The 56685-nt window shown below is 69.0% G+C and carries 54 protein-coding genes (2 of these 54 only partly in view); 32 read left to right on the forward strand and 22 right to left on the reverse strand.

From position 1 onward, the window contains the following. Together ACTWPT_RS01075 and ACTWPT_RS01080 are read left to right on the forward strand one after the other, a co-directional pair. Positions 1–661 carry the 3' portion of a sensor histidine kinase gene (locus ACTWPT_RS01075; protein WP_443175296.1) on the forward strand. 506 nt of this gene lie to the left of the window's left edge, so only the last 661 of its 1167 coding nucleotides appear in the window; its start codon lies off the left edge, out of view; the stop codon is at positions 659–661. Between the two features lie 81 nt (positions 662–742). Beyond that, positions 743–1060: an STAS domain-containing protein gene (locus ACTWPT_RS01080; protein ID WP_443175297.1), complete on the forward strand. Its 318-nt coding sequence runs from the start codon at positions 743–745 to the stop codon at positions 1058–1060. A gap of 159 nt (positions 1061–1219) precedes the next feature. On the opposite strand, the gene ACTWPT_RS01085 is transcribed toward ACTWPT_RS01080, so the two are convergent. The 4 genes from ACTWPT_RS01085 to nucS all read right to left on the reverse strand — a co-directional run bounded on the left by ACTWPT_RS01085 (position 1220) and on the right by nucS (position 4849). Beyond that, entirely contained in the window at positions 1220–1774 is a 555-nt protein-coding gene (locus tag ACTWPT_RS01085) for a TetR/AcrR family transcriptional regulator (protein WP_443175298.1), read from the reverse strand. Positions 1775–1919: 145 nt separating this feature from the next. Then, positions 1920–3392, reverse strand: coding sequence for an aldehyde dehydrogenase family protein (locus ACTWPT_RS01090; RefSeq protein ID WP_443175299.1), 1473 nt, complete (start codon positions 3390–3392; stop codon positions 1920–1922). A gap of 49 nt (positions 3393–3441) precedes the next feature. Further along, positions 3442–4014, reverse strand: a complete 573-nt coding sequence (locus ACTWPT_RS01095) for a GNAT family N-acetyltransferase (protein ID WP_443175300.1) — start codon at positions 4012–4014, stop codon at positions 3442–3444. 172 nt (positions 4015–4186) lie between these two features. After that, the gene (gene nucS, locus ACTWPT_RS01100) at positions 4187–4849 is read right to left on the reverse strand and encodes an endonuclease NucS (protein ID WP_443175301.1); all 663 of its coding nucleotides are present in this window, start codon (positions 4847–4849) and stop codon (positions 4187–4189) included. A 68-nt stretch (positions 4850–4917) separates the two neighbouring features. Between nucS and ACTWPT_RS01105 the strand changes: the two genes are divergently transcribed. From ACTWPT_RS01105 to ACTWPT_RS01130, 6 genes are all read left to right on the forward strand, one after another. Next, positions 4918–5208 carry an ATP/GTP-binding protein gene (locus ACTWPT_RS01105; protein WP_443175302.1) on the forward strand — a complete coding sequence of 97 codons (291 nt, stop codon included), beginning with the start codon at positions 4918–4920 and terminating at the stop codon, positions 5206–5208. 15 nt (positions 5209–5223) lie between these two features. After that, positions 5224–5928 (forward strand): alpha/beta hydrolase, encoded by a 705-nt coding sequence (locus tag ACTWPT_RS01110; RefSeq protein ID WP_443175303.1) that lies wholly within the window; start codon positions 5224–5226, stop codon positions 5926–5928. A gap of 171 nt (positions 5929–6099) precedes the next feature. Next, the gene (locus ACTWPT_RS01115) at positions 6100–9351 is read left to right on the forward strand and encodes a LamG-like jellyroll fold domain-containing protein (RefSeq protein ID WP_443175304.1); all 3252 of its coding nucleotides are present in this window, start codon (positions 6100–6102) and stop codon (positions 9349–9351) included. Between the two features lie 88 nt (positions 9352–9439). Beyond that, the gene (locus ACTWPT_RS01120; RefSeq protein WP_443175305.1) at positions 9440–15697 is read left to right on the forward strand and encodes an RHS repeat-associated core domain-containing protein; all 6258 of its coding nucleotides are present in this window, start codon (positions 9440–9442) and stop codon (positions 15695–15697) included. A 331-nt stretch (positions 15698–16028) separates the two neighbouring features. After that, entirely contained in the window at positions 16029–16787 is a 759-nt protein-coding gene (locus ACTWPT_RS01125; protein ID WP_443175306.1) for an SDR family NAD(P)-dependent oxidoreductase, read from the forward strand. A gap of 397 nt (positions 16788–17184) precedes the next feature. After that, the gene (locus ACTWPT_RS01130; RefSeq protein WP_443175307.1) at positions 17185–17970 is read left to right on the forward strand and encodes an alpha/beta fold hydrolase; all 786 of its coding nucleotides are present in this window, start codon (positions 17185–17187) and stop codon (positions 17968–17970) included. Positions 17971–17973: 3 nt separating this feature from the next. Here the strand turns inward: ACTWPT_RS01130 and ACTWPT_RS01135 are convergent, their stop codons facing one another. The 3 genes from ACTWPT_RS01135 to mce all read right to left on the reverse strand — a co-directional run bounded on the left by ACTWPT_RS01135 (position 17974) and on the right by mce (position 21185). Then, a complete protein-coding gene (locus ACTWPT_RS01135) occupies positions 17974–19167 on the reverse strand; it encodes an AI-2E family transporter (protein WP_443175308.1) in 1194 nt (397 codons plus the stop codon). Positions 19168–19271: 104 nt separating this feature from the next. Further along, complete coding sequence (locus ACTWPT_RS01140) at positions 19272–20567, reverse strand: DivIVA domain-containing protein (protein ID WP_443175309.1); 1296 nt, start codon at positions 20565–20567, stop codon at positions 19272–19274. Positions 20568–20759: 192 nt separating this feature from the next. After that, positions 20760–21185: a methylmalonyl-CoA epimerase gene (gene mce / locus ACTWPT_RS01145; RefSeq protein ID WP_443175310.1), complete on the reverse strand. Its 426-nt coding sequence runs from the start codon at positions 21183–21185 to the stop codon at positions 20760–20762. A gap of 86 nt (positions 21186–21271) precedes the next feature. On the opposite strand from mce, the gene ACTWPT_RS01150 reads away from it, so the two are divergent. From ACTWPT_RS01150 to ACTWPT_RS01165, 4 genes are all read left to right on the forward strand, one after another. Further along, on the forward strand, positions 21272–22459 hold the full coding sequence (locus ACTWPT_RS01150) for an acetyl-CoA C-acetyltransferase (protein ID WP_443175311.1): 1188 nt from the start codon (positions 21272–21274) through the stop codon (positions 22457–22459). A 91-nt stretch (positions 22460–22550) separates the two neighbouring features. Further along, complete coding sequence (locus ACTWPT_RS01155; RefSeq protein ID WP_443175312.1) at positions 22551–22979, forward strand: hypothetical protein; 429 nt, start codon at positions 22551–22553, stop codon at positions 22977–22979. After that, the gene (locus tag ACTWPT_RS01160; RefSeq protein ID WP_305918356.1) at positions 22973–23203 is read left to right on the forward strand and encodes a helix-turn-helix transcriptional regulator; all 231 of its coding nucleotides are present in this window, start codon (positions 22973–22975) and stop codon (positions 23201–23203) included. The genes ACTWPT_RS01155 and ACTWPT_RS01160 overlap by 7 nt, the downstream gene beginning before the upstream one ends. Position 23204: 1 nt before the next feature. Continuing rightward, the gene (locus ACTWPT_RS01165) at positions 23205–24173 is read left to right on the forward strand and encodes an NAD(P)-dependent alcohol dehydrogenase (protein ID WP_443175313.1); all 969 of its coding nucleotides are present in this window, start codon (positions 23205–23207) and stop codon (positions 24171–24173) included. Between the two features lie 191 nt (positions 24174–24364). On the opposite strand, the gene ACTWPT_RS01170 is transcribed toward ACTWPT_RS01165, so the two are convergent. From ACTWPT_RS01170 to ACTWPT_RS01180, 3 genes are all read right to left on the reverse strand, one after another. Next, positions 24365–24517, reverse strand: a complete 153-nt coding sequence (locus tag ACTWPT_RS01170) for a hypothetical protein (protein WP_443175314.1) — start codon at positions 24515–24517, stop codon at positions 24365–24367. 165 nt (positions 24518–24682) lie between these two features. Beyond that, positions 24683–25354 carry a DUF4230 domain-containing protein gene (locus tag ACTWPT_RS01175; RefSeq protein ID WP_443175315.1) on the reverse strand — a complete coding sequence of 224 codons (672 nt, stop codon included), beginning with the start codon at positions 25352–25354 and terminating at the stop codon, positions 24683–24685. Between the two features lie 28 nt (positions 25355–25382). Then, the gene (locus ACTWPT_RS01180) at positions 25383–27431 is read right to left on the reverse strand and encodes a hypothetical protein (protein WP_443175316.1); all 2049 of its coding nucleotides are present in this window, start codon (positions 27429–27431) and stop codon (positions 25383–25385) included. A 229-nt stretch (positions 27432–27660) separates the two neighbouring features. On the opposite strand from ACTWPT_RS01180, the gene ACTWPT_RS01185 reads away from it, so the two are divergent. The 4 genes from ACTWPT_RS01185 to ACTWPT_RS01200 are packed head-to-tail and all read left to right on the forward strand — an operon-like array spanning position 27661 to position 31236. Further along, positions 27661–28212 (forward strand): MarR family winged helix-turn-helix transcriptional regulator, encoded by a 552-nt coding sequence (locus ACTWPT_RS01185; protein ID WP_443175317.1) that lies wholly within the window; start codon positions 27661–27663, stop codon positions 28210–28212. Continuing rightward, positions 28196–29131 carry a tetratricopeptide repeat protein gene (locus ACTWPT_RS01190; protein ID WP_443175318.1) on the forward strand — a complete coding sequence of 312 codons (936 nt, stop codon included), beginning with the start codon at positions 28196–28198 and terminating at the stop codon, positions 29129–29131. Before ACTWPT_RS01185 ends, ACTWPT_RS01190 begins: the two co-directional genes overlap by 17 nt. A 9-nt stretch (positions 29132–29140) precedes the next feature. After that, positions 29141–29770, forward strand: coding sequence for an AAA family ATPase (locus ACTWPT_RS01195; protein WP_443175319.1), 630 nt, complete (start codon positions 29141–29143; stop codon positions 29768–29770). A 56-nt stretch (positions 29771–29826) separates the two neighbouring features. Then, the gene (locus tag ACTWPT_RS01200) at positions 29827–31236 is read left to right on the forward strand and encodes an NAD-dependent malic enzyme (RefSeq protein WP_443175320.1); all 1410 of its coding nucleotides are present in this window, start codon (positions 29827–29829) and stop codon (positions 31234–31236) included. A gap of 506 nt (positions 31237–31742) precedes the next feature. On the opposite strand, the gene ACTWPT_RS01205 is transcribed toward ACTWPT_RS01200, so the two are convergent. Continuing rightward, the gene (locus tag ACTWPT_RS01205; RefSeq protein ID WP_443175532.1) at positions 31743–32243 is read right to left on the reverse strand and encodes a hypothetical protein; all 501 of its coding nucleotides are present in this window, start codon (positions 32241–32243) and stop codon (positions 31743–31745) included. A 575-nt stretch (positions 32244–32818) separates the two neighbouring features. On the opposite strand from ACTWPT_RS01205, the gene ACTWPT_RS01210 reads away from it, so the two are divergent. Continuing rightward, positions 32819–33085, forward strand: a complete 267-nt coding sequence (locus ACTWPT_RS01210) for a hypothetical protein (RefSeq protein WP_443175321.1) — start codon at positions 32819–32821, stop codon at positions 33083–33085. A gap of 259 nt (positions 33086–33344) precedes the next feature. Here the strand turns inward: ACTWPT_RS01210 and ACTWPT_RS01215 are convergent, their stop codons facing one another. The 3 genes from ACTWPT_RS01215 to ACTWPT_RS01225 form a co-directional block, all read right to left on the reverse strand. Further along, positions 33345–34901, reverse strand: a complete 1557-nt coding sequence (locus tag ACTWPT_RS01215) for an FAD-dependent oxidoreductase (protein ID WP_443175322.1) — start codon at positions 34899–34901, stop codon at positions 33345–33347. Between the two features lie 22 nt (positions 34902–34923). Then, complete coding sequence (gene glpK / locus ACTWPT_RS01220; protein ID WP_443175323.1) at positions 34924–36390, reverse strand: glycerol kinase GlpK; 1467 nt, start codon at positions 36388–36390, stop codon at positions 34924–34926. A gap of 87 nt (positions 36391–36477) precedes the next feature. Continuing rightward, positions 36478–37227 carry an IclR family transcriptional regulator gene (locus tag ACTWPT_RS01225; RefSeq protein ID WP_443175324.1) on the reverse strand — a complete coding sequence of 250 codons (750 nt, stop codon included), beginning with the start codon at positions 37225–37227 and terminating at the stop codon, positions 36478–36480. A gap of 244 nt (positions 37228–37471) precedes the next feature. Between ACTWPT_RS01225 and ACTWPT_RS01230 the strand changes: the two genes are divergently transcribed. Beyond that, positions 37472–38083: a TetR/AcrR family transcriptional regulator gene (locus tag ACTWPT_RS01230; RefSeq protein ID WP_443175325.1), complete on the forward strand. Its 612-nt coding sequence runs from the start codon at positions 37472–37474 to the stop codon at positions 38081–38083. Between the two features lie 122 nt (positions 38084–38205). Next, complete coding sequence (locus ACTWPT_RS01235) at positions 38206–38784, forward strand: YqgE/AlgH family protein (RefSeq protein WP_443175326.1); 579 nt, start codon at positions 38206–38208, stop codon at positions 38782–38784. Between the two features lie 41 nt (positions 38785–38825). Here the strand turns inward: ACTWPT_RS01235 and ACTWPT_RS01240 are convergent, their stop codons facing one another. Beyond that, a complete protein-coding gene (locus tag ACTWPT_RS01240) occupies positions 38826–39446 on the reverse strand; it encodes a TetR/AcrR family transcriptional regulator (RefSeq protein WP_443175327.1) in 621 nt (206 codons plus the stop codon). Positions 39447–39603: 157 nt separating this feature from the next. Between ACTWPT_RS01240 and ACTWPT_RS01245 the strand changes: the two genes are divergently transcribed. The 6 genes from ACTWPT_RS01245 (at position 39604) to ACTWPT_RS01270 (ending at position 46872) form a co-directional block, all read left to right on the forward strand. Further along, positions 39604–41199 (forward strand): MFS transporter, encoded by a 1596-nt coding sequence (locus tag ACTWPT_RS01245; protein ID WP_443175328.1) that lies wholly within the window; start codon positions 39604–39606, stop codon positions 41197–41199. Positions 41200–41284: 85 nt separating this feature from the next. Continuing rightward, entirely contained in the window at positions 41285–41545 is a 261-nt protein-coding gene (locus tag ACTWPT_RS01250; protein WP_443175329.1) for a DUF3039 domain-containing protein, read from the forward strand. A gap of 78 nt (positions 41546–41623) precedes the next feature. Beyond that, entirely contained in the window at positions 41624–42502 is an 879-nt protein-coding gene (locus ACTWPT_RS01255) for a zinc metalloprotease (protein ID WP_443175330.1), read from the forward strand. Positions 42503–42528: 26 nt separating this feature from the next. Then, positions 42529–43914, forward strand: a complete 1386-nt coding sequence (locus ACTWPT_RS01260) for an MFS transporter (RefSeq protein ID WP_443175331.1) — start codon at positions 42529–42531, stop codon at positions 43912–43914. Between the two features lie 83 nt (positions 43915–43997). Next, positions 43998–45002: a hypothetical protein gene (locus tag ACTWPT_RS01265; protein WP_443175332.1), complete on the forward strand. Its 1005-nt coding sequence runs from the start codon at positions 43998–44000 to the stop codon at positions 45000–45002. Positions 45003–45117: 115 nt separating this feature from the next. Beyond that, on the forward strand, positions 45118–46872 hold the full coding sequence (locus ACTWPT_RS01270) for a DEAD/DEAH box helicase (protein WP_443175333.1): 1755 nt from the start codon (positions 45118–45120) through the stop codon (positions 46870–46872). Between the two features lie 254 nt (positions 46873–47126). Here ACTWPT_RS01270 and ACTWPT_RS01275 read toward each other — a convergent pair whose 3' ends face one another. The 3 genes from ACTWPT_RS01275 to ACTWPT_RS01285 are packed head-to-tail and all read right to left on the reverse strand — an operon-like array spanning position 47127 to position 49943. Continuing rightward, positions 47127–47642, reverse strand: coding sequence for a GNAT family N-acetyltransferase (locus tag ACTWPT_RS01275; RefSeq protein ID WP_443175334.1), 516 nt, complete (start codon positions 47640–47642; stop codon positions 47127–47129). Positions 47643–47686: 44 nt separating this feature from the next. Next, positions 47687–48781 carry a hypothetical protein gene (locus ACTWPT_RS01280; RefSeq protein ID WP_443175335.1) on the reverse strand — a complete coding sequence of 365 codons (1095 nt, stop codon included), beginning with the start codon at positions 48779–48781 and terminating at the stop codon, positions 47687–47689. Between the two features lie 55 nt (positions 48782–48836). Next, complete coding sequence (locus ACTWPT_RS01285) at positions 48837–49943, reverse strand: helix-turn-helix domain-containing protein (protein WP_443175336.1); 1107 nt, start codon at positions 49941–49943, stop codon at positions 48837–48839. A 479-nt stretch (positions 49944–50422) separates the two neighbouring features. Here ACTWPT_RS01285 and ACTWPT_RS01290 point away from each other — a divergent pair, with 479 nt between their 5' ends. Continuing rightward, complete coding sequence (locus ACTWPT_RS01290) at positions 50423–50557, forward strand: hypothetical protein (RefSeq protein WP_443175337.1); 135 nt, start codon at positions 50423–50425, stop codon at positions 50555–50557. Between the two features lie 171 nt (positions 50558–50728). Continuing rightward, on the forward strand, positions 50729–51106 hold the full coding sequence (locus ACTWPT_RS01295; RefSeq protein ID WP_443175338.1) for an STAS domain-containing protein: 378 nt from the start codon (positions 50729–50731) through the stop codon (positions 51104–51106). 128 nt (positions 51107–51234) lie between these two features. On the opposite strand, the gene ACTWPT_RS01300 is transcribed toward ACTWPT_RS01295, so the two are convergent. From ACTWPT_RS01300 to ACTWPT_RS01310, 3 genes are all read right to left on the reverse strand, one after another. Continuing rightward, positions 51235–51732 (reverse strand): hypothetical protein, encoded by a 498-nt coding sequence (locus tag ACTWPT_RS01300; RefSeq protein WP_443175339.1) that lies wholly within the window; start codon positions 51730–51732, stop codon positions 51235–51237. 134 nt (positions 51733–51866) lie between these two features. Next, positions 51867–52436 (reverse strand): isochorismatase family protein, encoded by a 570-nt coding sequence (locus ACTWPT_RS01305; RefSeq protein WP_443175340.1) that lies wholly within the window; start codon positions 52434–52436, stop codon positions 51867–51869. A 14-nt stretch (positions 52437–52450) separates the two neighbouring features. Next, complete coding sequence (locus ACTWPT_RS01310) at positions 52451–53734, reverse strand: nicotinate phosphoribosyltransferase (protein ID WP_443175341.1); 1284 nt, start codon at positions 53732–53734, stop codon at positions 52451–52453. Between the two features lie 46 nt (positions 53735–53780). On the opposite strand from ACTWPT_RS01310, the gene clpS reads away from it, so the two are divergent. The 5 genes from clpS (at position 53781) to ACTWPT_RS01335 (ending at position 56403) form a co-directional block, all read left to right on the forward strand. After that, positions 53781–54074, forward strand: a complete 294-nt coding sequence (gene clpS, locus ACTWPT_RS01315; protein ID WP_138673129.1) for an ATP-dependent Clp protease adapter ClpS — start codon at positions 53781–53783, stop codon at positions 54072–54074. A gap of 19 nt (positions 54075–54093) precedes the next feature. Next, entirely contained in the window at positions 54094–54618 is a 525-nt protein-coding gene (locus ACTWPT_RS01320) for a DUF2017 domain-containing protein (RefSeq protein ID WP_443175342.1), read from the forward strand. A 9-nt stretch (positions 54619–54627) separates the two neighbouring features. Next, on the forward strand, positions 54628–55029 hold the full coding sequence (locus ACTWPT_RS01325; protein ID WP_443175343.1) for a Mov34/MPN/PAD-1 family protein: 402 nt from the start codon (positions 54628–54630) through the stop codon (positions 55027–55029). Positions 55030–55181: 152 nt separating this feature from the next. Then, positions 55182–55454: a MoaD/ThiS family protein gene (locus tag ACTWPT_RS01330; RefSeq protein ID WP_138673133.1), complete on the forward strand. Its 273-nt coding sequence runs from the start codon at positions 55182–55184 to the stop codon at positions 55452–55454. Between the two features lies 1 nt (position 55455). Next, complete coding sequence (locus tag ACTWPT_RS01335) at positions 55456–56403, forward strand: PLP-dependent cysteine synthase family protein (RefSeq protein WP_443175344.1); 948 nt, start codon at positions 55456–55458, stop codon at positions 56401–56403. A 57-nt stretch (positions 56404–56460) separates the two neighbouring features. On the opposite strand, the gene ACTWPT_RS01340 is transcribed toward ACTWPT_RS01335, so the two are convergent. After that, positions 56461–56685, reverse strand: the final stretch of a protein-coding gene (locus ACTWPT_RS01340; RefSeq protein ID WP_443175345.1) for a DUF3352 domain-containing protein. The gene runs 1647 nt beyond the window's last position; 225 of the gene's 1872 nt are visible here — the last part of the coding sequence; its start codon lies beyond the right edge, outside the window; its stop codon occupies positions 56461–56463.

The following is a 56685-nucleotide window of genomic DNA, read 5'->3' on the forward strand; positions in this document are numbered from 1 at the left end:
CGGCCGGATATGGGTGTGGATCTGGAGGTTGGCCGTGCAGGCCCATGAGGGTCGCGAGGCGCACACGCGGCTGGCGCTGGCCGAGGAGCGGCTGCGCTTCGCCAGGGACCTGCACGACCTCGTGGGGCACCAGCTGTCGGCCATCGCGGTCAAGACCGAGCTGGCCGTGCGCCTGTCCGACGCCGACCCGGCGGCGGCCAAGGCCGAGATGGCCGAGATCAACACGCTGACCAGGACGGCCCTGCGCGAGCTGCGCCAGGCCGTACGCGGCTACCGCGAGCTCGACCTGGCCGCCGAGCTGAACAGCGTGAAGGGCGTGCTCGAAGCGGCCGGTGTGCGGTGCGAGGTGCACCTGCCCTACCGCGATCTGCCCGACGGGGTGGCCCCCGTCTTCGCCTACGTGGTGCGCGAGGCGGTCACGAACGTGCTCAAGCACAGCACCGCGACGTTCTGCGACATCACCATCCGCTTCACCGAGCAGGACGCGGAGCTGCGGGTACGCAACGATGGGGTGGCCCGGTGGCAGGCCGATGACCTGGGGACCGGCCTGACGGGCATGGGGGAGCGGGTGGCCGCCGTGGGCGGCAAGCTGGTCGCCCATCCGGCGGGCGACGGAGAGTTCCTGCTCACGGCAGTCGTGTCATTGCCGCTACGTGGGTAGAGGGGTCATGCAGGGGTTTCACCTCGGCGGGTGCTTCACGTGGGGGTGTGATTACGCTGTGTGCGTGAATGAGGAGGTGGCATGCGCGTCCGGGGCAATCCGAGAGCTCAAGTGGTGCGGATCGGGACCAGGCTCGACGCCGGCACGTCGGCGGGGGTGCGGGAGCGGTTGCACAAGGCCCTCGATTCCGGTGACGGCGACCTGATCCTGGATCTCTCCAACCTGGAGATGATCGACGCGACCGGTCTCGGGGTGCTTGTGGGGGCGCATCGGCGCGCGCTGAGCGTGCAACGCCGCCTTGTTCTTCGGGGGGTGCCACCGCGGATCATGCGGATCTTGGCGGTGACCCGGCTGAATCGGGTGCTGCATGTGGAGGTTCCGGCGGCCGCGGTGGCCTGAGGTGACATATCGGAGCGGGCGACGATCAGCCGTTGCCCGCTCTTTCCCACTTAGACAAAATGTAGATTACGGATGGTGCGCATCTGTGTGCTATGACACTGAAAACAGCGTCGAATGCGGATTTATCCGCTGTGTGTATGACACATAACTCCTGGCGCATCAACCGTCCGTGTCGGGGGTGCTGAGGCTCCGGATGAAGATGTGCACGGCCGTGTCCACGAGTTCGTCGATGGGTGGCTGGTCGTCGGTGAGCAGCCATTCGATGAGCAACTCTTGTAACGCGCCAACCACGCCGAGTGCCACGAGCCGCCGATTCAGCGGCGCGGCCGGTGGGAAATCGGCCGAGGCCTCCTGAACGAGCCGGGCGAAGGCGTCTATGGCTCGCTGGCGGGACGTCGTCAGGATGTCTCCTGACCTGCGTACCTCCACGTGCATGATGCGGGCCCGGCGCCAGTCGGCTGCGATGAACTCGATATAGGCGCGAATCCCCGCCGTGACTCTTCCGCCGAGCGTGTCCGGCGCTTCCTGCACCGCTTTGGCCACGGCGGCCAGGCTTTCCTCCACGCACCGCTCGTGGACCGCCTGAAGCAACTCCTCCTGACTGCCGAAACATTCGTAGAAGGCGCGGTTGGAGATCCGCGCCTCCGCGCACAGTCTTTCGATGGTCGTCGCCGTGAAACCCGGCTTCGCGTATAGCGTGTACGCGGCCGTCATCAGCCGCTCCCGTCTGTCCGCCAGCCTTTGCTCAGCCGACATTCCCCGGTAAGACCGGTTCACAATCCACCCGTCCAACATGATCGTGGCCCCCAGAGCACACAATTATGGACGGATCGATCCGTTTTGGGAAAGAGTAAGAAGATTATCTTTTACGTCGGCCGTGCAAGAACGTGACAAGCCTGATCAGTCGGTCAAGCTCGGCGGGCCCTCGCGTGAACGACGTCAGGTTCATCCCGGGCATCGCGAACCGCTGCCGGGAGATCGCTTTGGGCCTGGCGAACTCACGCAGACCGTCGGCTCCGTGAATCCGCCCGAACCCCGAATCGCCCACGCCGCCGAAGGGCAGCGCAGGGACGCCGGCGAAGGAGATCACCGAGTTGATGGCCGTCATCCCGCTACGCATCATGCGGGCCAGCTCCATGGCCCGGCGCACGTTCTTCGAGAAGACCGTCCCACCCAGCCCGTACGCGGATGCGTTGGCCAGCTGCAGCGCCTCCTGGGCGTCGCGGGTGCGGCGGACGGTGATCGTCGGCCCGAACGTCTCCTCGCGTACCGCAGGGGAGTCCTCAGGCACGTCCTCGACGATCACCGGGTCCACGTATGGCGCGCGCACGGAGGCCGGGCCGCCCGCCACGACCTTTCCCGACTTTGCGGCGTCGTCGATGTGCCGCTTGATGATGTCCACCTGGCCCGGCATCGTGATCGGCCCATAGTCCTCGCCGGCCCGCACCTTCGCCACGCGGTCGGACAACTCGCGCATGAAACTTTCATAGACCGCGTCCACCACGTAGACCCGTTCGACGCCCACGCAGGTCTGCCCGGCGTTGGACATCGCGCCCCACAGGCAGGCGTCCGCGGCCCTTGCCACGTCGGCGTCGGCGTCCACGATGAAGGCGTCCTTGCCGCCGCACTCGGCCACGATCGGGGTGAGGTTCTCGGCGCAGGCCGCCATGACCCGTTTGGCCGTGGTGGTCGAGCCGGTGAACGCCACTTTCCGCACCCGCGGATCGCCCGCCAGCGCCGCGCCGGTCTCGCCCAGCCCGGTGACGGCCTGGAACACCGGGTGCTCGGGCACCGATTCCGCGAACAACTCCGCCAGCCGCACGCCCACGCCTGGGGTCAGCTCGCTCGGCTTGAACACCACTGCGTTGCCGGCCGCGAGCGCATAGGCGATGGAGCCCATGGGGGTGAAGACCGGGTAGTTCCACGGGCCGATCACGGCGACGACGCCCAGCGGCAGGTATTCGAGCGTGGCGGCCAGGTTGAGCCCGATCATCCCAGTGGCGACCCTTCGGCGGCCGAGCACCTTCCGCGCGTTGCGGGCCGCCCAGTCGATATGGGTGATCGCCAGCACGATCTCCAGCGTCGCGTCGCCCACCGGCTTTCCGGTCTCCTCGTGGACCAGCGTGACGAGCTCTCTCAGGTGCTGGGTGACGACGGCCTTGTAGTCGAGCAGGCGGCGCCGGCGCTCGTCATGGCCCAGCCCGGCCCACCACGCGGCCGCCTCATCGGCCCGGCCGACGGCCTCGTGGACGGCGTCAGGCCCCTGGTTGGGGTGGCTGCCGACGATCGCGCCGGTCGCCGGGTTGAGTGAGTCGAACGTGAGCGTGCTCATGGCGTCACGATAGACCGGTAAGGTAATGCTTACTAGATGCGGGGCCTGGTCAGGATGCCCGCCGCCACATGGTCCAGATCGGCGGGCCGTCGGGCAGCTCGAATCGCGACGTGACCGAGAAGCCGTGCTTTTCATAGAACGGCACATTGGACTCTTTGCTGCTCTCCAAATACGCCGGCATCTCCTCGGCGTCGCACCTGGCCAGACCGGCCCGCAGCAGCGCGCCGCCCACGCCCGCGCCCTGCCGTTCCGGCACCGTGCCCAGTTGGGCCAGATACCAGAACGGCTGCTCGGGCCGTCGCTTGCCGAGCTCCTCGTCCAGCACCATCCCGTACGAGATCCGATCCCCCATGGCCGCCATGAAGCCTGCGATCGCGCTCTCTGGATAGTCGGGCTGGTGCCGTGGCGGGTCCCACAGCGCGACCCCCGCGATCGAGCCGTCCTCGTCCACGGCCACCTGCGTGATCTCATGTGTGTACCGGGCGAGCGTGGTGAACATCAGTGCCGCGTCCTTGCCTTCGCCCAGCAGCCAGTTGATCACTGGATCATCACGAAACGCTCTTGCCAGCGCCTCTCCAACGACCTCGGCCTCACGCTCCATTTCGGCAGTCCGAATCTCCATGCCCCACCTCCTCTCTTCAGGATCCACGGAGCGCGGCAGGCGCAGAAGACCGGGTAACCGGCCAAGACGGGCTCGCGTAACGGCGGGCCACCGCTGAAGGGTCAGAGGCCGTTTCCTGGAGGGTCGCCAGCCGAAGTGCGGCGGGTGGCGGACCACGGCACCGCGTAAAAGATCAAAAGAGGGTTGGATTTTCGGGTTCGATGCCACGGAGGGTGTCGTAGTCGAGCGTGACGCAGTCGATGCCGCGATCGACAGCGAGCACCTTCGCCTGGGGTTTGATCTCTTGGGCGGCGAAGATGCCGCGGACGGGGGAGAGCAGCGGGTCCCGGTTGAGGAGCTCGAGATAGCGGGTGAGCTGCTCCACGCCGTCGATCTCTCCCCGTCGCTTGATCTCCACCGCCACGGTCGCGCCCAGCGCGTCGCGGCAGAGGATGTCCACCGGCCCGATCGCCGTCATGTACTCCCGCCGGATCAGCGAATATCCCTCGCCCAGGGTCGTGATGTGCTCGGCGAGCAGCTCCTGCAGGTGGGCCTCCACGCCGTCCTTGATCAGCCCCGGGTCGACGCCCAGCTCGTGGCTGGAGTCGTGGAGGATCTCGGCCATGGTCAGGACCAGCTTTTCGCCGGTCTTGCCGTGGGTGACCGTCCAGGTTTCGCCGTCCTCCTTGAGCTTGCACGGCGGGTTCATCCAGTTGAGCGGCTTGAAGGCGCGGTCGTCGGCGTGAATGCTCACGCTGCCGTCCGCCTTGATCAGAACGAGCCTTGGCGCCATCGGCAGGTGCGCCGTGAGCCGTCCTACGTAATCCACGCTGCATCGCGCGATGACCAGCCGCATGACGACCCACCTTAGCGGCTCTGGAAAACTGGACGCATGGCGTTCCAACGGTCCGCGTACGGCGCGGGATGAGTCCTCGACGTGCCCGCCGCAGGGAGTCCTCCCGCCCTTTCGGCTTCCCGACCGGCCTGGACAAGGTGGAGGAATGGCCGGATGGCGAATGGAAGGTCCGCATGCTCAACGGCGCCTCCTCGGCCAAGGACTACCGCTGCCCCGGCTGTGACCAGGAGATCCGCCGTGGCCAGCCGCACCTCGTGGCCTGGCCCAACTGGGCGGGAGGCGACGAGGAGCGCCGCCACTGGCACCCGGCCTGCTGGCGCAAGAGACTCGACCGCGGCCCCGGCCGCAGTCGCTATTGAAGGGACCCCCAAGAGGTGGAGATTCGCGCGGCGACCGTGTTGCCGGCTCGGCGCGAGCCGATCGAGCTGCACACGGGTGACGGCCTGACCCTGGTCGGCGAGCTGGCCGTGCCGCAGGACCGGCCGCCCGTGGCGACGCTGGTGACCCTGCATCCGCTGCCCACTCACGGCGGCTTCATGGACAGCCACGTCTACAAGAAGGCCGCCAACCGCCTGCCGGCGCTCGCCGACCTGGCCGTGTTGCGTTTCAACACCCGGGGCACGTCGTCGGAGCGCGGCACCTCGGAGGGCACGTTCGACGGCGGTGAAGGGGAGCGGTTCGACGTCGCGGCGGCGCTGGAGTACGCCGAATACCACGATCTGCCGCACGTCTGGGTGGTCGGCTGGTCGTTCGGGACCGAGCTGACGCTCAAGTGGGCCCACGACCCACTGGTCGAGGGGGCGATCCTGCTCTCGCCGCCGCTGCACAGGGCCACCGACGACGATCTGGACGCGTGGGCGCGGTTCGGGCGGCCGCTGACGGCGCTGGTGCCTGAGTTCGACGACTATCTGCGGCCTGAGGAGGCCCGCAGGCGGTTCGCGCGGGTGCCGCAGTCCGAGGTCGTCGGGGTGGACGGGGCCAAGCACCTGTGGGTGGGGGAGCCGTACGTGCGTATCGCGCTGAACGAGATCGTCAAGCGCGTCAATCCGGCGGCGTGGCCGCTCCCGACGGAGGTATGACGGATATTTCCATCTAAGTTTGGGTGTTGAAGGATTCTTTGAGCAGAATGCTCAAAAGTCTGGACCGCCGCCGTGACCAGGGTGAGAATCCGATCGTCAACCGAAGATCGTGGAGACGCCGGGCGGTCCTCCGTCCCGCGCGTAACCCCAGCTCACCATGGGCGAGGACAGATGCGGGTTGTGCGTGTTCTGAGTGCGGCGGCGTTGGCGTTCCCGATCGTGATGATTCCCTTAGGCCCGGCCGCCGCCGCGGACCCGCCACCGGCCACTGTGGTCTCTCCGGAACGGGACGCGGCGGCCCTGGCCCGGCGGGACAACCGGCCCGTCGAGGTGGCGGCGCTGACGAATGAGACCCGCCAGGTCTTCGTCAAGCCCGACGGCACCTACACCTTGGAGCAGCACGTCCGCCCGGTACGCGTCCGCAAGGACGGCCGCTGGGCCCCGGTCGACACCACGCTCCGCCTGCGCCAGGACGGGGCGGTGGAGCCGGTCGCCGCGGCGGTCGGGCTGACCTTCTCCGGCGGCGGCGACACCCGGCTCGCCCGCCTGTCGCGCGGCGCCAAGTCCCTGGAGCTGGGCTGGACGGGCACGCTGCCCGTGCCGTCGCTCAACGGTGACACCGCCACCTACCCCGAGGTGATGCCGGGCGTGGATCTCCAGGTCACCGCGGACGTGGACGGCTTCTCCCACGTCCTGGTGGTCAAGTCGCGGGCCGCCGCGGCGAACCTGACCGAGCTGACGTTCCCGCTGTCCTCCCACGGCCTGTCGGTGAAGTCGGACAAGGCTGGCAATCTCGAGGCGGTGGACGCGAAGGGCGGCACGATCTTCGTCGCGCCGACCCCCAAGATGTGGGACTCCGAGGGAATCACGAGCCCGCAGGCGCTCAAGGAAGGCCGCTCACCGGAGGCTCGCGAGGCCGCGATGGGCGTGGAGGTCTCGGGCAGGCAGCTGAGGCTCAAGCCGGACCGGGCGATGCTGGCGGACCCGAAGACCAAGTTCCCCGTCTATCTGGACCCGTACTTCTCGGCGGCGCGTGGCGCCTGGACGGCGGTCTGGAGCAACTGGCCCAATTCCAACTACCTCAACTCCAGCGACGTCGCCAGGGTGGGCCACGTCGAGTCGCAGACGAACCGCTCGTTCTTCCAGATGAACACCGGCTCGACCATCCACGGCAAGCAGATCATCAAGGGGACGCTGCGCACGTACGAGACATGGTCGTACTCGTGCAGCGCTCGCAATGTCGAGGCGTGGGCCACCAACACGATCAGCAAGAGCACCACGTGGAACAACCAGCCGAAGTGGGTCACGAAGCTGTCCACGGTGAACGTGGCCAAGGGCTGGGGCTCGGCCTGCCTGCCCGGCGGCGTGGAGTTCGACGTGACCCCGCAGGTCGTCAACGCCGCCGCCAACAAGTGGCCCAACATCACCGTCGGCCTGCGGGCCACCAGCGAGACCGACGTCTACGCCTGGAAGAAGTTCAGGAACAACCCGAGCCTGGTCATCGAGTACAACTCGCTCCCGACCGCCCCCGTCGCCACCGACGTGTGGTCCGACCCGGGTGGCGCGTGCGGCTCGGGCGATACGCGGCCGGTCATCAGCACCGCCACGCCCAAGTTGTGGGCCAGGCTGAAGGACGCCGACAACTCGGTCAAGGGCCACTTCGAGTGGTGGTCGGCCGCAGGGGTGAAGCTGGGCGAGTACGTCACGGCCTTGGGATCGAGCGGCACCGCGTACTCCGCGACCGTCCCGCAGGGTGCGTACGCCGACGGCGCGCTGATCCGCTGGCGGGTCCGCGCGCAGGACGGCAGGGCCGACAGCGCGTGGAGCCCGTGGTGCGAGGCCACCGTGGACGCCACCGCGCCCGGCAAGGAGCCGCAGGTCACCTCGTCCCAGTACGCGGAGAACACCTGGAACGACGGCGTCGGCCTGGCGGGTGCGTTCACGTTCGCCCCCAACGGCGTCACCGACGTGGCCGCCTACGTCTACGGGCTCGACACCACGCCCGGCACGCAGGTCGCACCCGGTCCTGATGGCACGGCCACGATCCAGCTCACGCCCCGCCACGACGGCCCCAACGTCCTGTCGGTACGCAGCAAGGACCACGCGGGCCAGCTCGGCCCGATCCGCACGTACGTGTTCAACGTCAACGCCGGCACGGTCCCCAGCGGCCACTGGGCCCTGGACGAGGGCGAGGGCTCAGTGGCCGGCGACGCCGCGAACGCCAACCCCGCGACGCTGTACGGCGCCACGTGGACGACCGGCAAGACCGGCTCGGGACTCCGACTGGCCAATGCCTACGCCCAGACCGCCGGCCCCGTCGCCGACACCGCGCGCAATGTCACGGTGACCGCCTGGGCCCGCCTGACCGCCACCACCGGCACGGCCACCGTCGTCACCCAGGAAGGCGGCAGGACCGGGGCGTTCGCGCTGCAGTACTCCAAGCCCGACGACCGCTGGGCCTTGACCCGCACAGCCACGGACGCGGACGGCGCCGCGACCGTGCGCGCCCTGTCGGCGGCCGCGCCGCGGCTGAACGAGTGGACCCACCTCACCGGCGTCTACGACGCGGCGGCCGGCCAGATCTCGCTCTACGTCAACGGCCGCCTGGAGTCCACGGTCGCCTTCACCCAGCCGTGGAACGCCACGGGTCCGCTGACGATCGGCCGCGGCAAGGTCAATGGAGCGGCGGCCGAGTTCTGGCCGGGCGACGTCGACGACGTGCGGGTCTACGGCCGGGCCATGTTCGCCGACGAGGTCGCTGACCTGGTCAACAGTGCCGCCACGCTGGTCGGCCACTGGAAGCTGAATGAGGAGTCCGGCTACTCCGCCGCCGACTCCTCCGGCCGGGCCACGTCTGCCGCGCTGGTGGGCGGGGCCTCGTGGACGGCCGGCTGGCTGGACGGCGCGCTCGCGCTCGACGGCGTCAACGGCGCCGCCGAGGCGGCCAGGCCCGCAGTGTCCACCGGGACCGGTTTCACCGTCGCCCTGTGGACCCAGCTCGACTACCTGCCTTCCGGTGACGCCGCCGCGGTCGCCCAGACGGGCACGAGGGCGGCCGGCTTCCAGCTCGGCTACGACAAGGCGCAAGGGCGGTGGATGTTCGGGATGGCGGCCGACGACACCGACGCGGCGACCCTCGTGCGGACCCGCTCGGACGCCGTCCCGAACCCGCTGGAGTGGACCCACGTGGCCGGCGTGTACGACCCGCTGGCCGGCGAACTCCGCATCTACGTCAACGGCCGCCTGTCCACCACCACCGTGACCGGCCACGTCAGCAAATGGAGCGCAACCGGCCCGCTGCACTTGGGCCGCACCAAGTCCGCGGGCCTCCTCACCGGCTACTGGCCGGGCGCCGTCGACGACGTCCGCACGTACGACGGCGTGCTGAGCGCCGAGCAGATCGCCCAACTAGCAGCCCAGTAATGGAGCCCAGAAACAGCAGCCCGGTAATAGCAGCCCAGAAATAGCAGCCCAGTAATTCCCGACCAGCACCCCCGACTGGGAGAGGTTCATGGACCTGCCGAGTGAGTTAGAGCTGCCCGAATCCCGCTGGAACCGACCTCAACGACCCGACGAACCCGACCTTCCCGACCTCTCCTGGAACCGTTTCCAGGGAGCCAGGCCGGAATCCCCCTGGCCGCGCCGGCTGGCGGCCGTCTTCTCGATCGTCCTGGTGATCCCCCTGGCGTACGCCATGCCCGCCGCCGCGGAGTCCCGCCCGGCCCCGTCGACGCAGAAGGAGGCACCGGTCAAGGGCACGAAGGTGCCGGTCCTGCCCCCGATGGCCGATCCCGTGCAGAAACAGGCGTGGAAAGCGCCACCAGGCATCACTTGGCCCAAGCCGCAGAAGACAGAGCTGGGCGGCGCCGCCGCCACGACCCTGGCGACCGGCTTCCCCGTCCGGCTGGCCCCACAGAAGGGCGAGGCCAAAGCCGACCCGGTGAGTGTGGAACTGCTCGACACCGACCGGCTCGGCCTGGCGATGCGCGTCTCGCCTGGCCAGGGTGTCGCGGCGGCCAAGGCGGCGAAGAAGACCCGCCTGGAGATCGACTACTCCGGCTTCCGGTACGCCTACGGCGGCGACTACGGCGCCCGCCTCCGGATGGTCAAGCTGGCGGAGTGCGGGCTCACGGCCGCCACCGCCATCGCGGACTGCCCGCAGCCCGAGCCGGTGAAGAGCGAGAACAACCCCAAGGACGGCACGCTGACCGCCGAGGTCGAGACCGGCGCCGTCTACGCACTGACGGCCGCCGCCTCGGGTCCCTCCGGTGACCACTCGGCCACCTCGCTGGCCCCCTCGGCCGACTGGAGCGTCGGCACCCAGACCGGTGACTTCACCTGGGGCTACGACATGCGTACGCCACCCGCGCTGGGCGGCGATGAGCCGGAGATCTCCCTCGCCTACTCCTCCCAGAGCGTGGACGGCCGCACCGTCTCCACCAACAACCAGGCGTCCTGGGCCGGTGAGGGCTTCGAGCTCAACCCCAGCGGCTATGTCGAGCGCCGCTACAAGTCCTGCATGATCGACGGCAAGAAGACCGGCGACCTGTGCTGGGACCAGGACAACGCCACCCTGTCGCTCGGCAACTCGGCCGTCGAGCTGATCAAGGACGCCACGACCAAGCAGTGGCGGCCCAAGCGCGACGACGGCACCCGCGTCGAGTACCTCACCGGTGCCGTCAACGGCGACAACAACGGCGAGTACTGGCGCGTCACCACCGCCGACGGCACCCAGTACACCTTCGGCCTGAACCGCCTGCCCGGCTGGGTGAGCGGCAAGGCGGAGACCAAGTCGGTCCAGACGGTGCCCGTGTTCGGCAACAACAGCGGCGAGCCCTGCTACAACAGCACGCCGGCCAACGCCTGGTGTCAGCAGGCGTACCGGTGGAACCTGGACTACTCCGTGGACACCCACGGCAACGCCACCACGTACTGGTACGAGCGCGAGACCAACTACTACGGCCGCAATATGAAGCCGGAGCTGGGCACCCCGTACGCACGTGGCGGCTACCTCACCCGCATCGACTACGGCTACCTGCAGAACGAGCTGTTCACCAAGGCCCCGGCGGCCCGCGTGGTGTTCGAGGTGGCCGAGCGCTGCCTGCCCAGCGGCACGATCACCTGCGCCCCCGACCAGCTCAAGAAGGAGACCGCGAGCCACTGGCCGGACGTGCCGTTCGACCAGATCTGCAACGCCGGCGTGACGTGCACCGACCGCCTGGCGCCGACGTTCTTCACGCGCAAGCGGCTGACCAAGGTCACCACCCAGATCAACAACGGCTCCGGCCAGTACAATCCGGTGGACTCCTGGGCGCTGACCCACCAGTTCCCCGCGACGGGTGACGGCCTCAGCCCCTCGCTGTGGCTGGCCTCGGTCCAGCAGAGTGGCCACGTGGGCGGCACGATCACGCTGCCCAAGGTCACGTTCATCGGCGTCCAGCTGCCCAACAGGGTGGACGCCAACGAGGGCCGCGCCCCGCTGGTCAAGTGGCGCGTCCAGGCCGTCGACAACGAGTCCGGCGGCGAGCTGCGCGTGAACTACGCGCCCGCCGACTGCAAGCCCGGCGACGTGCCGACCGCGGACAAGAACAACCGGCTGTGCTTCCCGCAGCGCTGGTCGCCGCCGGCCGAGTCCGAGGTCACCGACTGGTTCCACAAGTACGTGGTCGCGCAGACCATCGAGGTCGACCGCGTCGCGGGCTCGCCCAACGTGGTCACCAGCTACGAGTACCTGGACGGCGCCGCCTGGCACTTCGCCGACAACATCCTCGTCAAGCCCGAGCACCGCACGTGGTCGGACTTCCGGGGCTTCGGCCGGGTACGGGTCCGCGAAGGCGACGGTCAGGACACCAAGCGCACGCTCACCGAGTTCCGCTACTTCCGCGGCATGCACGGGGACAAACTGGCCGACGGCTCCAAGCGCGTCGCGCAGGTGACCGATTCCGAGGGCGTCAACGTGGACGACCTCGACCATTACTCCGGGTTCGAGCGCGAAGAGATCGCCTACGACGGGGACGGCGGTGCCGTCCTGACCGCCACCGTCGAGCAGCCGTGGTCGCTGAAGACCGCCGAGTCCACGCAAGGGGGCGTGACCAAGGTCGCGCACATGGTCGAGCCGAAGTCCATGGTGACCCGGACCGCGCTGGCCGGCGGCACGTGGCGGCGTACCGGTGAGGAGCGCTCGTACGATGCCAAGGGCCTGCTCACCCAGGTCGAGGAGAAGGGCGACCTGGCCACGCCCGGCGATGACCAGTGCATCCGCTACACCTACGCGCGCAACGACGCGAGCTGGATGCTCGACTACACCAGCCGCATCCAGAAGGTGGCCGCGAGCTGCGGCACCGCCGTGTCCACGCTGGCCGCCGGTGAGGTGATCTCCGATGAGAAGGTCGGGTACGACGGCCAGGCGTTCGGCCAGGCCCCCAGCAAGGGCGATGTGACCTCGGTCCAGCACCTCGTCTCCGGGGACGGCACGACGATCACCGACAGCACCCACACCTACGACGCCTACGGCCGCGAGACCAGCGAGACCGACGCGGTCGGCACCAAGTCCACCACCACCTACCTCCCCGCCACGGGCGCCCCGCCGACCGAGATCACGCAGACCAACCAGCTCGGCCACATCGAGCGCACCCTGGTCAACCCGGCTTGGGGCGAGCCCGTCGCCGAGGTCGACGCGAACAACCGCCGCATCGACATGGAGTACGACGCGCTCGGCCGCCTGATCAAGGTCTGGCAGCCGGACCGCAGCAAGGCCGCCCTCCAGTCGCCCAGCACCGAATACTCCTACGTGATGCGCACCGACGGCCCCAGCGTCGTCACCACCAAGACGATGAACGCGGACGGCACGTACTCCGCGAGCCACGAGCTCTACGACGGCCTGATGCGCGAGCGCCAGACCCAGGAGCCCGCGCCCAGGGACGACCAGACGCAGGATCCGGCGCTGCGCGACGGGCGCACGATCACCGACACCCTCTACAACTCGCTGGGCCAGCAGAGCAAGGCCAACACCGGCTACTTCGCCACCGGCACCCCGTCCACCGACCTGCTCGCGGTCGCCGACGCCGACGTGCCTACCCAGGTCGTGTCGGCCTTCGACGGTACCGGGGACGTCAACGCCCAGATCCTGAAGGCGAAGGGCGTGGAGAAGTACCGGGTCAGCACGGTGCAGGAAGGCGACCGGATCCACGTGACGCCGCCGCCCGGCGGCACCGCCACCACCCGCATCGGGGACGCCGACGACCGGCTCATCGAGCTGCGCCAGTACAAGGGCGCAACCCCGACGGGCGAGTACGAGTCCACCAAATACACCTACGACCACGCCGGACGGCTGTCCACGGTGACCGACCACGCCGGCAACGTGTGGCGCCACCACTACGACCTGCGTGGCAGGGAGATCAAGGTGGAGGACCCCGACAAGGGTGTCACCACCATGACCTACAACGACGCCGACGAGCTGGTCAGCACCACCGACGCCCGCGGCAGGACCCTGTGGTACGTCTACGACGAGCTGGGCCGCAAGAAGGAGCTGCGTGACGGCTCCGCGACCGGCTCGCTGCTGGCCGAGTGGAAGTACGACGGGCTGGCCAAGGGCCACATGAACGCCAGCATTCGCTATGTGGGCGGGCAGGCGTACAAGGCCGAGATCAACGCCATCGACTCCCACTACCGCACGCTGCGCCAGACGGTCACCATCCCCGAGCGGGAGGGCAAGCTGGCCGGCCCATACATCCTCAACACCCGCTACACGCTCGACGACCAGGTCCAGTCGGTCAGCTTCCCGGCCGGCGGCGGCCTGGCCGAGGAGTCGGTCGTCTACACGTACGACGAGCAGAGCCAGCCGACCAAGGTCGCCGGCCTGTCGTCGTACGTGACCGCGACCCGCTACTCCAAGCTCGGCGAGACCCTGCAGTACGAGCTGGGCACCGGCGGCAAAAAGACCTGGCTCACCTACACCCACGACGAGGCCACACGCAGGCTGACCAGCAAGCGGCTGGACAGGGAGGGCACCACTGCGACCGACCTCGACCTCGCCTACACCTACGACGCCGTCGGCAACATCACCAAGATCGCCGACAGGGCGAGCGGCCAGGACACGCAGTGCTTCACCTATGACCACCTGCGGCGCATGACCTCGGCCTGGACGGCCACCGACAACTGCGCGAGCGGCAGCCCGCAGCCGGGCACGATCGGCGGCGTGGCCCCGTACGCGGTCAGCTACGCCTACGACCCCACCGGTAACCGGATCAAGGAGACCAAGCACGCCTGGGGCGGCGCGGGCGAGAGCGTCCGCGACTACACCTATCCCGCGCCGGGTGGCAAGCAGCCGCACGCGCTGCAGAGCGTCGGTTCGGACGTGTTCGAGCACGACGCGGCAGGCAACACCACCAGGCGCAAGATCGGCACCTCGGACCAGGCCCTCATCTGGGACGCCGAGGGCAACCTGGAGTCGGTGACGGAGGCAGGCAAGACGACGTCGTTCATCTACAGCGCGGACGGCGACCGGCTGATCCGCAAGACGCCGGCCGATGCCACGCTCTACATCGACGACATGGAGCTGCGCTTCGACTTCGCGAAGGACGCCGTCGAGCAGACCCGCTACTACACCATCAACGGCGAGGCCATCGCGGTGCGCACGCCGGACAACCAGGTCTACTTCCTCGCCGGCGACCACCAGGGCACGGCCCAGGCGGCGGTGAACGCAGGGACCGGCGAGCTGGCCCTGCGGCGGCTGACCCCGTTCGGTGAGAACCGGGGCTCGCCACCGGCGTTCTGGCCGGGGCAGCGCGCGTTCGTCGGAGGCACGCAAGACCCGACGACCGGGCTCGTCCACCTGGGCGCCCGCGAGTACGACCCCAAGCACGGCCGATTCCTGTCGGTCGACCCCGTGATCGAGGAGTCGGAGCCGCAGCAGCTCAACGCCTACGCCTACGCCAACAACAGTCCCGTCACCATGACGGACCCTGACGGGCAGCTGTTCTGGTTCGCCGCCGCCATCGCGGCCAGGATCGCGGCTCAGATCATCGCCAGGAGGCTGGCGATGGCCGCCGCCAGGCGGGCGGCCATCGCGGCGGCACGGGCGGCGGCCAGACGAGCGGCGATCGCGGCGGCCCGTCGGCGCGCTGCCGCCGAGGCCAGGAGGCGCGCGGCGGAGGCGGCCAGGAAGCGGGCCGCGGAAGCGGCGCGGAAGCGTGCCGCCGCGGCGGCCAGGAAGCGCCTCCAAGCGGAGGCCAGGAGAAAGGCGGCAGAAAGGGCCAGGAAGGCGGCCACGGCCAGAGCCCAGCGGCGGGCTGCGGCGGCGGCGAGAAGAGAGGCGAAGAGGAAGGCCGCCGACGCGCGGGCGGCCAGGCGGGCCGCGCAGGCGGCCAGGGCGCGCAACAGACGGGCCGGCCGGATCCCCAGCGGGATCCAGCGGGCGCGGCAGCGTCCGGCGCAGCGGCCGACCAGCCACAGGGCCGCCCAGCGGCAGACCCCGCCAAGGGACAGCCGGCAGCCGATGCAGCCGCGGCCGGGGCAGGTCTACCGCAACGACGGCAGCATCCAGCCGACCCAGTCCTACACCGTCTACCGGGACGGCCGGATGTACCCCGACGGTCCGCCTCCGCGGCTCCGGCCCGGTGGCTCCGGCCAGGGTGAGAAGCAGATCTTCCGCCCAGAGAAGATCGAGCCGGAGAACACGCGGACGGGCACGATCGCCGAGACCGGCGCGCGTGTCACCCGGTGGATCGACCAGAGCGGTCTGGACGACTTCTTCGGCTTCTTCTTCTGAGCACGTGGCGGTGCGGGGGCGTGGGGCCCTCGCACCGCCGCTGCCTGTCCATACGCTGGCGGCTCCGCTCGTACCCGAGTCGGGCCTGCCCACGGGCCCGTCCGGGCCCCATATCGGGCCTGGCCCACGGGCCCGTCCGGGCCCCATATCGGGCCTGGCCATCCGGGCCCGTTCGGGCCCCATATCGGGCCTGGCCATCCGGGCCCGTTCGGGCCCCCATCGGGCCTGGCCATCCGGGCCCGTTCGGGCCCCCCATCGGGCCTGGCCATCCGGGCCCGTTCGGGCCCCCCATCGGGTTAGAATATTATTCGGTTCTAGCTGAGGAGGCGGCGTGGGCGCGTTCGATCTGAGTGGGAAGCAGGCCTTGGTCACCGGGGCGTCGAAGGGGATCGGGCGGGCCATCGCGGTCGCCTACGCCGAGGCGGGGGCCGACGTCGCGCTCGTGTCCCGGTCCGCCGAGAGCCTCGCCGAGGTCGGCAAGGAGATCGAGGCGCTGGGCCGGCGGGCCGTCGTCATCCCCGCCGACCTCACCGACCGTGACGCCGCCGCCGGCGCCGTGGCGGCCGCCGTCGGCGCGCTCGGCCACCTCGACATCCTTGTCAACAACGCCGGCGGCTCGAACTTCATGGTCGAGTTCAAGGACCTGCGGCTGTCCGGCTGGGACAAGCTCATGCGGCTCAACCTGGACTCCGCCATGGTCGTCTGCCACGCGGCCGCCCCGCACTTGCTGGAGCGGGGCGGCGCGTCGGTCATCAACGTGGCGTCGGTGGCCGCCCTCGGCGCGCCCTTCCTCGCTCCTTACGCCGCCGCCAAGGCCGGCTTGGTGGCGCTCACCAAGACGCTCGCCGTGGAGTGGGCGCAGGCCGGCGTACGGGTGAACGCCCTGTGCCCCGGCTGGACGGCCACGGAGCTCAACCGCAACCTGTGGGAGGACGAGGCGTCCAGCGCGGCCACGGTCGGCTCCGTGCCCATGCGGCGCTGGGGGACCGTGGAGGAGATGGCCCAGCCGGCGGTCTTCCTGGCCAGCGCGGCGTCGGCGTACATGACGGGCCAGGTCCTGTTCATCGATGGCGGCGCCACCGCCATCTGACCACCCACCCCAAGCCCGCCACACCCGCACCCGGCGCACGTGCCCGACGCCCGCACTGGGCGCACATGCCCGACGCCCGTCCCCGACACCCGCATTCGACGGCCGCATCCCACCGGCCGCACCCCACCCGCACCCGCACCCGTTCACGTGCCAGTGGAGCGCGTGCGGCCGGCGCCGTGACCGCTGTGGGCCGCCTCGGTGTGGCGGGCCTCCGAGCCCGTGCGGGCGGTCTCGTGTCCCAGGAGGCCGGTGCGGATCACCGTAGGTAGGTCGCGTGGTGGGGACGTCGGTGATCTGCCCTGACAAGCTCTGCGCAGGAAAGCGGTCCGCGTTATGGGGGTATATCGGCATACGACATTGAGTGCTCACGGCCGCGAACCCGGCTACCGTGTGGTCCGTGCAGCTCTACACGAGATCGGCCGGGACCGGGCTCCCGGTTGTGCTGCTTCACGCGTTCCCGCTGTCGTCGGCGATGTGGCTGGCCCAGCGGGAAGGACTGGCCAAGGTCTGCCGGGTCATCACCCCTGACCTGCGCGGTTTCGGCGGGTCGCGGCTGGGCGAGGACGAGCCGTCGCTCGACCTCATGGCCGACGACGTCGCCAGGCTGCTGGACGAGGAGGGCCTCGACAGGGCAGTGGTCGGCGGGCTGTCCATGGGCGGCTACGTGACCATGGCGTTCTGCCGGCGGCACCCCGACCGGCTGCTCGGCGCCATTCTGGCCGACACCAAGGCGAGCCCCGACCCGGCTCCGGCGAGGGAGAACAGGGAACGTATCGCGCGGGCCGTGCTGTCCGACGGCGGCGACGTGCTGGTCAGCGACGTGCTGCCGACGCTCCTCGGGCTCACGACCAAGGAGCGGCGCGCCATGGTGTTCGGGCGCGTCAAAGGGCTGGTGCAGTCCGCACCGCCGGGCGCCGTCGCCTGGGCGCAGCGGGCCATGGCCGCGCGGCCTGACTCATTCGACACGCTCGGCGCGCTCAAGGTGCCCCTGCTGATCCTCGTGGGTGAGGAGGACGAGCTGTCGCCGCCCGCCGACGCCGAGGCGATGGCGCGGGCCGTGCCCGGCGGCCGGCTGGAGGTCATCCCGAAGGCCGGTCATCTGAGCGCGGTCGAGCAGCCGGAGGCGTTCAACGCGGCGGTGACCGAGTTCCTCAGGACGGAGCTGGGCGGCGTACGGCGATGATCGTCAGGCCTGTGACTGACGTGGGATGACGACCTCGCGGATGATCAGGGCGATCGCCGCGGCCACCGGGATGGCCAGCAACGCGCCGACGATCCCCAGCAGCGCGCCGCCGAACAACGCCGCGATCACCGTCACGGCAGGCGCCACGTCCACCGAGCGCTTCATCACCCTGGGGTAGATGAGGTAGTTCTCGACCTGCTGGTAGAGCACGAAGAAGATCGCGCATGCGATGCCGGCGGGCGCCGACTGCAGGAACGCCACGCCGGTCACGAGCACCGCGCCGATCGTGGCTCCCACCAGTGGGATCAGGTCCGTCAGCGCGACGACCAGGGCGAGCGCGAGCGCGTACTTGACGCCCGCGATGGACAGGAAGATCCACGTGAGCACGCCCGCGATGACCGAGATCAGCACGTTGCCCGCGACGTAGCCGCCGATGCCGGTGAGGATCTCCTCGCTGATCGCACGGGTGCGTACCCGGCGCGAGGACGGCACGAGCTTGAGCAGGTAGTCCTTGATCGTGTGCAGCGAGCCGAGGAAGTAGAGCATGAGGACCAGCAACGTCACGGTCGTGAACACGCTGTCCAGCACCACCAGGCCCGCGCCCATGATCCCGCTGGCCAGCGACGGCCCCAGCGTGCCCGTGACGAACGTCGTGAGCTGCGAGATGATTTTGTACTCGGCGTCGAGCTGCCGCAGCGTCGGATGGTTCTGCAACTCGTTGAGGTATCCGGGCACCGCCGCGACGAAGTCCGTCAGCTCCTGGCTCACCGGCGGCACCACGGCCAGCCCGAACAGCGCGAACGCCACGATGACGCCGGCGAACACGATCGAGATCGCGCCCCGCCTGGCCAGGCCCTTGCGCTGTAACGTCTCGACGGCCGGGTTGAGGCCGACGGCCAGGAACATCGCCACCACTACGAGGATGATCGTGCTCAGCGAGTTGACGACCATCTGGCCGATCGCGATCGCCGTCAGCACCCCGAGCCCGCCGACCAGCCCGAACAGGAACGGACCGCGCGTCAGCGGCTTGCCGGGGATCCCGTACGGCTGCGCGGCCAGGTCCTCCTGGCCCTCTGAGTTCTCCTTGGGGACGCTTTCCGCCTTGGGCGCCCTTTCGCCCTCGGGCGCGTCCCGCTCGGCGGCGGCCGCGGGCTCGGCTTCTGTGGACAACAGGACTCCCCAGAACGTCGGCGACAAAGCATGACGGTACGGACTCGACATCAAAGACAAAGAGAGAGCCTAGCGACCATCGGATCGCCAGGCTCTCTCCACCCGTCACTCAGCCCCCGTGAAGCGGATGTCTACTCCTGCCACCACTCCGCGTCGTCCTCGGACTTGGCCTCGACCTTGGGAGCCGGCGCTGGGGCCGGAGCCGGAGCCTCGACCACGGGCGCGGGCGCGGCGATCGCGGGCTTCGGCGGGGCCGCGGCGACCGCGGGCTCCGGCTCCATGCCCGGCAGGGCCGCCCCACCGAGCAGCTGGCGCAGCTGCGCCAGGTGGCTGGTGATGCTGTCGCGCTGGCGGGTGAGCTCGTCGACCTGGCGCTGCATCGCCGTACGGGTGCGGTCGGCCTCGGTCTTCGCCTCGGTGACGATCGTCTCGGCGCTCGACTTGGCGTCGGCCACGATGGTCTCGGCGCTCTTACGGGCGTTCGCGACGAGCTGCTTGGCGTGCAGGTCGGCCTCGCGGCGGGTCTGGTCGGCCTGCTGGGTGGCCTTCGTGGCCCGCGACTCGGCCGTGGCGGCCCGCTGCTCGGCCTCGGCGACCAGCTTCTGCGTGTGGGCCTGGGCGGTGGCGTGGCGCTCGGCCTCCTGGCGCTCGGCCTCCTCCCGGCGGGCGGCGAGCTGGATCTCGAACTCCGCCTCGTCCTGTGCGCGCTTGGCCTCCGACTCCTCCAGCACCCGCTGAGCCTGCGCGCGCATCTCGTCGGCCTGCCGCTTGGCGGTGGTCAGGACCTCGTCGCGCTCGCGCTTGGTGGAGGCCCGCAGCTGGGCGACCTCGCGCTCGGTGGTTGTGCGGAGCTTGGCGATCTCCCGCTCGGCGTCGGCCCGCTTCTCCGCCACCTCGTGGTCGGCCGTGGCTCGCAGCTTGGCGGCCTCGCGCTCGGTGGTGTTGGTCAGCTCGTCGGCCTCGCGGCGGGCGGTCGAGCGGATCTCCTCGGCATCCCGGTCGGCGGCAGTGCGCATCTCGTCGGTCTCACGCGTGGCCTGGGCGCGCTTCTCGGCGGCCTCGGCCTCGGCGGCGGCACGCAGGTCGGCCGCCTCCACCTTGGCGGCAGCCTTGATCTCGTTAGCCTCGGACCTTGCGGCCTGCACCAGCTCCGTGGCCTGTTCCTCGGCCAGCCGGAGCAGCTGCTCAATGCGGGCGCCGAGACCGGAGTAGGTCGGGCGCTCCTGCTCCTGCAGCTGACGCTGGGAGTCGGACAGATCGCGCTGCAGGTTGGAGACTTGCTCGCGGGCCTGGCGCAGCTCTTGGTCGACTGTCTTGAGATGATCGTGGACCTGATGCCGGTCGTAACCACGAAGCACTACGTCGAACTCGCGTGCTGGGGCGTCTTCGAAGAAGTTATTGAGCTGGGCGTCGATGTCGGACTGCATGGAGGCTCGATCCTGGGTTGTCGAGACGGCTACACGGGCCGGACGGGGGGTTCGGGGCATCCGAGCCAAGGAACCTGTGCCTCGCGGCAGGCTCCATGTCCGGTGGAAGGTCAAGCGTACTCCGCTGGTGCTGCCTGCGAAGCCCCGTCCAACTTTCTGCGTGACTAGTTACATATGAACGTTTTTGTACGATTACTGGGGCTTCGCCGCCTGGACCAACTCCGTCAGCATGCCCCCTACATCCTTGGGATGCAGGAAGGCGATCTGCGAGCCCATCGACCCGTGCCGGGGACGTTCGTCCAGGAGCCTCACACCCTTCTGGTGGATCTTATCCATGGTTTCCGTGACGTCGCGTACACCGAAAGCAACGTGATGAACTCCCTCGCCCCGCTTGGCCAGGAATTTTCCCACAGGCGAATCTTCGGAGAGAGGCTCCAGGAGCTGAATGTAGGAGCCCCCACCTTCGCCGTCGGCGATGTGCAGCATGGCCTCCTTCACCCCTTGCTCCTCGTTGACCTCCCTGGCCACGACGGTGAGCTCGAAGGTCTCGGAGAAGAACGCGATCTTCTCCTCCAGGTCGCGGCAGGCGATCCCGATGTGGTCGATACGCATGAACATGTGTGGTCCACCTCCATAGTCAGCCTCGTCCTACCCGTGGGTATCGTGTCAAAGAAGCCGACGCGCGAGCACAGGAGGCCGTTGTCATGTCCCGTTCCGTCATTGTTGCCGGAGCACGTACTCCCATCGGCAAGCTCCTCGGCTCGCTGTCCGGCCAGTCGGCCGTCGAGCTGGGCGGCATCGCCATCAAGGCCGCCCTGGAGCGGGCAGGGGTGGCGCCGGAGGCCGTCGAGTACGTCATCATGGGCCAGGTCCTGCAGGCCGGCGCCGGTCAGATCCCCTCGCGCCAGGCCGCCGTCAAGGCCGGCATCCCGATGACCGTGCCCTCGATCACGATCAACAAGGTCTGCCTGTCGGGCCTGGACGCGATCGCCCTGGCCGACCAGCTCATCCGCGCGGGCGAGTTCGACATCGTGGTGGCCGGCGGCATGGAGTCCATGACCAACGCCCCCCACCTGCTGCCCGGACTACGCAAGGGCGTCAAGTACGGCGGCTCAGAAGTGATCGACTCGATGGCCCACGACGGCCTGTTCTGCGCGTTCGACCAGTGCGCGATGGGGGAGTCGACCGAGCGCTACAACGCCAGGCTCGGCATCGGCCGCGAGGATCAGGACGCTCTGTCGGCCCGTTCCCACCAGCTCGCCGCCGCAGCGATCAAGAACGGCCTCTTCGACGAAGAGATCGTCCCGGTGGAGATCCCGCAGCGGCGCGGGGAGCCCGTGGTCGTCAAGGAGGACGAGGGCGTACGCGGGGACACCACGGTGGAGACGCTGGCCAAGCTCCGCCCGGCCTTCGCCGCCGACGGCACGATTACGGCGGGCTCGGCCTCCCAGATCTCCGACGGCGCCTGCGCGGTGGTCGTCATGTCCAAGTCGAAGGCCGAGGAGCTCGGCCTGGAGTGGCTGGCGGAGCTCGGCAGGCACGGCAACGTGGCAGGTCCGGACGCCTCGCTCCAGTCGCAGCCGGCGAACGCCATCAAGCAGGCCATGGCGAAGCAGGGCGTGACGGCCGAGGACCTGGACCTGATCGAGATCAACGAGGCGTTCGCGAGCGTGGTCCTGCAGTCGGCCAAGGAACTCGGCGTGCCGCTGGACAAGATCAACGTCAACGGCGGCGGCATAGCCCTGGGCCACCCGATCGGCGCGTCGGGCGCGAGGATCGTGCTGACGCTGGCGTACGAGCTGAAGCGCCGGGGTGGCGGCCTGGGCGCGGCGGGTCTGTGTGGTGGTGGCGGCCAGGGCGACGCCCTCCTCATCACCGTCCCCAAGTCGTAGCCTTCCGGCCCACTGAGACCGCTCTTGTGGCGCGACCTCAGTGATGTAAAAAATTATAGACACGATGTCCGTGTTGCTTTACATTCGAGACATGGCATCCGAAGAGAAACGCGCCTGGGTCATGCTGGTGGTCTCCGTCTGCGGCTACGGGGCGTACCTCGCGATCATCCTGGGCCGGGCGCGCACCATCCCCCTCACTGAAGTGCCCTACGTGGCCCCGCTGTTGTGGAGCATTGGCGGCGCGATCGTGGCGTCGATCCTGCTGGTCATCGTGGTCAGCATGGTCGCGCCCAGTGATGTCGGTAAGAAGGACCAGCGCGACCGGGAGATCAACCGGTACGGCGAGTACGCCGGCCAGTCGTTCCTTGTCGCCGGCGGCATCGCGGCGCTCGTGATGGCGATGGCCGAGTGGGACCACTTCTGGATCGCCAACACGCTCTACCTGGCGTTCGCCCTGCAGGCCGTGCTGGGCTCGATCGTCAAGATCGTCGCCTACCGGCGGGGGATCCCGTCGTGGTGAAGCCCACGAAGGTCACGAACTCGATCCGTGCGCTGCGGTTCGCGCACGGCGAGATGACGCAGGCGGAGCTGGCCGATCGGGTCGGGGTGACCAGGCAGACCATCATCGCCATCGAGCAGGGCCGCTATTCGCCGTCCCTCGAGATGGCCTTCCAGATCGCCCACGTGTTCGGCGTGCCGCTCGACGACGTGTTCCAGTATCCGAACGCTGAACTGGAGAAATGACATGAAAGCCGTCATCCGCGACACATACGGCCCGGCCGACGTCCTCCGGCTCGGGGAAGTGGAGCAGCCGGCGCCCGGCGATGACGAAGTGGTGTTACGCGTCCACGCGGCCGGCGTCGACATGGGTGTCTGGCACCTCATGGAGGGCGTGCCGTACCTCATGCGCCCCGCCATCGGCCTGCGCAGGCCCAGGAATCCCCTGATCGGCACCGACGTGGCGGGCGAAGTCCAGGCGATCGGCGCCAACGTCACCAGGGTCAAGCCGGGCGATCGGGTGTTCGGCACGTGCGACGGCGCCTTCGCCGAGCTCGCCCGCACCCCGCAGGACAGGCTTGCGCCGATTCCGGAGAACTTGACGTTCGAGCAGGCCGCGGCGCTGCCGACGTCCGGAATGACCGCGCTGATGGCGCTGCGCGACGCCGGGAAGGTGCGGCCGGGGCAGCAGGTCCTGGTCATCGGGGCAGGCGGGGGCGTGGGGACGTTCGCGGTGCAGCTGGCCAAGGCCTTCGGTGCGGAGGTCACCGGCGTGTGCAGCACGTCCAAGGTAGAGCTCGTCCGGTCGATCGGCGCGGACGACGTCGTGGACTACACGGTGGAGGACTTCGCGGACGGTAAGCGCCGCTACGACCTCATCGTCGACACGGCCGGCAACCGTTCGCTGTCCCACCTGCGACGGGCGCTGACTCCGCTCGGCACGTTCGTCATCGTCGGCGGGGAGGAGGGCGGCCGGTGGCTGGCGGGGATGGACCGGCAGCTCCGTACGGTCCTGCTGGGACCGTTCACCCGTCGGCGGCCGCTGGTCGTCTTCGCCTTCCCGAAGCTGGAGCTCCTCGAGAGGCTGGCCGAGCTGGCGGAGCAGGGCAAGATCACACCGGTGGTGGACAAGACGTTTCCGCTGAGCGAGGCGTCTGAGGCCGTTCGCGAGCTCGCGAAGGGTCATGCGCGCGGCAAGATGGTCATCACCGTGTGACGGCGCTCAGGCCCGCGAATCTGCGCGATAACGGCGCTTCTCGTGGTCATCGTCTGAACAGCGCGATGCCCCGGTCCGACCAGGAATGGACCGGGGCCCCGTAACGCGTGCTCGACGTGGTCGAGCGCCCCCTTACGGGGGCTGTTCAGCCCGGCCGCGAGGGAGGATGCGGCCGGGCTGCTTGTGGGCGGTCATGAGGCGAGGAGCTTGGCGAAGACCGAGCGGTGACGGCGCTCGGACCGCAGGCCCTTCACTGCCTCCTGGACGCGCCGGTGCTCGGCGGCCGCCCGGCGAAGTTCGGAGGCGCGGTGCTGCATGATCGTGTATTCGAGTTCGGCGTTCATCCGAGTGCTCCTGTGCTGTGTGTGCGTTGCTTTCGTCTGCAGTCTTAAGACTCCTCCTAAGGCCCTCCTCCGCACATCGGGCGTATGCCTTATCTCCGGGCGTAAGGGCAGCTGGGGAGGTACTTAGGCGGGCGCACAGGGGCCTTAGGCCGCTGTGAGAGCGTCCTAGGGTTCGTCGGTGAACTTGACCGTGACCTTCGAGAAGCCGAGCGATTTGAGCATGCCGGAGAGCATCGCCTTGGTGTTGGCGTCGGCCCTCGTACGCAGGTCGCTCGCCACGGCGGCCTCGGAGATCTTCTTCTCGGCGAGCAGGTAGAGCTCGCGCTGGTCTCCGGGGGAGCCCGACAGGAAGTCCTGGACGCGGTCGAACAGGCCGCGCTGCTGCGCGAACACGTACGAGCGGCTGTTGTCCAGGTTGGGCTTCTCCAACTGGGCGCGCGGGAGCCGTAGGGTCGCCTCGGTGCGGTCCTGCGAGACCGTCACCGCGTTCGTCGCCATGGCGGAGAAGTCAACGTAGGCGTCCACGCCGCCCGCCCCGACGAACAATGTCCTGGTGCCCTTGATCGCGTCGGGCAGGAAGTTCGCGTCCTTCTCCAGGTCCACGACCACCTGGAAGTTTCCCGTGGCGGCCTCGAACCGGCTCAGATCCTTGATCGACTGCAGCAGCACCGGTTGGCTGCGGTCGATGGTCTGCTCGCCCATCGGGTTGAGCCAGGTCCAGGCCAGGCGCCCGGCCACCACGAGCAGAACGGCCAGGACCAGGAAACCTGCCACATATCGCCACCTGCGGCGCCGCCTGGGAATGACCTCGGGCGACGTCGTACGGGAAGTCGTCATGCCCGCATGACTACCCGCTGGCGGATCATCATTGCCAGCTGTTTGGTGACATCTCCGATTCCGCCACCACGGCAGGTCCCCACCCTGCCCCGGACATGCCGGGCGCCCACCCGGCCTCGGACGTCGTCCGCGACCAGTCGCCCGGGGTGCCGCCCGCCTGCCACCCGTACGCGCTCCCGGCCTGGCCGTGAGGTTCGCCGCCCTGCACGCCGTGTGATCCGCTTGTCGGGCCGCTCAGCACCCGGTCACCAGGCTCGCCGTGCGCCCCGTTGCCCTGGCCGCCGCTCTGACCGGCCTGCGGCCCGCCATCCCGCCTACCCTGAGTCCAGCTGCTCTGCCCGGCGGGCGTCCCGCCACCGTGCCCGGCGGGCGTCCCGCTGCTCTGTCCGGGGTGCGTTGCGCTGCTCTCTCGGGGGTGCGTCGCGCTGCTCTGTCCGGGGTGCGTCGCGCTGCCGTGCCCGGCGTGTGGCCCGCCGCTCTGCACACCATGGGATCTGCCGCCCTGCGACGTGCTCGACGCCCACCCGGCGGTGGGCGCGCCCGGTGTCGCCCATCCGGCCGCGACCGGCGTGCCGCCGACCACCGCCGACGGACCGGACGTCCGCGCCGCGCCGCCGGTCGTGGCGGTCTGCCCGGGCACGGCCGCCGTGCCGCCGTCCGCGGGCGACCGCCCGGACGCCCACTGCCAGGCGGCCTGCGGGGGCGCCCACTGTGTGGCGGCGCCCGGGTCCAGCGTGTCCGGCACCGTGCTCGTCGTCGGCGTGCCAGTGGGGTCCGGATACACCGGATACACCTGGGTGGACTCCGGCCCCGGCCGCACCGGCGGCGACGCCAGCGCGGGCCGCGTCGGCCCGCCGCCGAAGTGTGTGCTCGACAGCCCGCAGTTCTGGAAGTCGCTGTAGAACATCCGCAGCCACTCCCGCCGCTGGTGCTCGCTCAGCCACGAGAACCACGACGCCGCGTACTGATGCTCCGGCAGCGGCCCCCCGGGCAGCGGCTCCCCGCGCAGCCAGGCCATCACGATCTCCCGGTAGCCGTTCGCCACCGTCCCAGGGCACTTGGCGGCCAGCGACTCGATGTACTCGTACGCCGCCTCCTCCGCGAACCCCGCGGAAAGATCGGGCACGTGGATCGGCGCGAGCCCGCTGGACGGCTTCAGCTCGTCGTCGAGCGGCCGCTGCTCCACCCGCGTGAACGCCGCCGGCGTTCCGGCCAGCCGCGAGGCGATCTGCGTGAACGCCGCCCCCAGCTCGGTCAGCCCCGCCCGCATCCCCGGATGCACACACACCGTGATCGGCCACTCCTGGCAGCTGTACGCGATGTCCTCCGCCGCGGCCGGCTTGGTCTGCGTCAGCACCCGCGACACGCCCATCCCCGCCGCGAGTACCGCCAGCAGCGCGCACGCCAGCACCAGCGCCTGCCTGGTCACCAGCGCCGCCCAGCCGAGCAGCAGCGCCGCCGTGACGCCCAGCAGCCAGATCGTCTGGTCGAAGAACGGCGCCCCGCTCAGCCCCTGGAACAGGTCGTACGGCTCACCGGTGCCGGGCGCCAGCTTGTCCGCCCAGCCCCGGTCGTCGGCCAGCCACGAGAACGCCCCGTAACAGGCCAGCCCGGCCAGCGGCGGCGTGAACGTCCTGGGCAGCACCCAGCCGGCCACCCACCCGATCACCGAGTACAGCGCCAGCCCCGCCATGCCCATGCCCAGCCCCGACAGGCTCAGCCGGCCCGCCTGGTCGGTGAGCACCGTCTTGATCGCCAGCACCAGCACGGTCGCCCCGAACGACCCCAGGACCACCACCACGATCGCCAGCGGCGCTTTGAGCGCCCGCCACGTCGTGAGCGAGCGGCCGCGCAGCGCCCTGCGCTTGCGCAACGCCACCCACGCGGCGAAGGCCGCGGCCACGGGCCCGGTCAACCGGAGCGAGCCGATGACCGCGGCCACGATGTTCTCCCACGCGTCCACGCCTGGAATGAGGACGTTCCACGCCGCGACCAGGCCGACAGCCAGCAGCACGGCCACCGTGACGGCCGCGCTCTGCTTCAGCTCCTCTCGTGAAACGCCCGCGTGCTCACGCACCCGTTGTCCCGTTGCACTTCATCAAGTACCCCCCGTGCCCCTCGGCAAGGCGGAAACGATCAGTCCGGCCGGTCCCCACAGGCTGATGGACTTGGTTTCCGCGTCACCATACGTACGAGCACCATAACTGAGCGTGATGATTGACGTCCGGATTCTTGGTCAAGCGGGAAGGCCTGTCGCTCCAGGTAGTCGGACGAAACCGGGACGACAGGCGCGCTAACGTAGCGCTGTGTCCCAGCCGAAGCCGCTCAACCTGCCGTTCGACCCCATCGACCGCGCCGCGGAGAGCTGGCGCGCGCACTTCGGGCCCTCCGCCGCCATGGCGGCCGTGACCTCGATCATGAGAGCGCATCAGATCCTGCTGTCGCAACTTGACTCGCTCCTGAAGCCCTATGACCTGACCTTCGCCCGATATGAGGCGTTGGTCCTGCTGACGTTCAGCAGGACAGGTGCGCTCCCGCTGTCGAAGATCGGCGAACGGCTCATGGTCCACCCCACCAGCGTCACGAACACGGTGGACAGGTTGGAGAAATCCGGATTCGTCTGCCGCCTGCCCAACCCCCGCGACGGACGCGGCGTGCTGGCCGAAATCACCGCCGCGGGCAGGGACGTCGTACGGCGGGCCACCGGCGACCTGATGGCCGCCGAATTCGGCCTCGGCATGTACGCCGAGAACGAACTCCACCAGATGTTCGACCAGCTGCGTACGCTCAGGGTCGCGGCGGGTGACTTCGCAGGCCCGTCCATGCGGCAAGATGAAGAGCATGGCGGACTTCTCTAGGCCCGGGTCGCTCTACGGAGCGATAGATCTGGGCGCGCGCAAGCAGGCACTGGAGGCGCAGGCCCGGCGGGAGGCGACAGGTCCCCAGACGGGCGCGGCGGCCTCAACCGTCGACGTGACCGAGGAGACGTTCACGACCGACGTCATCGACCGGTCCATGACAGTGCCGATCGTTCTCGACCTCTGGTCTCCCAGGGCACCCGGCAGCGCACAGCTGAGCCCGGTGCTGGAGAAGGTCGTCGGCGACCTGGCCGGCCGGGCAGTGCTGGCCAAGGTCAACGTGGACGCCAGCCCGCAGATCGCCCAGGCGCTGCGCGTGCAGGCCGTGCCGACCGTGCTGGCCATCTTCCAGGGGCAGGCCGTCACCGGCTTCCAGCAGGTGCTGCCCGAGCAGGAGGTGCGCCGCTGGCTCGACGAGCTGATGAGCGCGGTCGAGCAGTTCTATCAGGCCAACCCCGACGCACGGCCGCCCGCGGCCGAGGAGCAGGAGGCGCCTGCGGGCCCGCCTGTCGACCCCGACCTGGCCGCCGCCGAGCAGGCGATCGAGAGCGGCGACCTGGACGCGGCGGCGGAGGCTTACCAGCGGCTGCTGGCCCGCGCTCCCGGCGACGAGGACGCCAAGATGGGCCTGGCCGGCGTCAGCCTGATCAAGCGCACGGAGGGCGTCGACCCCGCCGACGTCCAGCGGCGCCTGCAGGACCCCGCCGACCTCGACGCGCAGCTGCTTGCCGCCGACCTGGAGATGATGTCGGGCTCGGTGGACGAGGCGTTCGACCGCGTCATCGCCGTGGTCAAGCGCACCTCGGGCGACGAGCGCGACAAGGCCAGGCGTCATTTGCTCGGCCTGTTCGACGCGTTGCCGTCCGACGACCCATCTTTGGCAAAAGCACGTAGAGCTTTGGCGAGCGCTCTGTTCTAACCTGGGGCTATGCGGGTCGTCACCATATCGGCGACATACGGCACGGCCGGGAGCCAGATCGGCCCGGCCGTGGCCGAGTGCCTCGGCGTGCCTTTCGTCGACCGGGCCATTCCCAGTGCCGTCGCCCAGGAGCTCGGCTGCACGCTGGAGGAGGCGCTCGCGCACGACGACCGTGCCGAGCACGGCCTCGGCAGGCTTCTGTCCGGGGCGATGCGGCTGCCGACGGTCACGTTCGGCGGCGTGGACATGTACGTTCCCGGCGTGATGCCACTCGCGCCCGAGGAGTTCGTGCGCCGTACCGAGCGCATGATGAAGGAGACCGCCCGCACACAGGGCGGCGTCTTCCTGGGCCGGGCCGGCGCCGTGGTCCTCGCCGAGCACCCCGGCGCGCTCCACGTCAGGCTCGACGCCCCGGTCAAACGCAGGATCCGGCAGACGGCCACGCTGGGCGAGGTCAGCGAGCGCGAGGCGCGCCGGATCATCGAGGACAATGACCGGGCCAGAATGGCCTACTGGCGCCACTTCTACCGCACGGATCCAGCGGACGCGTGTCAATATCATCTGGTCGTGGACAGCACCACGATCCCCGTTCCGACGTGCGTCGAACTGATCGTCACCGCTGCCGAGGCACTGGATTGACCTAACTCCCCCTAACATGGGAGGACTTCTTGGTCAGTCCCGAAGGAGCGATTGACGTGGCGACCGTCCCGAGTGTGTCCTATTCCATCACCGTGCGGCTCGAGGTGCCCGCAGGCGGCAAGGCCGTGAGCCAGCTCACCCACGCCGTAGAGACCGCCGGGGGCGTGGTGACCGCCCTCGACGTCACCACCGCGGGCCACGAAAAGCTCCGCATCGACGTGACCTGCGCCGCCAGGGACACCGACCACGCCCAGGCCATCGTCGACCAGCTCGAGGCCGTCGAGGGCGTCGTCATCCACAAGGTGTCCGACCGCACGTTCCTCATGCACCTCGGCGGCAAGATCGAGATGGTGTCGAAGGTGCCGCTGCGTAACCGCGACGAGCTGTCGATGGCGTACACGCCGGGCGTGGCACGCGTGTCGATGGCGATCGCGCGCAACAAGGAGGACGCACGGCGCCTGACCATCAAGCGCAACACCGTGGCCGTCGTCACGGACGGCTCGGCCGTGCTGGGACTGGGCAACATCGGGCCGGAGGCGGCGCTGCCGGTCATGGAGGGCAAGGCGGCGCTGTTCAAACGGTTCGCCGGTATCGACGCCTGGCCGATCTGCCTGGACACGCAGGACGTGGACGAGATCGTCAGGACCGTGCAGGTGATCGCTCCCGGGTTCGGCGGCATCAACCTGGAGGACATCGGCGCGCCGCGCTGCTTCGAGGTGGAGCGCCGGCTGCGCGAGCTGCTCGACATCCCCGTCTTCCACGACGACCAGCACGGGACCGCGATCTGCGTGCTTGCGGCGCTGACCAACGCGCTGCGCGTCGTGAACAAGAGCCTCGAGTCCGTCAAGATCACAATGGCGGGCGCGGGCGCCGCCGGGAACGCCGTGCTGCGGCTGCTGCTGGCGGCGGGGGCGCGCAACGTGATCGTGTGCGACTACCTGGGCGCCGTGCACAAGGGGCGCGACGACCTCGACGAGTCGCTGCGCTGGATCGCCGATCACACCAACGCCGAGGGGTACGCCGGGGACCTGCGGGGGGCGGTCAAGGGGGCCGACGTGTTCGTCGGGGTGTCCGCGCCGGGAATCCTCACCGGGGACGACATCGCGACGATGGCCGACGACGCGGTGGTGTTCGCGCTGGCCAACCCGGAGCCCGAGGTGTCGCCCGACGACGCGCGCGAGCACGCGGCCGTGGTGGCGACCGGGCGGTCCGACTACCCCAACCAGATCAACAACGTGCTGGCCTTCCCCGGGGTGTTCCGTGGGCTGCTTGACGCGCAGGCCGGTGGGGTGACGCAGGAGATGCTGCTGGCGGCGGCCCGTGCGCTGGCCGCGGTTGTCACGCCGGAGGAGCTGGGGCCCAACTACATCGTCCCCAGCGTGTTCCACCCGGATGTCGCGGGCGCCGTTGCGGCGGCCGTGCGCGAATCCGCCGGCGGGCGCGCGAGGGGCTTCACAGAAGCGTAAGGATCCTTGTTCTTTACGCGTTGCCGCCTGCCGCCTGCCGCTCGCGCACGGCGGCAAGATCCTTATTCTTTACGCGTTGCCGTGGCCTGCCACTCGACGCACTTCGGCTGATGGCCCTCCAGGAAACGGCCTCTGACCCTTCACAAGTCACCCGCCGTAACGCGAGCCCATGTTGCCTGGGTCCGTGGTTCCTGCCTTGGCCGCCGAACGCGTGGCGCCGAGTTTCGCCGCACGCCGCATCGGTGCCCGAGGGCGCGTGGCGGCATCCGGCCTGCTCTTAGGTACGGCCCCATGTACGACTGCTTGCCGTGCACTGGGGTGCCTCCGCCCGCAGTGGGCGCGCGTCGATAGGGATGCGTCGTGGGGCCCGGCGCGTGCGCGTGCCGGACGTGTGGGTCTTGTGGTCCGCGGGGCGCGATAGCGGGGGAGTGTGGCCAGTTGTGCCGCATGTTGCGAGGGGTGTGGGCGTGTGGGTGTGATCGGGGGAGGGGGTCGGACGATGGCTGTTATGAGGGCGCGTCGGCTCGCTGGGTGATGGCGGGCATGAGACGGTAGCTTTCCTGGAAGACCAGGTTGTGGGCGTCGCCGGCGGCGATCACCCGGAGCGTGTCGATCTGCGCCTGGGCATCCGCGGCGTCGAAGATGTTCATCGGCCAGTCCCCGACGGTGTTGCCCCGCAGGTGCGGGTGGTGGAATCCGGCGCCGTAGTGGGCGACGACCGCGATGGGCTGGACGTGGCAGGCGCGTTGCTCGGGCCACGTCAGCGACCACATCGCGTTGAGCCCGCCCTCCTTGGACCTGGTGACTCCGCTGGCCACCACCTCCCCCGTGCCGAGCAGCAGGTCGGCGTTGAGTTCCTCCAGCGTCGCCTTCGCCACGGGGTCGAGCAGCTCGATCGCCGTGACGAACACGCTCTCCTTGTCCTCCCGCGAGATGGCCCGGCCGTGGCTGCCGTCGCGCAGGTCGCGGAAGTGGCGGATCAGGGCTTCGTTCATGGGAGTACGCATGCTTACCCCCTTCCCCGCGTATGGGTCAGGAGTCGTGCTCTCGCTGTTCCAGGCGGGCATACGCGGCGGCCAGTACCTCGCGGGGCCTGGCGGCCCTACAGCAACCATCAAGAGCCCCGCCGGAGGCGGGGCCGTTTCTATCTGATCTACGGATAGCCCAGCGGGCCAACGGCACGCAGTGCGGCGGCCAGCCCGTGGGGGTTCCCCAAAAAAGATCATTAGCCAAAGATCGCCAGCCCTGGAAAGCGGCGCTGTTCGGGCGAGGCCCTTGGCGTGGTTTACCGGGATGGCCCTGGTTGGACGCCGGACCGCCGGGTCTGTTGGTGTGGTGACGCGCACGGCCCGCTTCTCCGCCACCTCGTGGTCGGCCGTGGCTCGCAGCTTGGCGGCCTCGCGCGCGGTGGTGTTGGTCAGCTCGTCGGCCTCGTGGCGGGCGGTCGAGCGGATTTTCTGGGCGTCCCGGTCGACGGCGGGGTGATTCTGCGTCTGAGCGCCCCGGGCGAACAATTTGACGGTCCGTAGCGTCATACAAGCAATGGGTGACAACCATGGCGTCATCCTGGGAAGGGGAGCGGATGAGCGGCAGTTGGGGTCAACGGCGGTTCGAGGATTTCCTTAAGGAGTGGGCACAAGACGATGCGGACCGGCACCGCCGCGCGAGGCGCGAAAGGAGCGGCGGGAAGGCCGAGAGTAACGGTGGGCCGAAGACAGCCCTGATCGTGATGGTGCTGATCGGCTGCGTGCTGCTGGTAGCCGCGTCCCTCGGTCATTCTCCAGCAGAGATATGGGACTGGGCGGGGACCACAGCCGAGCGACTCATCGATGCCTGGCTGGACGGCTAGCGACCCACTCCAGCCGCCCCACCCTCGGCGCCGCGCGGGGGCGTAACCCACACAGCCCCCAGGTCCCCACAGCCCACCCCCGTTGTGTGCGTAGATCCCCGATCTCAATGACCAGCCCCCGGCGACCTCTGTTGCTCCGCGCCGTCAGCGGATGCACACCGGGCAGAGGGCTCTGCCCAAGCGGCCAGCTGGCCGGGCACCGTGCGGAAGGCCTACCCCGGCAGGATCACGCCCAGCACCGTGAGAGTGCGAGGGAGGGTTAGGGCTTCAACGGGGCTCGGCCGAGCAGTTGGGCGATCCTGGCGCGCACGTCGGGCGTGTCGAGGCCGCGGACGGTGAGGGTGGTGCGGCGGCGTACGATATCGTCCACCGTGGCTGCCCACTCGTGGTCGCGTGCGAAGAGCGCCTGCGCCCAGATGTCGGGCCCGTCCGGGTGGATGCGCTCGCCCAGCGCCGGGTCCTCGCGGATGAGCCTGACCAGGTCGAATGCGATCGAACCGTAGTGTGTGGCCAGATGCCTGGCCACCAGGGGATCCATACGGGCGCCCCGCTCCCGGTCCGTCCACAGCCGCATGGCAACCGCGTCGGGGCTGGCCAGCCCGGGCAGCGGCATGGCGGGCAGGATGTCGGCCAGGTCGTCGCCGAGCGGCCGCCCCGGCAGGTGGGCGAGCGTGTCGAGCACGTGCCTGCCGATGTGCCGGTAGGTCGTCCACTTGCCGCCCGCCACTGAGAGCATGCCGCCCTTGCCCCTGGTCAGCACGGTCTCCCGCTTGGCCGCCGCCACCTGGCCCGGACCTCCGGGCAGCACGCGCAGCCCCGCGAAGGCGTAGGTGATGTCTTCGCGCTTGAGCTGCTCGTCGCGTACGGAATGCCCGGCCTCGTCGAGGATCTGCGTGATGTCGGCCTCGGTGGGCCGCACCTTGGCCGGGTCGCCCTCGTACGGCTCGTCTGTCGTGCCGAGCAGCAGATGGTCCTCCCACGGGATGGCGAACGACACCCGGTACTTGTCGATCGGCGTGGTCAGCGCCGCCTTCCACGGCTCGTGGCGGCGCAGGACCAGGTGCGCGCCCTTGGAGAGCCGGATGCTCGGGTCCGCGCCGGGGTCCTCCATCCGCCGCAGGTGGTCCACCCACGGCCCGGTGGCGTTGAGCACGAGGCGGGCGGACACGCCGAACTCGGTGCCGTCGAGCCGGTCGCGCAACTCGGCGCCGGTCACGGTGCCGCCGGTCTTGCGCAGGTCGACGACCTCGGCGTGGTTGAGCACGATCGCGCCGGCGTCCACCGCGGCCCGCACGGTCATGACCGCGACGCGGCTGTCGTTCATCTGGTGGTCGCCGTAGACGGCGGCGGCGCGCAGGCCCTCGGTACGCAGCGCGGGCACCTTGGAGACCGCCTGCTGCGGCGTGATCACCTTGCCCATGCCGTCGCCGAACACCGACAGCGCCGAGTACAGGAACACCCCCGCGCCCAGCTTGGCGGCCCCGTGCGGTCCGCCCTTGTAGATCGGCACCAGGAACGTCAGCGGCTTGACGAGGTGCGGCGCGATGTCAGCGGCCAGGGCACGCCGCTCGCGGTGGTTCTCGGCCACCAGTCTGACGTTGCCGGTCTGCAGGTAGCGCAGGCCGCCGTGGACGAGCTTGGAGGAGGCGCTGGAGGTGGCGCCGGCGAAGTCGCCCGCGTCCACCATCGCGACCCGCAGCCCGGCCTGGGCCGCCATCCATGTCACCGACGTGCCCAGGATGCCGCCCCCGATCACGAGCAGGTCGAAGGTGGCGCTGGACAGCTCCTCGCGGATCCGCGCGCGCTCGGTACCCATCGCGATCATCATCGCCATACTCCTACTGCTCCACCCAGTCGAGGGTGCGGGCCACGGCCTTTTTCCAGTTGCGGTATTCCCGATCGCGGGCGACCTCGTCGATCGCCGGGCGCCACTCGGCGGCCTTGTGCCAGTTGGCGCGCAGGCTGTCGATGTCCGGCCAGTAGCCGGTCGCGAGGCCCGCGGCGTAGGCGGCGCCCAGCGCGGTGGTCTCGGACACCATGGGCCGGATCACCGGCACCGCCAGCACGTCCGCGAGCGTCTGCATGAGCAGGTTGTTGGCGGTCATGCCGCCGTCGGCGCGCAGCGTGGTCAGGTCCAGGCCCGAGTCGGCGTTCATCGCGTCCACGACCTCGCGGGTCTGCCACGCGGTGGCCTCCAGCACGGCCCGCGCGATGTGCCCCTTGGTGACGAACCCCGTCAGCCCCGCGATCACGCCGCGCGCGTCCGAGCGCCAGTGCGGCGCGAACAGCCCCGAGAACGCCGGCACGAAATAGCAGCCGCCGTTGTCGTCCACCGTCTTGGCCAGCGTCTCGATCTCGGCCGCGCTGGAGATCAGGCCCAGGTTGTCGCGCAGCCACTGCACCAGGGACCCGGTGACCGCGATCGCGCCCTCAAGCGCGTAAGTAGCCGGGGTGTCGCCGATCTGGTAGCCGACCGTGGTCAGCAGGCCGTGCTTGGAGACGACCGGCTCGTGGCCGGTGTTCATCAGCAGGAAGCTGCCGGAGCCGTAGGTGCTCTTGGTCTCGCCGGGCGCGAAGCAGGTCTGCCCGAACAACGCCGCCTGCTGATCGCCGAGCGCCGAGGCCACCGGGATGCCGCCCGGCGTGTGGCCGTAGACCTCGGCGGACGGGCGGATCTCGGGCAACATCGCGCGTGGCACGCCCAGCGCGGCCAGCAGCTCGTCGTCCCAGGCCAGCGTGTGGATGTTCATCAGCATCGTACGGCTGGCGTTGGTGACGTCGGTGACGTGGCGACCGGTGAGGTTCCAGAGCAGCCAGCTGTCCATCGTGCCGAACAGCACCTCGCCGCGCTCGGCCCGCTCCCGCAGCCCCGGATGCTCGTCGAGCAGCCAGCGGATCTTCGGCCCGGAGAAATAGGTCGTGAGCGGCAGCCCGGCCTTCTCCTTGAACAGTTGCTCGTGCTCGGCCAGTGCGTGGGTCAGCGGCGCCGTGCGTGTGTCCTGCCAGACGATGGCGGGGCACACCGGCCGCCCGGTCGCCCGGTCCCACAACACGGTGGTCTCGCGCTGGTTGGTGATGCCGAGCGCGGCGATCTCGCCGTCCAGACCGCCGAGGGCGTCCTCCATCACCCCCTGCGCGGCCTGCCAGATTTCGGCCGCGTCGTGCTCCACCCAGCCGGGCTTTGGGAAGATCTGGCGGTGCTCCCGCTGGGCGACGGAGACGATGTGGCCGGCCTGGTCGAAGACGATGCAGCGGCTGGACGTGGTGCCCTGGTCGATGGCGGCGACGTAATGCGGTCGAGGCACTGGGGTTCCTCGCAAGGTTCGGGTTCGACAATGTCGAACAACGAGAGAAATATTATTCGGTTGCCCGTGGGCGTTCAACTGTTTTGCTCAGCGGGCGAGATCGCGGGTGATCGCGCGGGCCGCGTCGCGTACGTATGAGACGAACTCCATGTGCAGGCCCCCTTCCGGCGCCAGCCGCTCGACCGCGCCGCGGATGCCGATGGCGCCCACCACGATGCCGCGCGAGTCCTTGATGGGCGCGGCGATGGCCACCTCGCCCTCGGTCAGCTCCTCCATCTCGGCCGCCCAGCCGCGCGTCCTGACCAGTTCCAGCTCCGTCTCCAGGAGACCGGGGTCGACGATGGTCTTCTTGGTGTGCGGCTGCAGCGGCGGAGTGAAGGCCTCGCCGTACGGGTCGTAGGCGAGCAGGACCTTGCCCAGCGCGCTGGCGTGGGTCGGTAGGTATGTGCCCACCTGCAGGGTCTGCATGCTGTCGTCGGGCCGGAACACGTGATGGATCACCAGGACGTGGCCCTCGTGCAGGGTGCCGATCCAGGCGCTCTCCCTGCTCCGCCCGGCCAGCGCGTCGGCCCAGTTGATGGCCCGGGTGCGCAGCTCGTTGACGTCGAGGTAGCTGCTGCCGAGGTGCAGCAGCGTGGCCCCGAGGCGGTATTTCCCCGTGGCCTGGTCCTGCTCGACGAAGCCGACCCGGACCAGCGTGCGCAGGATGCCGTGCAGTGTGCCCTTCGGCAGGCCCAGGGCCCTGGCCAGCTCGGCCACCCCGAGCTGCCGGGGACCGGAGGCGAGCAGCCGCAGGATCGCGGCGGCCCGTTCGACCGACTGAATCGTCTCTCCCACAATGGGCACCCTAGCGCAGTGAGGTTCGGTATTGCCGAACACGCCGTCCGCACCTATTTCCACGGCCGCTCGGCCCTAGAATTGCGCCGGCGGCAACGCTTCCTTCGAGCCACAGCGCAGAGAGCCCCGCGAACGACGCGGCCCGCAACAAGAGCCCAGGAACAGCCTGCGCCGTCCACGCATTACAGCTAATGGGATATACGTCCCGTTAGTTGGGCATGCCGTAGTCCGACGAGGAGACTTGATGGAACAACTTTCCCGCTCGGCGGGAACGGTGCGGCCGGGCGGCCGCACGGCGCGCGTGCGCGCTGCCGTGCTCGAGGCGACCCAGGATGAGCTGGTCGAGCGCGGCTTCCACGGCCTCACCATGGATCAGGTGGCGGCCAGGGCGGGCGTCGGCAAGACCACGGTCTACCGGCGCTGGGGGAGTCCGGCGGGCCTGGTCACCGACCTCATGATCGAGCTGGCCGACCAGTCCACGCCGCATGCCGACACCGGCTCGGTCGAGACGGACCTGCGGGCCAACGCCCTGGGCGTGTGCGAGGCGGTCAACGACGGGCGGCTCGGGGCCACGTTCCAGGCGATGATCGCCGCGGCCACCTGCGACCGGCAGGCGGCCAACGCCTTGCGGGCCTTCTATCTGCGCCGCATCGAAGAATGGGCCGGCGCTGTGGAACTGGCGATCCAGCGGGGGGAGCTCCCCAAGGGGACCGACGCCATGGAGGTGATCCGGGCGGTCTCGGCCCCGATCTACTACCGCCTGGTGGTCACGCGGGAGCCGGTGACTCCGGAGGTCGCCGAAGGGTCGGTCCGGCGGGCGCTGGCCGCCGCCCGGGCCGGAGCGTTCATCCCATAGGAGCCGGACGACACGGCTGTACAGCATGGTGGCCGCTGCCCCAACGTGCCCAAATGACCGCGTAAAGTAACATGGGCACACTGGGGCAGCGCGAACCCCCTTCGACCCTTCATGATGGATGTATGGCGGAAGCGATCTACGTCGGCGGTTTGTTGGTGGCGACCCCGCTTCTCGACGACCCCAACTTTCGGCGTAGCGTCGTGCTGGTCCTCGAACATGACCATGACGGCGGCACTCTGGGCGTGGTGCTCAACAGGCCGAGCGACATCTCGGTGACCCAAGTCCTCCCTGTGTGGGACCCACTGGTCACCGGGCCGCCGGTGCTCTTCGAGGGCGGGCCCGTGCAGACCGACAGCGCGCTGGCGCTGGCGGCGGTCCCGAGCGGTGAGGAGCCGCTCGGCTGGCGCAGGTTGCATGCGGGCACCCCGGCCGTGTCCCGGCTCGGCACGGTGGATCTGGACGCTCCGCCGGAGATCCTGCAGGGCGAGATCGCGCAGATGCGCATCTTCGCGGGCTACGCGGGCTGGTCCTCGGGACAGCTGGAGAGCGAGATCGCCGAGGGCGCCTGGTACGTCGTCGACTCCGAGTCCGGCGACACCTTCCACGCCGATCCCGGCTCGCTCTGGCGGCACGTGCTGCGCAGGCAGCCCGGCGAGCTGGCCTTCGTGGCCACGTGCCCGGACGACCCCACGATGAACTAGCCGGCCTTCGTGGCGACGTGCCCGGAGCACGCCACGATGAACTAGCGGGGCGGCTGTAGGTCCCAGCCCGGTTGGAGCGAGCGCTCGGCCAGCTCGATCGTCTCCCCCATGCGGCCGGTGATCTCCGACAACGTCCCGTCGCGGCGCGGGCACTCGAACCCCACGCGCAACGTGGACATGGCGAACGCCACGATCAGGTGGGACAGCTGGTCGGTGTCGGGATCGGCGCCCCGGCGCTCTGCCACCAGCTCCGCCAGACGCCGCTCGGTCTGCGCGCCCCTGGCCACCGACTGGCCGATCAGGCGCGGATTCTCCTCCAGGATCCGGCGCAGTTTCAGGAACCTGGCGGACTCGTCCGGCGTTGAGCCCTGCATGTCGCTCAGCACCGCGCGCAGCGCGTGCATGAGGGCGTTGAACGGGGGCTCGTCCTGCGGGCGGAACGCCAGGGTCTCCAGCATGATCTCCTCACCGTGGTCGTGGAACCACAGCACCAGGTGATCTTTGCTGGTGAAGTAACGGAAGAAGGTGCGGGGGGAGATGTCGACGACGCCCGCGATCTGCTCCACCGTGGTCGACTCGTATCCTTGTTCGAGGAACAGGTCGAGCGCGGCGTCGAGGATCGCCAGGCGTGTCTTCTCCTTCTTGCGTTCTCGAAGACCCACAGCCGTCACTCCCTCGCAACCTTCCTGTCACAGTGTGCCATAAGTCACCTGCTGCCGATTAAAAGTCATTTGTCATTTGTCATCGACTGACATAGATTACCCGAGGCTTACGAGATCTATGCCCTGATGTGGGCGTATGTGTACTGAGGGGGACTTCATGGCGAACGCGAAGGCGGTCGATGCACCGCCATCGCCTGGCTCTGTGAAGACGGGGACAGGGGGAAATCCGTGGCTGGTGCTGCTGGCCGTCAGTCTGGGCGTCATCATGGTGATGCTCGACGGCACGGTCGTGGGCATCGCCAACCCGTCCATCCAGGCCGACCTCAAGGCCTCGCTGTCCGACCTGCAGTGGGTCACCAGCGGTTACCTGCTGGCTCTGGCGGTCTTCCTGATCACCGCGGGGAAGCTGGGCGACCTGTTCGGGCACAAGCGGGTCTTCCTCATCGGTGTGGGCGGCTTTGCGCTCTCCTCGGTGGGCATCGGCTTCAGCGCCGAACTGGCCGACGTCATTCCCGGCGTCACGCCCGTCGGCGCGTTGATCGGCCTGCGGGTGCTGCAGGGCCTGTTCGGCGCGCTGCTCCAGCCCGCCGCCCTGGCGTTGCTGCGTACCGCATTCCCTGGTGAGAAGCTGAACCAGGCGATGGGGGCCTGGGGCGCGATCATCGGTCTGTCCAGCGCCGCGGGGCCCATCGTGGGCGGTGTGCTGGTCGAGCAGGCGAGCTGGCAGACGGTCTTCTTCATCAACGCGCCCGTCGGCATCGTCGCCCTGATCATGGGCACCCTCCTGATCAAGGACAGCCGGGCTCAGACGCTGGCCAGGATCGACTGGCTGGGCGTGCTGCTGCTGTCCGGCGCGATGTTCGCGCTCGTCTGGACGATCATCAAGGCGCCCGAGTGGGGCTGGGGCGACAGCACGACCCTGACCTTCGTGGCCGTGTTCGCGTTGCTCATCGGGGCCTTCATCTTCTGGCAGAGCAAGGCTCGACAGCCGCTGGTGCCGCTGTCGTTGTTCAGGAACGCCTCGATCTCCATCGGCACCGTGCTGATGATGATGGTCGCGTTCGCCATGTTCGGCGCGATGTTCTTCCTGGGTTTCTTCTTCCAGGGCGTGCACGGTCTGTCCCCGTTGGAGGCAGGCCTGCGCATGTTGCCGATGAGTGCCGGCATGATCTTCGCCTCGCCGCTGGCGGGCATGGCGCTCGGCAGATTCGGGCCGAGGCTCACGATGGCGGCGGGTCTGCTGGTCACCGCACTCTCGATGTTCCTCATGTCCAGGCTCAGCATCGACGCGTCGTTCATCGAGAGCGGCATCCCGTTCCTGCTGCTGGCCTTCGGCATGTCGCCGGTCTTCGTGGGCGCCACGGAGATCATCGTCGGCAATGCCCCGGTGGAGATGACCGGCGTGGCGGGCGGCGTCCAGCAGTCGGCCATGCAGGTCGGCGGCGCGCTCGGCACCGCGGTCCTGGGCGCCGTGATGGCCGCCCAGATCTCGGCCACGCTGCCCGGCCACCTCGGCCCGGCGGCCCAGGCGATCCCGGCCGCGCAGTTGGAGGGGCTGGAGAAGGCGGCCGCGTTCGGGGCGGCGCCGCCCGGGCTGGGGCAGCCGATCGTGGACGCCGTGCACAACTCGTTCATGGACGGCATGTCCGTGGCCTTCCTTGTCAGCACCGGCATCGCGGTGCTCACCGCCGCCCTGACTCTCTTCGTGAAGTCGGGCCGCAAGACCGAGGGCCAGCCGGTCCACGTGGGTTGATCATCGGGTACGGCTTCCGCCACGCGGCGGGGGCCGTACCGCCATGTGGGGGAGGCGGTCGCGGCGGGGGCATAAAATCGGGGGGGTGAGCACGAAGATCCTCCCAAAGCAGGAGACCACGCCGCGGACGTCGCACGGCGACGGCGATCATGAGCGGTTCGCGCACTACGCGGACAAGCACAAGATCACTGAGAGCATGGTGACCGGCACCCCCATCCGCGCCCTGTGCGGCAAGGTCTGGGTGCCCAGCCGCGACCCCAAGAAATATCCGGTCTGCCCGGAGTGCAAGGAGATCTACGAAGGTCTGCCTGCGGGTGGCGGAGACCAGGGCGACAACAAGCAGTGAGTGTTGCTGAGGGGTAATCCCCCCAGGTAGAGCTACGGTCTGTAGCCAGACCAGCTCGTACCGTTATTGGGGGACCCCATGGCCCGGCGCGCGACCGCCGTCTCGTTGGCATGCCTGCTTGCAGTGGGGATCGCGCCACCGCTCCACCTCGGTGCCGCCCAGGCCGCCGTGTGCGCCGGATCCCCGCCCAGGAGCACGCCGGGGCCGCGCTCGCCCCACCCGGAAGACGTGGCCAAGGTCATGGCGCAGCTCGACCGTCGGCTGGCCGGGGTCACGCCACCCACCAAGATCACCGTGCCCACCCGCGTGCACGTCCTCACCCGAGGCGTACGCAAGGTCTCCGCGCAGGCGATCAGGGGCCAGATCGCGGTGCTCAACTCCGCGTACGGCGGCGCCTTCGGCGGTGTGGACACCGGCGTACGATTCCGGCTCGACGGCATTTCGGTCAAGGAAAACGCCGCCTGGTTCGCCGATCCCGTGGGCAACGAGCAGGCGATGAAGAACGCGCTGCACCAGGGCTCGGCAGACACGCTCAACCTCTACATCGCCCAGCTCAGCGAGCTGATGCTGGGCTTCGCCAGCTACCCCTACTGGTACGCGGGCGCGCCCCTGCTCGACGGCGTCGTGATCGACTGGCGCAGCCTGCCGGGCGGGACGATGACCAACTACAACCGGGGCTTCACCGGCGTCCACGAGATCGGGCATTGGCTCGGCCTGTTCCACACCTTCGAGAACGGCTGTAAAGAGCCGGGCGACGGCATCCACGACACCCCGGCGGAGGCCCGGCCGACCGAGGCGTGCCCGGCGCACAAGGACACCTGCACGCAGGCCGGGCGGGATCCCATGCGGAACTTCATGAACTACACCCACGACCGATGCATGGCGGAGTTCACGAAGGGGCAGGCGGAACGGATGCACCAGATGTGGGCGGCGTACCGGCACACCTCAGATATTTAGTTTGTGCGGCTAATTACGATGTTGGGGTGACAGGACCGAAAGCACTCGACGCTCCCCACAGACCTCCCCGGATCCTCGGCCCGGCCTACCGCACCGCCACCCTCGGCATCCTGCTCGTCGTCACGCTCGTGGCCTTCGAGGGCATGTCGGTCGGGGTGGTCATGCCTGAGGTGGCCCATGAGCTGGACGCGTTGGACCTTTACGGCCTGAGCTTCTCCGCCTTCCTGATCTCCAGCTTGTTCGCGAACGTGGTGGCCGGGCTCTGGGCGGACCGGCGCGGTTACCCGATGCCGTTCGTGGCCGGGTTGATGCTGTTCGTGGCCGGTATGGGACTGGCGGGGGCCGCGCAGTCGGCGATGATGTTCCTGGCGGCGCGGGCCGTTCAAGGGCTGGGCGCCGGGGCCTCGATCGTGGCGCTGTTCGTGATGATCGCGCGGGTCTATCCGGCCGAGATGCGGCCCAAGGCGTTCGCCGCGATCTCCGCCGCCTGGGTGGTGCCCTCCATGGTCGGCCCGGCCATCGCGGGATCCGTGGCGGAGCAGTGGGGCTGGCGGTACGTCTTCTACGGGATCATCCCGCTGATCGTGCCCGCATTGCTGATGCTGGTCCCCGCGCTGCGGAGGCCGAGCTCCTCCGATGACGCGCCCGGGGACGGTCCGCGTTCGCGGCCGCTGGCGATGACGCTGGCCGCGGCCGCGACGGCCGGCGGGGCGGCGGCGTTGCTGCACGGGGTGGACCGGCTCCACCTCGCTCCGGTGCAGGGCGCTCTTGAGACGGCGGCCGGGCTGGGGTTCCTGATCTACGGTCTGTACCGGCTGCTGCCGCCCGGCGCGCTGCGGTTCACCCGAGGGCTGCCCATGACCGTGCTGATGCGCGGGTTCTTCTCGGCCGCCTTCTTCGGGGTGAACTCCTTCATCCCGCTGGCGCTGCAGGAAGTGAGGGGGTTCGATGTGAGGGAGGCGGGAATCGCGCTGACGACGGGGGCGCTCGGCTGGTCGGCGGGCTCGTACCTGCAGAGCCGGCGGGACGTGGAACCGTACCGGAGGATCAGGTTCGGGGCGGCAGGTGTGACCGCGGGCGTCCTGTTGTCCCTGCTGTCCGTCCTGCCGGGGATGACCGGGTGGGTCGCGGTGCCCGCGTGGATCGTGGCCGGGTTCGGGATGGGGCTCGGCATGGCCACCATCAGCGTCACGGCGCTCAAGCAGTCACCGGTGAACGAGCAGGGGGCCAACTCGGCGGCGCTGTCGGTGACGGACATGCTGGGGTCAGCGCTGGCGATCGGGGTCGGCGGGGCACTGATCAACCTCATCGGGCACACCTCCGCCGAGATCGCCACCGGCTTCGTCGTCATCTGCCTCCTCATGGCGGTCATCGGGCTGGCCGCCACGGTGCTCGCCGCGCGCATCCGCTGAATTCCGCACCTCCTGTCACATCGATCACGGTTCGCCGGATCCTCGTGGCGAGGAGTGATAGGACAGCGGGACAAGGAGGTGTCATGGAGGGTGATCACCGTGTCTGGCCGCCTCAGCCGGGGGCCAGGCATCGCCGTACTCCTCCAGAGGACACGGAGCCCGAGTGGGGCCGGGCTCCGGCGCGCCGTGACGAGGAGCCGCGTCAGGGGCGTCCCCGGAAGCCGCACCCGCTCGACTTGGACGTGGGGGAGAGCGAGGATCTCGGCGAGCCGTGGAACCCCCGCATCCGCAGGACCACTGAACGCGACCCCGGCGACGGTCCGGATTGGCCGCCGGGCGGAAGCCCGGAGCCGGCTGGGGGCTGGGGACGGGGCCCGGAGCATACGGCGGAGCTCGATGACTGGGGACGCGCGGAACCGGCTGCGGGCTGGGGGCGGGAAGGCGGAGCGCCGTTGTCCGCGCCGCCATGGGACACACTGCCGCCGTCCGCCCGGCTCTACGGCACCCCGGCGGATCCCGGGACGCGCAGGCGCGCGGGCACGCATATGTGGCGGCGGTGGGCAGGCGTGCTCGCGGCGCTGTTAGCCGGGACAGGGCTGGTGGCGGGGGCGACCGCGGTGGTGTTGCGGATCACCGAGCCACAGGCGGAGACGGGCGCGCTGAGCGACACGCTGGCCGGGGTGACCGCGACGTTGCCACAGGGATGGAGCGTGGGGGCGGTGCCTCCGGTGACGGGGTTCACCTCGGTCGTCAGGAACGGGAACGGGGGCCTGGTCATGGCCAGGCCGGTGCCCGGCGGCCTGGAGAACGCCAAGGAGGCCACGGCCCAGGCGGCGGAGCTTTACTCCAGGCTCCTGCTCAAGGGCGACCGCGTGAACATCGTGGAAGACAAGGAGATCCCCGGGGGCCACACACGGGCGCTGCGGGCGGAATACCAGGACGTGGTCAACCGGCCCGCCTTCATGAGAGTGATGCTGGTCACTCGCGGCGACAAGGCCGTCCTGCTCGTCGGGCTGCTCCAACCCGAGGAAACCGCAGGCAGGCAGGCCCTCGACGCGGTCATGACGAGCATCCGACAAGCGGCATAGCACGTGAGGGAGACCTTGGCCAGAATCCACGGCGCACGGCACGTCTTGTCGGTGGGCCCGATTACTCTTGGGTCACTGTGAGAGAGCGAAGCACACGAACCCCAGAGGTGATGCGGTGAGCACCTTCGCCGCGTCCCACCTTTCGCCTTCCTATCCAGACCGCGCCGCATGGGGCACCGCCCAAAAGCTGCGTGCCTGGCAGCAAGAGGCGTTCGACCTCTACTTCAGGCGGGAGCCACGTGACTTCCTCACCGTGGCGACGCCGGGCGCGGGCAAGACGACCTACGCCCTGCGCATCGCCAGCGAGCTGCTCAGCCGCGGGGTGATCAGGGCGATCACCATCGTGACCCCCACCGAGCACCTCAAGCGTCAGTGGGCCGACGCCGCCGGGAAGGTCGGCATCGGCATCGATCCGGAGTTCAAGAACAGCCAGGGCACGACGTCGCGCGACTACACCGGGGTCGCGGTGACGTATGCGCAGGTCGCCATGCACCCGGCCCTGCACAGGGCGCGCACTGAGGCACGCAAGACGCTGATCATCTTCGACGAGATCCACCACGCGGGCGACGCCAAGTCGTGGGGCGACGGCGTGAAGGAGGCGTTCGAGCCCGCGACGCGCCGGCTCCAGCTCACCGGGACGCCGTTCAGGTCCGACGACAACCCGATCCCCTTCGTCGCGTACGAGGAGGATGGGGAGGGCCTCAAACGCAGCGTCGCCGACTACTCCTACGGCTACGGGCCCGCCCTGGACGACGGGGTCGTGCGGCCGGTCATCTTCCTCGCCTACTCCGGTGAGATGAAGTGGCGCACGCGCGCCGGCGACGAGCTCGCCGCGACGCTCGGCACGCCGCTCACCAAGGACCAGCTCTCGCAGGCGTGGCGGGCCGCGCTCGACCCCAAGGGCGACTGGATCCGCCAGGTCATGCAGGCCGCCGACCGCCGCCTCACCGAGGTGCGCAGGGGCGTGCCCGACGCGGGCGGCCTGGTCATCGCCACCGACCATGAGACCGCCCGCGCGTACGCCCGCCACCTGCGCAACATCACCGGCGAGGGCGCCACCGTGGTCCTCTCCGACGACCCCGGCGCCTCGAAGAAGATCAAGCAGTTCGGCGCGTCTCAAGACCGCTGGCTGGTCGCCGTACGCATGGTCTCGGAAGGCGTCGACATCCCCCGCCTGTGCGTCGGCGTCTACGCCACCTCGACCTCGACCCCGCTCTTCTTCGCCCAGGCGGTGGGGCGTTTCGTGCGTGCCCGCAAGCGCGGCGAGATGGCCTCGGTCTTCCTCCCCTCGGTGCCCACGCTCATGGGGCTGGCCAACGAGATGGAGGTGGAGCGCGACCACGTGCTCAACAAGCGGCCTCCGGAGGACGGCCTCGACGACAGCCTCCTGGAGGATGCCAACCGCAAGAAGGACAACCCGGACGTCCTTGGCGACGAGCTGCCGTTCGAGACGATGGAGACGTCGGCCACCTTCGACCGGGTGTTGTTCGACGGCGGCGAGTTCGGCACGGGCGCGGAGGTCGGCTCCGCCGAGGAAGAAGACTTCATCGGCCTGCCCGGTTTGCTGGAGCCCGACCAGGTGGCGACTCTCCTCCGCAAACGGCAGTCGGACCAGCAGGCCGCCAAGCGCAAGCAGCAGCCTGCGGAGGAGCCGCCCGAGGCGCTGGCGCCGCACGAGCAGATCGCCGAGCTGCGGCGGGAGCTCAACGGCCTGGTGGGTGCCTGGAACCATCGCACGGGGCAGCCGCATGGGGTCATCCATGCGGAGCTGCGACGCTCCTGCGGCGGCCCACCGATCGCCCAGGCCACGGCCGAGCAGATCCAGGAGCGGATCGACACGATCCGCCGCTGGGCCACCCAGCGCCGGTAACCGGTTCGCGCCCATGATCTCCAACCCGCGCTGATCGACCGGCCACCCGCAGGGACGCCGGGCCGGCTCTCCCCGGCCGCCGCTCCTTGCCTGACCGGCGCGGTGACATCGTGCCGCGGGACACGTGCCAGGGCCACATGTGGCGGGGCCGCATGTGGCGGGGCCGCATGTGGCGGGGCCGCATGTGGCGGGGCCGCATGTGGCGCGGCGGGGTGGCGTGCCCTGACATGCTCCTCACGCTCGGCTGCGGCGGGTCAGCGGAAACGGTTGCGGCCGAGTTGCCTGACCATGATGCGGCACACTTCCGGCCGCCGTTCGTACGTGCCGTCCGGGCGATACACGACCTCCGTTGTGGCCACCTGCCCATGCGGCCATTCGACATACCCTCGGCGGTGATACAGCCGCTGGGCGGCGAGGTTGTCCAGCCTGACGCCGAGGGCGACCTGTTCGTGGCCGGTGGCGAAGAGCCGGTCCTCGGCCGCCCACAGCAGCTGCGTCCCGATCCCCTCGTTACGGCGCCCGGCGATGACCTCCAGGTGGGTGAGCAGCGCGACACCCGGTAAGTGGGCACGCAACTCCGGCTCCTCGGCGGGCGCCAGCCACACGTAGACGTCGCCCACCGCCGTGTTCCGCTCCCAGGCGACGAGGAGGAACCCGTGCCCGGCCTCTTGCCTGGACAGCCGGTCGCGGAAATACGCCTTCTGCCCGAGCGACCGGACTATCCTGCGGAGATCGGTATGGTCGGCTTTGCGTATATCTGGTGCCCCCACGGACGGACAGATTCCCTGTTGGCACTCGGGTGAATCAACATCGTCTAGGCCATGGACGTCCACCAGCGCAATTGCGGCTCACTGTCTTTCACGAGCCATTTCATCGCGTCAGCGGCCGAGTCCAGCTGCGGGGTCCCGGCGAAGTGCTCGGCCCATCGGCGGCGGTCTTCCCTCCAAGCTTCGATATAGGAGACGCAGAGCACCTCGTCGATGCGATGATGGCGGCCCAGCGCGGCTTCGAGCGATGCCTCCATGGCCTGGCGGTTCTTCAGAGAGCCCGCCGGGAGCCGCCTGACTCGGCGCAGCACGTCGCTGATGAACGCCTTGCGCTGGGCGAGGAAACGGGTCCAGTACGCCGGGTCGGTCGCGCCCGCCCAACCCGTCTTCTTCCCTCCGTCGAGCAGCCAATAGACGCCCTCCGCCAGCACGTCGCCCAGCTCTTGGTCCCGTGCGCGAATGGGGCGGTCAAAAGGGTCGTACTCGCGTTGCGTCACCTGCCCGGTCACCGCCAGCCGGCGTAGTGACGTCTCATCCAGCAGGTAGAACCAGTCCTCGTTGTAAATATTGGGGAAGAACGACGGATTGCGCGTCGTCTCCACGGCGAGGGCGCCGCCGCCCACGAACGAGTCCTGATCTCCTCCGGCCAGCCGGTGCGCGTGGCACACCACCGAATTATCCGGGTAGCCACCGATATGCATGCCTACCGCGTCGTACTCGTCGAGCAGAGCCGCAGCACGCGCGACCTCCTCATGACTGCCCACCTCGATGTCGTCATCCAGGAAGACGATGCGCTCCCAGCCCATCAGCCGGGCCAGCAGAAGTCCGACGTTGCGTTTCGCGCTCAGGTCGGTCACCCGGGCGAACGGCGTGTTCTTCAGCTGAGTCGTCGTCTCGAAGTCCGGCAGGTTGAGCGAGGCCGGATTGCCGATGTCGATCGCGATGAACTGGACGTCGCTCGGCATCAACAGGGCCGCGAGCTCCGGCTTGCTCCATTTGCGGCTGTGCAGCGTCACGAGGGGACAACCGAGCGCGCTCGCCAGGCGAATGACGTGTTTCAGCCACGCCGGATGCCGGATCGTGGGGACGACGATGGCATCGACGGCTCCCGGCTTCGCGCTGACGGGACCCTCGTCGTACATGTCCGCCAGATGCCGGTGGGAGCCGTGGTGATGCTGCGTCCTGACCGTTGCTATTTCAGTCTCCATTGGTGGGCTCCGGCCATTCGTGTAACCGGAACGCGTCGATGGTCCAGTCAGGCGTGACGACGGCTCTGCCCTGGACCCCGACCCGCATCAGAATGCTGTACGACTCCGCGTCGCCGAACCGCGACTCCAGATAGCCGGCGTTCCTGTCGTGGAATCGAGCGTCGGTCAGCGCCCGGACCGCCCCGTACACGCCTCTGGCGAATATCCCGTTGCATATCGTCAAAGTGCGTTCGACGTTGTAGGGGTTCACCCCGCGATAGAAGAAGGCGACATCCTCCAGTAGTCGAAGGTTATCGCCAGAACCCACTGTGACCGGATAGTACCGCTGCGTGTCCCCATCTGTCTCGACCTCGAAATACGGTCCCTTTTCGCCCTCCCAGTCGGGGACCTGCCGCACCGGGAGCTCGATGCGCGCGAGCGTGGACGCGGTGACCGCGTTGTAGTCCACGCCGCCCAGGAGCACGACATGGGTGGTCAGGTCGTCGGATTGGAGATCGTCCCTGGTGCGCACCGCCGCCCGGCTGTGCCGGTTCACGTTCCGCACGTGACCCCACAACTCGAATAACGAGTCCAGGTCCGAGTAGCGGTAGAGCTCGGTGTAATCGGCGTTCGCGGGGTCCGCCTTCGGGATCCTGGCGCGGTCCTCTTCCGGGATCTGTGAGCAGATGATCGTGATCGGCTCGCCCCTGGGGAAGTGCCATGGGCCGCGGCGGTGGGCGCCCTCGGCGAGTTCCGGCTCGAAGACCTCGCCGGAGCTCTGCTGTCGCAGCGCCGCCTGACGTAGCTTGGTCAGCTCGGTGAGCAGCTTCTTGTGCTCGTCGCGTTCGTCCGGGGTCAGCTCGGATTCGTCGAGCAGGCGGGCCGTGCCGTTGTCGACGGATCGTTTGGTCGCGAAGAACCTGGCGTACTTCTCCAGCCGATGCAACGGCGGGATCTTGATCACCGAGCTTGACTCCCAGGAGGAGATCAGCGGAACGCTGATCTTGAACGCCTCGCGCAGCTGGGCCTGCGTGACATGCACATCAGGCCATTGGCTTTCGCGGAGCTCGCGCAGACGTTGAGCAAGCGCCGTCCCCGCGAAGTCGTCACCGCTCATGTCGGCCTCATTCGTGTGAACTTCACAAATATCTAGTAAACGCCCATTCGGATGCCCGAGATGATGGCGAATTCGCAGCTAGACCGTAACGGAACGGTCTACTAGCGAGAATCGGGCGCACAAGAGCCCTCAGTCTAGCCAGCTATCTCTGGCAGCAGTGTGCGAATGTATCGGGTTCAGCCAGGGAATCACAAAGAGAGACAAACTTCAGTTAAGGAAGCTGAAGTTCCCTGAATGCAGATGAGGTGGTTCATGCCGCGAGCTTGATGAGCCACACCCACAGGAGCGGCATCCCAGCGGAAAGACGGCGGACACCCCGAGGACGAGCCCGATCGTCCGGAGGTGTCCGCGAAGGCAAGGTTGCTGTCACAACGCGTCGCACCAGGGAAACTTTTATGACAAATCTAGCTCTGTACCTCTCAGTGGCAATGCCGCCTCCGACCGAAACCGAGGCCGGGTCGCTCCTCATCCTGGCGACCATGATCACCCTGGTGGTGGCCGCGATCCGCTGGATGGCCCGGCGGACGCGCGTCATCATGGTGGTCAGCGGCACGAGCGTCCTGCTCGTGATTCTTACCGTCCTCGTTCTCGCGTACCTGATCCTCGCGGTCTGAGTGCGCCTTCGCACGCGGAGCTCCGCCCCCCAGCGCTGCGCGCGTCCGTCCGGTCCGCTTCCGCCGCGGCCTATGCATTTGGACACAGAGCAGTGGCCTTCTGTTAGAACCTTGGTGGAAGCGGCAACAACCTCTTTTGGCTCGTCTTGGGATGTGCAAAGGACTTCGCCAATGTCATCTGAGGCCAACCGGAAGCCGACGCTCAGTGTGACTTCAGGCCTCTCAAGAAACGCCATCATCATGAGGCTCGAGGGCGAGCTCGACGTCAACGCGGTGCCCGTGCTGCGCGAGCACCTGCAACGCATCTGGGAGCTGCCCCCGCAGCCCTTCCTGATCCTGGACCTCGGCGAGGTGGCGTTCTGCGACTCCATGGGGATGAACGAGCTCGTCAGTGTCATGCAGCGCTGTGAGGCGCGAGGGACAAGGCTGCTGCTCGGCGGGGTTCAGGGGGTCATGGCCAGGGTGTTGTCGATCACCGGGCTCCGGCATGCGTTCGAGGTCTTCGCGAGGATCGACGACGCCCTGCGGCTGGCCGTGGCCGCGCCCTAAGGCCGGCTCTAGGTGCTGGGCCAGCATCGAGCCCTCCTCGAACCGCAGCCCGGGGAAGCGGCCGGCCGTGGGTGAACACGACCGGCTAGCCGCAGACGACTGCATTGGGGGTTGGGGGTCAGGCATGGCTAGGTCATCGGTGCCGGGATCCGGCGGCCGCTGCGGCCATCAACCGGGATATGATCTGATCTTTCAGGCAACGGGACTGTTACTCGGGCCGTGTCGCCTTTGACCCGTACGGGAAGAACGGTCCGGCGATCGTCAGGACCCGGGACCGTACGCACCCAGACCAGCAGCCGCCTCCCCTTGGCACGGACGGTGACCTCGGCCGTCTCGCATTCACGGCGGACGGCGGGCCAGGTCAGAACCAGAGCCTTGCCGACCCTGGCGGACCGCGGGGCAGGGGTGCGTTCGTCACAGGCAGGCGTCGGTGACAGGTCGTGGGACACCACGGAGTGCTCGGGGATGGAATCCTCGGCGAGCTGGTTCATCACGATCGTGCCGCCTTCAAGCAGCGCCAGCGTGAGGATCGCGCCCATGCGCTCGGCGGTGCTGCCCTTGACGAGGAGCCACAGGCTGAGAGGGGCGAGGAGCAGCCAGGCCACACTTAAGGAGAGGGCCAGCATGAAGAACCTCCCACGACGAGGAAGACGTGTCACTCTCCGTGTTACTCCGACCGCGGAGAGGGTTCGTCCCTCTTGGATATCACATCACCTCAGCGTTTCACATTGTGTACGCATCGTGATGGACAGGGGAGTGATCAGCCGACGGCAGGCGCTCCCCGCAAGGTGGCGCCCGCCGCCTTCAGCTCCGCTATCGCCGCCTCGGTCGTGCCCCGCGAGACGCCGGCCGTGAGGTCCAGCAGGACCCGGACCGCCAGGCCGTGCTTGACCGCGTCCAGGGCCGTGGCGCGCACGCAGTGGTCGGTGGCGATGCCCACCACGTCCACCTCGTGCACCCCGCGCTCCTTGAGCCAGTCCACGAGCGACACCTCGTCGCCGGACGCGCCCTCGAATCCGCTGTACGCCGCCGCGTACGCCCCCTTGCTGAAGACCTCCTCCACCGCCGACACGTCGAACGACGGATGGAAGTCCGCCCCCGGCGTCCCGGCCACGCAGTGCGGCGGCCAGGTCGAGGCGTAGTCGGGCGACTCCGCGAAGTGGTCGCCGGGGGAGACGTGGTAGTCGCGGGTGGCGACCACGTGGTCGTAGCCGTGGTCCGCCACGTGGCGGGTGATCGCCGCCGCCACCGCGGACCCGCCGGCCACGGGAAGGCTGCCACCCTCGCAGAAGTCGTTCTGCACATCGACGATGATCAACGCGGTGCCCATATAGGCACGATACGTCAGGCGAACTCCGTGGGGACCGCCGCGTACCCTCTGCCCAGGTGGAGGGCCTCCAGCGGAAGCGTGGCGACGGCCTGGGCGTGGCGTTCGCGGGCGGCGGACAGGGGCTCTGCGCCGACGACCTCGCCGTCGCGCACCATCTCGTGCAGGAGGGGGATGCCGCCTTCGGGGACCATGCCACTGGTGGTGATCAGCTCGATCTCGGCGTGGCCGGCCGAGTCCAGCACCCGGTACGCCTCCTTGCGGCCGCCCCGCGACGGTTTGCCCACCGAGCGCTTGGCCACGGGCTCCAGCTTCCCCGTGGCCGTCTCCCGCGCCACCAGCTTGTACACCAGCGCCGCCGTGGGCACGCCCGACCCGGTCACCAGCGAGGTGCCCACTCCGTACCCGTCCACGGGGGCGGCGGCGAGCGCGGCGATGGCGTACTCGTCCAGGTCCGAGGTGACCAGGATGCGGGTGTTGAAGGCGCCGAGCGCGTCGAGTTGCTCGCGCACCTCCTGCGCCGCGGCGGCCAGGTCGCCCGAGTCGATGCGGACCGCCCCGAGCTTGGGTCCGGCCAGCTCCAGCGCCGTGCGGACCGCCTGCGGCACGTCGTACGTGTCCACCAGCAGGGTCGTCTCCGGCCCGAGTGAGGCGATCTGGGCCTCGAACGCCGCCCGCTCGGAGTCGTGCAGGAGCGTGAAGGCGTGCGCCGCCGTGCCGGCCGTGGGGATGCCGTACAGGTGGCCTGCCATCAGGTTGGAGGTCGAGGCGAACCCGGCGATGTACGCGGCCCGCGCGGCGGCCACCGCCGCGCTCTCGTGCGTCCGGCGCGAGCCCATCTCGATGATCGGGCGCTTGCCGGCGGCGTTGGTCATGCGGGAGGCGGCGGAGGCGATCGCGCAGTCGTGGTTGAGAATCGACAGGATCAGCGTCTCCAGCAGCACGGCCTCGGCGAAGGTGCCCTCCACGACCATGATGGGAGAGGCGGGGAAATAGAGGTCGCCCTCGCGATAGCCGTAGATGTTCCCGGAAAACCGGTAATCGGCCAGAAACGCCAGGGTGGCTTCGTCCACGACTTGGCGCGCCCGCAGATAGGTGAGTTCATTGTCACCAAAACGGAAGTGTTCGAGCTCGTCCAGGACACGTCCTGCTCCGGCGACAACCCCGTAGCGCCGCCCGCCCGGCAGGTGTCTGGCGAACACCTCGAAGACCGCGCGTCTGTGGGCCGCCCCGCTTCGCAGCGCGGCCTGCAGCATCGTCAGCTCATAGTGATCTGTGAGCAACGCAGTGCTCATGGTCATTGTCACGACTCGAAGACTACGGCCCAGATAGGGCAGACTCGGGGATGTGGGTAGCACCGCTCCAATCACCGTCGAGCGTCCGTCATCGGACGTCCGGCCCGATCTGCCATGGGTGACCATCGTCTGGAACGACCCGGTCAACCTCATGTCCTACGTGACCTACGTCTTCCAAACGGTCTTCGGCTACACCAAGGAGAAGGCCGAGAAGCTCATGATGGACGTACACCACAAGGGCAAGGCGGTCGTGTCCAGCGGCACGCGCGAAGAGATGGAACGCGATGTGCAGATTCTCCACTCCTACGGCCTGTGGGCGACGCTCCAGCCGGATTCGGTCAAGTGATGCGCGTGAAGAGGTGCGGGTGAGTTCGGGGTTCTCGCCGGGCAAAGGTGGCGGAGTCGTCGCGCGGTTCGAGGCCGCGGAGGTCTCCCTGCTGCGCTCGCTCGTGTCGATGACGCTCGGCCTCGTGACGCCGGGGCAGACGAGCGACGATCCGCTGGAGCGGGCGCTGGGCATCGGTGCGACCGAGGCTCCGTCGGACCCGGTGCTGGCGCGCCTGTTCCCGTCGGCGTACGAAGACGACAAAGAGGCGGCCGAGTTCCGCCGCTACACCGAGGCCACGCTGCGCGACGGCAAACGCGCCGACGCGCAGACCGTGCTCGACAGCGCCGCGTCGGGGCGCTTCGACCTGACGTCCGAGCAGGCCCAGGCGTGGCTGCGGGCGCTCAACGACATCCGGCTCACGCTCGGCATCAAGCTGGAGGTGACCGAGGAGGTCCACGATGAGATCGCCATGATGTCCGAGGACGACCCCAGATACCCGGCCTACGTCACCTACGACTGGTTGACCTACCTCCAGGACAGCTTGGTCCGGGCGCTCTGGTAATTTCCGGGCATGCTCTCGATCTCGCAGGACTTGGCGGACAAGATCGTCGCCCATGCCCGCGCCGACCACCCCGACGAGGCGTGCGGCGTGATCGCGGGCAAGGACGGCGTTCCCGAGCGGTTCATCCCGATGGAGAACGCCGAGCGCTCGCCCACCTTCTACCGCTTCGACTCGATGGAGCAGCTGCACGTCTGGCGCGAGATGGACGACCGCGACGAGGAACCCGTCGTGATCTACCACTCCCACACCGCCACTGAGGCGTACCCGTCACGCACCGACGTGTCCTACGCCTCCGAGCCGAACGCACACTACGTTCTGGTCTCCACCAGGGAAGAGAACGAGGTGGAGTTCCGCTCCTACCGGATCCTCAACGGAGAGATTACCGAGGAAGAGGTAAGGTTTCTCCCATGATGGTCCGGCCTGTGCAGAGCTTCCTCTTCGCGCACACTCCGGCTGTCGTCGTCTACGACTGTTGATCCCGACGTCACTGAGCCTGGAATCCCCTTTCCGCCATCGGCGTTGCTGCCGATGGGACGACGACTGACGTGAGGAGACTGACCGCGATGGCCATCGAGGTTCGAATTCCGACCATTTTGCGCAACTACACCGACGGCGCGAAGGCCGTGAGCGCCGAGGGCGCCACCCTCGACGAGCTGATCACCAATCTGGAGTCTCGCCACCCGGGCATCAAGGACCGCCTCGTCGACCAGGGCGGCCTGCGCCGCTTCGTCAACGTCTACCTGAACGACGAGGACGTGCGCTTCCTGGGCGGCCTTGGCACGCCTGTGTCCGACGGTGACACGGTGACCGTCCTTCCTGCCGTCGCCGGCGGGTGACATGCGTTTCGAATCGCTGATCGACTCGGTGGGCCGTACACCGCTGGTCGGCCTGCCGAGGTTGTCGCCGTCCGCCGACGTACGCGTATGGGCCAAGCTGGAGGACCGCAACCCCACCGGCTCCATCAAGGACCGGCCCGCGCTGTGGATGGTGGAGCAGGCCGAGAAGGACGGCCTGCTCACGCCCGGCTGCACGATCCTGGAGCCCACCAGCGGCAACACCGGCATCTCGCTCGCCATGTCGGCCAAGCTCAAGGGCTACAAGCTGATCTGCGTCATGCCGGAGAACACCTCCGAGGAGCGCCGCCAGCTGCTGCGCATGTGGGGCGCCGAGATCATCTCCTCACCGGCGGCCGGCGGCTCGAACGAGGCCGTGCGTGTGGCCAAGGACCTGGCGGCGAAGAACCCCTCCTGGGTGATGCTCTACCAGTACGGAAACCCGGCCAACTGGCGCTCGCACTACGAGACCACGGGTCCGGAGATCCTCGAGGACCTGCCGACCGTCACCCACTTCGTGGCCGGACTCGGCACGACGGGGACGCTGATGGGAGTGGGCCGGTTCCTGCGCGAGCGCGTGCCGGACGTGCAGATCGTCGCCGCCGAGCCGCGTTACGGGGAGCTGGTCTACGGGCTGCGTAACGTGGACGAGGGGTTCATCCCCGAGCTCTACGACGAGTCCGTGCTGACCACCCGCTTCTCGGTCGGCTCCGCGGACGCCCTGCGGCGTACCCGCGAGCTGCTGACCACGGAGGGCATCTTCGCCGGCGTCTCGACCGGGGCCGCGCTGCACGCGGCGCTCGGGGTGGCCGGGAAGGCGGTCAAGGCCGGGGAGCGTGCCGACATCGTGTTCGTGGTGGCCGACGGCGGCTGGAAATACCTGTCAACGGGCGCCTACGAGGGCACTCTGGACGAGGCGGAAGAACGCCTCGAAGGCCAGCTCTGGGCCTGAACGCCTGGAAATGCGGAAGGGCGGCCGGTCGGGAACCGGCCGCCCTTCCGTTTGCCCTTAGTTGAACAGGACCCGCATCGAGAACGTCGCCTCGGTGTCGGTAGTGGTGCCGCTGATGCCGATGGCCCGCAGCACCTGCAGGTTGGCCTTGTCGTCGCCCTGCATGTTCTTGAGGTAGAGGTTCTCGACCTTGTCCAGGTCGACGAAGAGCGCCGACGTCGCCTCGTCCGCGTTCGGGATCGCGGTCTGGAACGTCTCCGAGTCGCCCAGCGTGCCCTCCTC

Source organism: Nonomuraea sp. 3N208 (genome assembly GCF_052245935.1).
Taxonomy (GTDB): Bacteria; Actinomycetota; Actinomycetes; order Streptosporangiales; family Streptosporangiaceae; genus Nonomuraea.

Excerpts from the sequence above, each read along its gene's own strand:
- ACTWPT_RS01280 (WP_443175335.1), bottom strand. The coding sequence starts at position 48,781 with ATGTACGACGAGGGTCCCGTCAGCGCGAAGCCGGGAGCCGTCGATGCC.
- ACTWPT_RS01140 (WP_443175309.1), bottom strand. The coding sequence starts at position 20,567 with ATGCAGTCCGACATCGACGCCCAGCTCAATAACTTCTTCGAAGACGCC.
- ACTWPT_RS01305 (WP_443175340.1), bottom strand. The coding sequence starts at position 52,436 with ATGGGCACCGCGTTGATCATCGTCGATGTGCAGAACGACTTCTGCGAG.
- ACTWPT_RS01335 (WP_443175344.1), top strand. The coding sequence starts at position 55,456 with ATGCGTTTCGAATCGCTGATCGACTCGGTGGGCCGTACACCGCTGGTC.
- ACTWPT_RS01175 (WP_443175315.1), bottom strand. The coding sequence starts at position 25,354 with ATGACGACTTCCCGTACGACGTCGCCCGAGGTCATTCCCAGGCGGCGC.
- ACTWPT_RS01155 (WP_443175312.1), top strand. The coding sequence starts at position 22,551 with ATGGCATCCGAAGAGAAACGCGCCTGGGTCATGCTGGTGGTCTCCGTC.
- ACTWPT_RS01235 (WP_443175326.1), top strand. The coding sequence starts at position 38,206 with ATGGCGGAAGCGATCTACGTCGGCGGTTTGTTGGTGGCGACCCCGCTT.
- ACTWPT_RS01105 (WP_443175302.1), top strand. The coding sequence starts at position 4,918 with ATGAGTCCTCGACGTGCCCGCCGCAGGGAGTCCTCCCGCCCTTTCGGC.
- ACTWPT_RS01310 (WP_443175341.1), bottom strand. The coding sequence starts at position 53,734 with ATGACCATGAGCACTGCGTTGCTCACAGATCACTATGAGCTGACGATG.
- ACTWPT_RS01120 (WP_443175305.1), top strand. The coding sequence starts at position 9,440 with ATGGACCTGCCGAGTGAGTTAGAGCTGCCCGAATCCCGCTGGAACCGA.
- ACTWPT_RS01255 (WP_443175330.1), top strand. The coding sequence starts at position 41,624 with ATGGCCCGGCGCGCGACCGCCGTCTCGTTGGCATGCCTGCTTGCAGTG.
- ACTWPT_RS01210 (WP_443175321.1), top strand. The coding sequence starts at position 32,819 with ATGAGCGGCAGTTGGGGTCAACGGCGGTTCGAGGATTTCCTTAAGGAG.
- ACTWPT_RS01300 (WP_443175339.1), bottom strand. The coding sequence starts at position 51,732 with ATGCTGGCCCTCTCCTTAAGTGTGGCCTGGCTGCTCCTCGCCCCTCTC.
- ACTWPT_RS01230 (WP_443175325.1), top strand. The coding sequence starts at position 37,472 with ATGGAACAACTTTCCCGCTCGGCGGGAACGGTGCGGCCGGGCGGCCGC.
- ACTWPT_RS01080 (WP_443175297.1), top strand. The coding sequence starts at position 743 with ATGCGCGTCCGGGGCAATCCGAGAGCTCAAGTGGTGCGGATCGGGACC.
- ACTWPT_RS01205 (WP_443175532.1), bottom strand. The coding sequence starts at position 32,243 with ATGCGTACTCCCATGAACGAAGCCCTGATCCGCCACTTCCGCGACCTG.
- ACTWPT_RS01325 (WP_443175343.1), top strand. The coding sequence starts at position 54,628 with ATGCTCTCGATCTCGCAGGACTTGGCGGACAAGATCGTCGCCCATGCC.
- ACTWPT_RS01170 (WP_443175314.1), bottom strand. The coding sequence starts at position 24,517 with ATGAACGCCGAACTCGAATACACGATCATGCAGCACCGCGCCTCCGAA.
- nucS (WP_443175301.1), bottom strand. The coding sequence starts at position 4,849 with ATGCGGCTGGTCATCGCGCGATGCAGCGTGGATTACGTAGGACGGCTC.
- ACTWPT_RS01150 (WP_443175311.1), top strand. The coding sequence starts at position 21,272 with ATGTCCCGTTCCGTCATTGTTGCCGGAGCACGTACTCCCATCGGCAAG.
- ACTWPT_RS01085 (WP_443175298.1), bottom strand. The coding sequence starts at position 1,774 with ATGACGGCCGCGTACACGCTATACGCGAAGCCGGGTTTCACGGCGACG.
- ACTWPT_RS01285 (WP_443175336.1), bottom strand. The coding sequence starts at position 49,943 with ATGAGCGGTGACGACTTCGCGGGGACGGCGCTTGCTCAACGTCTGCGC.
- ACTWPT_RS01165 (WP_443175313.1), top strand. The coding sequence starts at position 23,205 with ATGAAAGCCGTCATCCGCGACACATACGGCCCGGCCGACGTCCTCCGG.
- mce (WP_443175310.1), bottom strand. The coding sequence starts at position 21,185 with ATGTTCATGCGTATCGACCACATCGGGATCGCCTGCCGCGACCTGGAG.
- ACTWPT_RS01265 (WP_443175332.1), top strand. The coding sequence starts at position 43,998 with ATGGAGGGTGATCACCGTGTCTGGCCGCCTCAGCCGGGGGCCAGGCAT.
- ACTWPT_RS01295 (WP_443175338.1), top strand. The coding sequence starts at position 50,729 with ATGTCATCTGAGGCCAACCGGAAGCCGACGCTCAGTGTGACTTCAGGC.
- ACTWPT_RS01215 (WP_443175322.1), bottom strand. The coding sequence starts at position 34,901 with ATGGGTACCGAGCGCGCGCGGATCCGCGAGGAGCTGTCCAGCGCCACC.
- ACTWPT_RS01195 (WP_443175319.1), top strand. The coding sequence starts at position 29,141 with ATGCGGGTCGTCACCATATCGGCGACATACGGCACGGCCGGGAGCCAG.
- ACTWPT_RS01330 (WP_138673133.1), top strand. The coding sequence starts at position 55,182 with ATGGCCATCGAGGTTCGAATTCCGACCATTTTGCGCAACTACACCGAC.
- ACTWPT_RS01290 (WP_443175337.1), top strand. The coding sequence starts at position 50,423 with ATGATCACCCTGGTGGTGGCCGCGATCCGCTGGATGGCCCGGCGGACG.
- ACTWPT_RS01095 (WP_443175300.1), bottom strand. The coding sequence starts at position 4,014 with ATGGAGATTCGGACTGCCGAAATGGAGCGTGAGGCCGAGGTCGTTGGA.
- ACTWPT_RS01245 (WP_443175328.1), top strand. The coding sequence starts at position 39,604 with ATGGCGAACGCGAAGGCGGTCGATGCACCGCCATCGCCTGGCTCTGTG.
- ACTWPT_RS01190 (WP_443175318.1), top strand. The coding sequence starts at position 28,196 with ATGGCGGACTTCTCTAGGCCCGGGTCGCTCTACGGAGCGATAGATCTG.
- ACTWPT_RS01115 (WP_443175304.1), top strand. The coding sequence starts at position 6,100 with ATGCGGGTTGTGCGTGTTCTGAGTGCGGCGGCGTTGGCGTTCCCGATC.
- ACTWPT_RS01090 (WP_443175299.1), bottom strand. The coding sequence starts at position 3,392 with ATGAGCACGCTCACGTTCGACTCACTCAACCCGGCGACCGGCGCGATC.